Source organism: Paenibacillus sp. EKM10P, from assembly GCF_011800655.1.
GTDB lineage: Bacteria > Bacillota > Bacilli > Paenibacillales > Paenibacillaceae > Paenibacillus > Paenibacillus polymyxa.
Genome location: NZ_JAALET010000001.1, coordinates 230,686 through 288,356, shown reverse-complemented (window position 1 = coordinate 288,356; position 57,671 = coordinate 230,686). Strand labels below are relative to the sequence as shown.

The 57,671-nt window shown below is 48.3% G+C and carries 24 protein-coding genes (2 of these 24 only partly in view); 1 reads left to right on the top strand and 23 read right to left on the bottom strand.

Annotation, left to right across the window (positions count from 1 at the left end; all coding sequences use genetic code 11):
• The 8 genes from HFE01_RS01015 to thpR form a co-directional block, all read right to left on the bottom strand.
• Positions 1 to 481 carry the 5' portion of a CpsD/CapB family tyrosine-protein kinase gene (locus HFE01_RS01015; protein ID WP_107734036.1) on the bottom strand. The gene continues 158 nt to the left of window position 1, outside the view, so only the first 481 of its 639 coding nucleotides appear in the window; it begins with the start codon at positions 479 to 481; the stop codon falls past the left edge of the window.
• Positions 465 to 1,208 carry a YveK family protein gene (locus HFE01_RS01010; RefSeq protein ID WP_013369812.1) on the bottom strand — a complete coding sequence of 248 codons (744 nt, stop codon included), beginning with the start codon at positions 1,206 to 1,208 and terminating at the stop codon, positions 465 to 467. Before HFE01_RS01010 ends, HFE01_RS01015 begins: the two co-directional genes overlap by 17 nt.
• Before the next feature lie 277 nt (positions 1,209 to 1,485).
• A complete protein-coding gene (locus tag HFE01_RS01005) occupies positions 1,486 to 2,130 on the bottom strand; it encodes a response regulator (RefSeq protein WP_107734037.1) in 645 nt (214 codons plus the stop codon).
• Positions 2,131 to 2,246: 116 nt separating this feature from the next.
• Positions 2,247 to 3,884: a sensor histidine kinase gene (locus HFE01_RS01000; RefSeq protein WP_167438291.1), complete on the bottom strand. Its 1,638-nt coding sequence runs from the start codon at positions 3,882 to 3,884 to the stop codon at positions 2,247 to 2,249.
• A 322-nt stretch (positions 3,885 to 4,206) separates the two neighbouring features.
• Positions 4,207 to 8,805 (bottom strand): glutamate synthase large subunit, encoded by a 4,599-nt coding sequence (gltB, locus tag HFE01_RS00995; RefSeq protein WP_044785745.1) that lies wholly within the window; start codon positions 8,803 to 8,805, stop codon positions 4,207 to 4,209.
• A gap of 461 nt (positions 8,806 to 9,266) precedes the next feature.
• A complete protein-coding gene (locus HFE01_RS00990; protein WP_025364253.1) occupies positions 9,267 to 9,950 on the bottom strand; it encodes a metal-dependent hydrolase in 684 nt (227 codons plus the stop codon).
• 169 nt (positions 9,951 to 10,119) lie between these two features.
• Positions 10,120 to 10,932: a cell wall hydrolase gene (locus tag HFE01_RS00985; RefSeq protein WP_016821264.1), complete on the bottom strand. Its 813-nt coding sequence runs from the start codon at positions 10,930 to 10,932 to the stop codon at positions 10,120 to 10,122.
• Positions 10,933 to 11,043: 111 nt separating this feature from the next.
• Positions 11,044 to 11,610, bottom strand: a complete 567-nt coding sequence (thpR, locus tag HFE01_RS00980; protein WP_107734038.1) for an RNA 2',3'-cyclic phosphodiesterase — start codon at positions 11,608 to 11,610, stop codon at positions 11,044 to 11,046.
• A gap of 226 nt (positions 11,611 to 11,836) precedes the next feature.
• Between thpR and HFE01_RS00975 the strand changes: the two genes are divergently transcribed.
• On the top strand, positions 11,837 to 12,793 hold the full coding sequence (locus HFE01_RS00975; RefSeq protein WP_107734039.1) for a D-2-hydroxyacid dehydrogenase: 957 nt from the start codon (positions 11,837 to 11,839) through the stop codon (positions 12,791 to 12,793).
• Positions 12,794 to 12,797: 4 nt separating this feature from the next.
• Here HFE01_RS00975 and HFE01_RS00970 read toward each other — a convergent pair whose 3' ends face one another.
• The 15 genes from HFE01_RS00970 to HFE01_RS00900 all read right to left on the bottom strand — a co-directional run.
• Positions 12,798 to 13,784: a TRM11 family SAM-dependent methyltransferase gene (locus HFE01_RS00970; RefSeq protein WP_107734040.1), complete on the bottom strand. Its 987-nt coding sequence runs from the start codon at positions 13,782 to 13,784 to the stop codon at positions 12,798 to 12,800.
• 21 nt (positions 13,785 to 13,805) lie between these two features.
• A complete protein-coding gene (locus tag HFE01_RS00965) occupies positions 13,806 to 14,750 on the bottom strand; it encodes an MsnO8 family LLM class oxidoreductase (protein WP_107734041.1) in 945 nt (314 codons plus the stop codon).
• A 71-nt stretch (positions 14,751 to 14,821) separates the two neighbouring features.
• Positions 14,822 to 16,237 carry a deoxyguanosinetriphosphate triphosphohydrolase family protein gene (locus HFE01_RS00960; RefSeq protein WP_107734042.1) on the bottom strand — a complete coding sequence of 472 codons (1,416 nt, stop codon included), beginning with the start codon at positions 16,235 to 16,237 and terminating at the stop codon, positions 14,822 to 14,824.
• Between the two features lie 265 nt (positions 16,238 to 16,502).
• Positions 16,503 to 17,414: a nickel transporter permease gene (gene nikC, locus HFE01_RS00955; protein ID WP_017426445.1), complete on the bottom strand. Its 912-nt coding sequence runs from the start codon at positions 17,412 to 17,414 to the stop codon at positions 16,503 to 16,505.
• Positions 17,415 to 17,449: 35 nt separating this feature from the next.
• The gene (locus HFE01_RS00950) at positions 17,450 to 18,454 is read right to left on the bottom strand and encodes an ABC transporter permease (RefSeq protein ID WP_017426444.1); all 1,005 of its coding nucleotides are present in this window, start codon (positions 18,452 to 18,454) and stop codon (positions 17,450 to 17,452) included.
• Positions 18,455 to 18,483: 29 nt separating this feature from the next.
• Entirely contained in the window at positions 18,484 to 20,139 is a 1,656-nt protein-coding gene (locus tag HFE01_RS00945) for an ABC transporter substrate-binding protein (RefSeq protein ID WP_167438292.1), read from the bottom strand.
• A gap of 502 nt (positions 20,140 to 20,641) precedes the next feature.
• Positions 20,642 to 24,511: a non-ribosomal peptide synthetase gene (locus HFE01_RS00940; RefSeq protein WP_107734044.1), complete on the bottom strand. Its 3,870-nt coding sequence runs from the start codon at positions 24,509 to 24,511 to the stop codon at positions 20,642 to 20,644.
• 4 nt (positions 24,512 to 24,515) lie between these two features.
• Positions 24,516 to 35,831: a non-ribosomal peptide synthetase gene (locus HFE01_RS00935; RefSeq protein WP_167438336.1), complete on the bottom strand. Its 11,316-nt coding sequence runs from the start codon at positions 35,829 to 35,831 to the stop codon at positions 24,516 to 24,518.
• Positions 35,832 to 35,867: 36 nt separating this feature from the next.
• Complete coding sequence (gene fabD, locus HFE01_RS00930; protein WP_107734046.1) at positions 35,868 to 37,115, bottom strand: ACP S-malonyltransferase; 1,248 nt, start codon at positions 37,113 to 37,115, stop codon at positions 35,868 to 35,870.
• A gap of 13 nt (positions 37,116 to 37,128) precedes the next feature.
• Positions 37,129 to 44,259: a non-ribosomal peptide synthetase gene (locus HFE01_RS00925; protein ID WP_167438293.1), complete on the bottom strand. Its 7,131-nt coding sequence runs from the start codon at positions 44,257 to 44,259 to the stop codon at positions 37,129 to 37,131.
• Positions 44,260 to 44,296: 37 nt separating this feature from the next.
• Entirely contained in the window at positions 44,297 to 45,931 is a 1,635-nt protein-coding gene (locus HFE01_RS00920; RefSeq protein ID WP_167438294.1) for a carbamoyltransferase N-terminal domain-containing protein, read from the bottom strand.
• 42 nt (positions 45,932 to 45,973) lie between these two features.
• The gene (locus HFE01_RS00915; protein WP_167438295.1) at positions 45,974 to 50,008 is read right to left on the bottom strand and encodes a type I polyketide synthase; all 4,035 of its coding nucleotides are present in this window, start codon (positions 50,006 to 50,008) and stop codon (positions 45,974 to 45,976) included.
• Between the two features lie 3 nt (positions 50,009 to 50,011).
• Positions 50,012 to 52,036, bottom strand: a complete 2,025-nt coding sequence (locus HFE01_RS00910; protein ID WP_025364241.1) for a non-ribosomal peptide synthetase — start codon at positions 52,034 to 52,036, stop codon at positions 50,012 to 50,014.
• 5 nt (positions 52,037 to 52,041) lie between these two features.
• Positions 52,042 to 53,253 carry a pyridoxal phosphate-dependent aminotransferase gene (locus HFE01_RS00905; RefSeq protein ID WP_019686386.1) on the bottom strand — a complete coding sequence of 404 codons (1,212 nt, stop codon included), beginning with the start codon at positions 53,251 to 53,253 and terminating at the stop codon, positions 52,042 to 52,044.
• Between the two features lie 31 nt (positions 53,254 to 53,284).
• Positions 53,285 to 57,671 carry the 3' portion of a condensation domain-containing protein gene (locus HFE01_RS00900; protein WP_167438296.1) on the bottom strand. It continues 536 nt past the right edge of the window, so 4,387 of the gene's 4,923 nt are visible here — the last part of the coding sequence; the start codon falls outside the window, past its right edge; the stop codon is at positions 53,285 to 53,287.

The following is a 57,671-nucleotide window of genomic DNA, read 5'->3' as shown; positions in this document are numbered from 1 at the left end:
ACAGCGCTGGCGCCGAATCGAGTAATATGATGTCATATTCACGTTTGAGTTCTTCCAACAGCTCTGCCATACGTTCGCTACCGAGCAGATCTGCTGCGTTATACAGACTGTCCCCACCAGGAACAACCGATAGTTCCAGTCCACCATGCCTAACGATAGATTTGGAAGAAGCCCCACCGCGCAAATAAGCCGATAGACCTCCGGTATTCTCCATTCCGAATATCTCGTGCAGCGCTGGTTTATGCAGATTGCAATCCACCAGAGCCACCTTCTTGCCTTCTTGAGCAAAGGAAACTCCGATGTTGGCGATCATTGTTGTTTTCCCCGCTCCGCTTTCCGGCGAGGTTAACAAAAGAACCGTCCCACGGTCCTTTTGCCCGACCACCTGCTGCCGGATGTATGTACGGAGGGATCGAAATGATTCCGAGATATACGATGATGGATTACTTTCTGTAATCAACATGTCATTCAATCGCAGCATATTTACGCTCCCCTACCCGTTCTTTGGAATTTCCGGCCACTCCATCGATGTCCTTCTTGCGAATGACAGGAATCGATGCAATTACCGGAATGCCGATGTCTGCATCCGCTTCTTTTTCCGTGCGCAGCGTGCCGTTAATGCTTTCCAGGAACACAATCGTGCCCAGCGCAATCATCAGCGATACGAGAAAACTAATCGCAATATTCATGAGCGGATTCCCATTAATCGGGTCAGGATTGGCTTGCGGGTCCGCTTCATTTAAAATTTTCACATTATTTAATTCCATCAATCCCGGAACCGTCTGCACGAATTTCTGGGTTACTGCGTTTACAACCGCTGCGGCCTGGGGATAATTCCCTGCCTCAAACGTCAAGCCGATTACCTGACTTTTATCCGAGGATTTAATTTGCAGCTTCTCTGCCAACTTTTGCGACGTCAAATTGAACTCAGGATGAGTCGCTACCACAGCGTCCATAATTTTAGGTGAAGTGAGAATTTGCTTGTAGCTTTCCACCAAATTAAGACTTGTGTTGACGTCATTCAGATTGTTACTCCCCTGCTTGGCGGAAATATGATTAACCAGCAGTTGGCTTGAAGCGGAGTAGACTGGCTTTACGACATTGTCGCTCACAATGTAAGTCGTTACACATGAGAGAATGACAAAAATCGCAATCAGCCACAATCTTTTTTTGATCAGGACTAGATAATCCAAAATGGTTTTCTCCACAAAAATCCTCCCTCCCATACAATTTCTCTTCTTATTTTAAGTATGATCTAATTGTAACAATCCGTTGTATTAACGACATGGAACCGAACGGCACTTTCTCCCTCACTACAGAGGAAGGGAGATGTATACTTTTGGACACGGCATGGTATACTTTTGTACCATACTTTGTCGATTATGGTAAATACACAAGAAAAAATCCTCAAAACCACCAAAGTTGGTGATTTTGAGGATTTCTCTATACCACTCGCATATTGAAACTACTGCGTAGCTTATGGGGTTAGCGCATCATCATATTGGTTGGCTCGTACTTCGCTAGACCAATCGCATTGGCATATAATGCTGCCTGCGTACGATCTGCCAGTCGCAGCTTGGCCAAGATCTGACTGACATGCTTTTTGACGGTGAACTCACTGATAAATAACCGGGATGCTATTTCACGATTGCAAGCCCCTTGTCCCAGCTCGACCAGCACTTCCTTTTCCTTGGGTGTCAGGTCGTCCGTGAGATTGCCAGCATCTTCACGCAGCTTATTTTCGAGAATAGCCGGATCATAATATTTGCGTCCTTTGTTGACAAGATGAATCGCGTAAATTAGTTCCTCAGGCAAAGCCTCCTTAAGCACGTAACCGTCCACAGAGGCTTCCTCCGCTTTCAGAAAATCTTCACGTGTTGCAGAAGAGGTCAGCAAAATAAATTTGCTTTTGAACCCGCGTCCGCGCGCTATCTTGATAATATCCAGACCTGATTCATCAGCTAATTTCAAATCCAGCAGCACCAAATCCGGATCCGTTTCCTCGATCACCGCAAGTGCTTCCTGTTGATTCTGGGCCTCTCCCGCGAACTGAACATTGGGCTGCATGGATATAACCGCAGCGAGTCCTTTCCGTACTAAAGGATGATCATCGACAATGACAATTTTCATGATTCGGCCTCCTGTCTACAGTTCAGGATTTGCATAATCCCTATGTATCCGATTGTTACCGCAGATTTTGTATTGCAGAATGTTCACACAATTTATTTAAGGATTTTGTAAAATCCTCATTCATAAGCATTTACCGGAATGGACAATCGGATCTGTGTTCCCTCTCCGATTCGACTTGAAATATCAAATTCGCCTCCCATCGATTGAGCTAAATATTCCATATTCATCATGCCCAGGCCCCCGCCTGCACTGACCGCCTCACCTCCTGCTACCATTCTCGCCGTCTCAAACCCTACTCCGTCGTCATGAATAGACAGTCTAATCACTTGGGGCGTCAATTTTAACTTCACATCAATTCGCTTGGCCAATCCATGACGGATTGCGTTCCCCGCCGCTTCGGAAATGATGCGGAACAAAGCCTTTTGGTACAAATACGGAAGTGAATAATGATCACCATGGATGTCAAAATCAATTTGTACATGGTTCAGCTTGGAGAGTGTATGCAGATGACTTTTCACCGTCCCCAACCAAGTTGATCCTCCGCTTTTTTTCGAGCTTAGACTATGAATTGCCCCCTTCAGCTCTCTAACCGCTTGATTGGCCGATTGCTGAATTAGATCAATTTGTTCCTCCACCTGCTCCTTAGGCTGATGGCACCAAGTCTGCCGGAGAGAATGCGTTGCATACACAATACCAAAAAGACTTTGTGAAACATTGTCATGCATTTCATTTGCAATCCGGTTCTGCTCATTCGTCACAATCAACTGATTCTCAATACGCTCCAGCTCATAGCGTTCCAAAAACACAGCACTCAGCTCAGCTAAGAATATCAGTTGTTGCACAAGCCAGCGTCTTCCTGTCAAACTTTGATCCGGTCCCAGCTTGAGGCCAATCGTCGCTACAAAGCGGGTCGTCATCGGTACGGTGATCATGAGAAAGTCGCCCCATTCCGGCAGATGTCTGAAAAATGGTTCGCGCTCTTCCCTGAACTCCTCCCGGTAATTCTCCAGTTCCTCGAATAGCTGTTCCTCTTCCTCTACCGTCCAGCCTGTCTGGCTGCTTGCCGGCGCATCTTCCTCCTGACTATCCAGCCAGAAAAATGCACGGCTCTGCTTGGTTAACTTGACAGTGTAATCCGAGATGACCTGACCTAGATTTAATGCCTCATTATGGCTGGTCGTCTCCATGATGTGGTAAATCGACTTGATATGATCCATCGTCTCATTGGCTTGTTCTTTAGCCACCTTCAGTTCGTCCTTCATGACGCGAATAACCTGCATTGCCATAGTGGTTACGATCAATACCAGAAACAGATTAATGTTCTGCAATATAAGATCCCACAAAAAATATTGACCTGGTGTAAAAAAGATATAACAAAATGTGAGCACCAAACCGATATAAAAAAGTAGGAGCGTCCAGCTGTACCTCATAGATAGATGAGCACAAGCTACCAGCATGGGAGTAATCACATACCATTTGAACGGGCTATTGATCCCTCCGGTCGGGAATAACAGCAAAATGATCCCTGCGGTTTCTAGTGCAATACTGCATTTCAATACCATATCATGAAGTCTGTATTTACGGTAAATCCAAGTAAATGCTGTAACGGATAAAAATAGAAAAACAATCAGTAATAGCTTTTGCCATACCATTAATCTAGATGTTTCGAACAGAAAAACAAGTGATGTTAAAGATAATGATACATAACGGTATAAAAAAATCATTTTGTCTTCTGCTGACTTCTTCAACTTCATCCTGTCACCCTATTCTGTGTTTTGAAGGGACGATGGGCATATTAGGTTTGTTTGCGTACTCTAAAAAAATCATAACCAATCCAAAAATAAATAACAAGACATAAACTCTTACGTAAACGGTTACATTCCAAAAAATTTGGTACTTTTTATAACATATTTACCGTTTCAGGAAAACATTTTGGGGGTAATGTCAGAATTTATGACGTTTGTCAAGGTAATAAATCACATTTTTATCAGCCTAAAAAAAGGACTTGCTGGCACCGCCGTGACTATAACAGCGGTATTCAGCAAGTCCTTTTTAGTGAATTTGGCGGTCTGCTTTTTAGCCCCCGGTACGCGCCAACTCACGCATATTGGCTTCAAATGCTGCCAGTAGAGCTTCATCCCCGCTCAAACCGGTCGCCTCTTCTTTTTGGATCTGTTCAACCATACGCTTGTAATCCTTTGGAATCACCCGTACAAATTGCTGAATCGCAGTCTGCCATTCATCCAAAATACGTTGTCCTGCTTCACTACCCGTGTAAGTGACATGGCGCTGAATCAAGCCGCGCAAATCCGCTGCTTCTGCAGGGTCCTCCACATCTTCCAGCAACACCATCTCCAGATTACAACGGCTCAGGAACGTTCCTTCAGGATCATAGACGTATGCAATACCTCCGGACATCCCGGCTCCAAAGTTCCGTCCGGTTCCACCCAATACAGCTACACGTCCGCCCGTCATGTATTCGCAGCCATGATCACCAACGCCCTCAACAACAATACGTGCGCCGGAATTCCGAACGGCAAAGCGCTCGCCTGCGATTCCGTTAATATAAGCTTCACCACTGGTCGCTCCATACAAGGCTGTATTTCCGATAATAATGTTCTCTTCAGCCTTAAAGGTCGCTTTGTGAGATTTCTTTACAATAACTTTACCGCCAGATAGCCCTTTACCGACATAGTCATTGCTATCGCCTTCGACGCTCAACGTGATACCTTTCGGAATAAAGGCTCCGAAGCTCTGACCTGCCGATCCAATGAAGTTAAAGCGAATCGTATCCTCAGGCAGACCTGCCGCTCCATACTTACGTGTAACCTCGCTGCCCAGAATCGTACCTACCGCCCGATTCACGTTAGTAATAGGCAAGGTACCCTCCACAGGCGTTCCGCTCTCCAGTGCTTCCGCAGCCATCGGTACGAGCTTCTGCATATCAAGTGTTTCTTCCAGACCGTGGTTTTGGCGCTGTACACGGTAACGTACACTTCCATCTTCCAACTCAGGAACATGCAGTAGCAAGCTCAGATCTACGCCCTTCTTCTTCCAGTGCGAATCGGCGTTCACGGTATCCAGACAATCCGTACGGCCAATCATTTCCTGAATCGTGCGGAATCCCAGCTCCGCCATAATTTCACGGACATCTTCTGCGATGAAACGCATAAAATTCACCACATGGGCTGGATCACCCATATAATTTTTGCGCAACTCTGGATTCTGCGTAGCCACACCAACCGGACAGGTATCCATTTGGCATACCCGCATCATAATACAGCCCAACGCCACAAGCGGCGCTGTGGAGAAGCCGTATTCTTCCGCACCCAACAGGGCAGCTACGACCAAATCACGTCCAGACAGCATCTTACCGTCTGTCTCCAGTACCACGCGGTCGCGCAGGTTGTTCAGCATGAGCGTCTGATGCGTCTCAGCCAGCCCCAGCTCCCACGGCATACCCGCATGGCGGATGGAGCCTTGCGGGGAAGCGCCTGTACCACCGTCATAACCGCTGACCAGAATAATGTCAGCACGGCCTTTGGCTACCCCTGTAGCAATCGTGCCTACACCTACCTCTGATACCAGCTTTACGTTAATATCAGCACGTGGATTGGCGTTTTTGAGATCATAGATGAGCTCTGCCAAATCCTCGATAGAATAAATATCGTGATGCGGTGGTGGCGAAATCAGGCCTACTCCTGGCGTTGAACCGCGTACCTCGGCGACCCAAGGATACACCTTGCGTCCTGGTAGTTGCCCACCTTCGCCCGGCTTCGCGCCTTGCGCCATTTTAATCTGAATTTCGTCGGCATTCACCAAGTAGTTAGACGTGACACCAAATCGGCCAGATGCCACCTGCTTGATCGAACTGCGACGTGAATCACCATTAGCATCCGGGATGAAACGCGCAGGGTTTTCCCCGCCCTCACCCGTGTTGCTCTTGCCACCGATCCGATTCATCGCAATCGCCAAATCTTCATGCGCTTCCTGGCTAATGGAGCCAAAAGACATAGCCCCTGTTTTAAAGCGGCGCATAATCGATGCAGCAGATTCCACTTCATCCAGCGGCACAGGCTCACCAGCAGGCTTCAATTGAAGCATGGAGCGAATCGTCAAATGTTGTTCAGATTCACCCTGTACCAGCTTGGTATACTTCTTGTAAAGCTCGTAGTCTCCCGAGCGAACGGACTGCTGGAGCAAATGCACTGTTTGCGGGTTAAACAAATGCTCTTCTCCATCGTTGCGCCATTGGTATTCGCCGCCCGAATCGAGCACCTTGTCATTGCCGTCCTTATCAGTGAAAGCACGGTTATGGTGGGCCAGCGCTTCCATCGTCACTTCCTCCAGACCAATACCGCCAATGCGGGAAGGTGTCCATGTGAAATAACGGTCAACGAAATCCTGCTTCAGGCCTACGGCCTCGAAAATTTGCGCTCCACGGTACGACTGAATCGTGGAAATACCCATTTTGGACAATATTTTAACAACGCCCTTGGTTGCCGCTTTAATATAATTTTTAACTGCTTTTTCGTGCGAGATGCCGCGCAGCAAGCCCTGTTGAATCATGACATCCAGCGTTTCAAACGCCAGATACGGATTAACCGCGCTCACACCGTAGCCCAAAAGCACCGCATAATGGTGAATATCTCTTGGCTCCCCGGATTCCAGCAAAATGCTCACACGTGTGCGTGTACCCTGCTTAATCAGATGGTGATGCAGGCTGGAAACAGCTAGCAACGCTGGAATGGCTGCATTTTCTGCGTCCACTCCACGGTCAGACAGAATCAGAATGTTATGACCTTTGTCAATGACACGGTCAGCCGCCTCAAACAGTCCTTCCAGCGCCTTGTATAAGCCCTCAGCACCTTCTTTTGCTTCAAAGAAGATCGGAATGGTCATGGATTTGAAGCCTGGACGGTGTACGTGACGAATTTTAGCAAACTCTTCATTCGACAGCACCGGCGAATCCAACCGAATCTGGCGACAGCTTTCCGGTTCTGGGTGCAGTAAATTGCGCTCTGGTCCAATCGTCGTTGCAGTTGACGTCACTATTTCTTCACGAATGGCGTCAATCGGCGGGTTGGTAACCTGAGCAAACATTTGTTTAAAGTAATTGTACAAACGTTGCGGACGGTCAGACAATACCGCCAATGGAGCATCATACCCCATTGAGCCAATCGGTTCCGCACCTGTAAGTGCCATCGGCTCCAGAAGTTTGCGTAGTTCTTCAAACGTATATCCAAAAGCGAGTTGCAACTGATTTACATTTTCATGTTTCGGCTCTGGCTGCTCCAGTGCTTCAGGCAGATCATCCAGATCAATCAAATGCTCATCCAGCCACTGCTGATAAGGTTCTTCGGATGCAATGCGCTCCTTTAACTCTTCATCAGAAACGATGCGACCTTCTTGGGTATCCACCAGGAGCATACGCCCTGGACGGAGACGATCCTTATAAAGCACATTTTCGGGAGCAATATCCAATACGCCCGCCTCAGATGACAGTGCAATCAGATCGTCCTTGGTCACATAGTAACGTGCAGGACGCAGGCCGTTGCGGTCAAGAATCGCCCCGATTTGGATACCGTCTGTAAACGCCATCGCAGCAGGTCCGTCCCACGGCTCCATCATGGTGCTATGATATTCATAAAATGCCCGTTTCTTCGGGTCCATGGTCTCATGCTTGTTCCAAGGCTCAGGTACCATCATCATGGCTACATGAGGAAGCGAACGTCCACTCAGATACAGAAACTCCAGCGTATTATCAAACATAGCTGTATCCGAGCCATCTGGGTTGATGACAGGTTTAACCTTCTTGATATCGTTGCCAAACGCTTCGCTTTCAAACTGTGCCTGACGCGCATGCATCCAGTTTACGTTGCCGCGCATGGTATTAATTTCACCGTTGTGAATCATAAAACGATAAGGATGCGCACGGTCCCAGCTCGGGAACGTATTCGTACTAAAACGAGAATGGACCAGCGCGATCGCCGATGTCACCCGCTCATCCTGCAAATCCAGATAAAATTTACCTACCTGCTCGGTTGTCAGCATTCCTTTGTATACAACCTTGCGACATGACAAACTTGGAATATAGAACGACTCACCATTCATATCCTCTTGGTTATAGCGAATAGCAAGCTCTGCACGTTTACGAATGACATACAGTTTCCGTTCAAAATCCAGTTCTTCCTTCAAATCGCTACTGCGGCCGATGAACACCTGACGTACGCCAGGTTTAGCTGCTTTTGCCGATTTACCCAGCATTTCGTCATACGTTGGAACATCGCGAAAGCCCAGACAGTTCTGGCCCTCGTCCACAATGATTTCTCTAAGCTTCTGCTCATGCAGCTCACGAACTTTTGGATCATTGGATACAAAAAGCATACCCACGCCATATTGTCCGGCCTTTGGCAATTTGAAGCCCAATCGCTCCGCTTCCTCTTGAAAAAACAGATGCGGAACCTGAATCATGATCCCTGCTCCGTCACCGGAGTTTGGTTCACTTCCCTGACCGCCCCGATGCTCCATGTTTACGAGCATGGTCAAAGCCTGACTTACAATATCGTGCGATGGTTTTCCCTTGATGTGGGCAACAAAGCCCATGCCGCAGGCGTCTTTTTCGAATTGGGGATCATATAGTCCCTGTTTGGGTGGTAAACCTGTCTGTCTCATGGAACGCAACCTTTCTGTTATAAAGTCATGCTGGCCTGAAATACAGGCGGCCGAATAGAAGACAGTGGCAACAAGAGGTAAATCAAAGAACAACTACGAGGAATGGGGGACAAAAAACATAAGACGTATTCAAGGCGGTACGGTCCGCCGAATGCGCATGTTTTTCAATAATTATGCAATGGCTTGACTTGAAAAACACGTCGATTCCACTGATGAATCTAATTAGTTCTATCATTTTATCATTGACCTATTGTGTTAGCAATTCAAAGTTTTTATGGTTGTGATAATAAATCTTTTACATTACAGCTTCAACGTACCAATGCAAAAATATATCATTTTTATGTATAAATATTCATTAAAAAAATCAGCCTTTTCTATTCCTAAGGAACAGAAAAGGCTGACAAAGGAGTTTAATATACATACGGACCATCATGTACATTCCCGCAAATCGACAAACCGTATTAAAATTCGAGACTTTCGCCTGGCTTCAATGCTTTCCCTTCAATACCTTCTTTATGAAGACGGTCACAGAAGCCGTCTCCGTCCTGCTCTATGCCGGGAAAAGTATTGTAATGCACCGGTATCACGCGGCTTGCCCGTAGCCATTTCGCTGCCAGCAAAGCATCCTCCGGTCCCATTGTATAACCATCTCCGATCGGCAATACTGCGGCATCAATGGAGTTGGTTTCTCCAATGAGACGCATATCGCCAAACAAGCCGGTATCCCCTGCATGGAAAAATGTTTTGCCTCCCATAGTCAATAAAATCCCCGCAGGCTCTCCCATGTAGATGGTTTGTCCGTTCACTGTCAAAGAGGAGCTGTGGAACGCCAGCGTAAATTTCACATGAAAACCGTCAAATTGGTGACCACCACCCAGATTCATACCGTGAGCTTTCGTTCCCAAGGATGCACAATATTCAGCCAGTTCCGCCACCGCAATTACAGGGCAATCATTGCGCTTGGCAATTTCAACTGCATCACCAAAATGATCGGCGTGACCGTGTGTCAACAGCACTGCATCCACCTGAATATCTTCGGCCTGTACGGTTGCTTTAGGATTCCCCGTCAAAAAAGGATCGACAATAATCCGTTTCCCCTCTGCCTCCACCAACACAACTGAATGTCCATAATATGTGATTTTCATAACATTTACGCCTCCTTTGTCACTTTCATTATTTAGGTTACTTTCCTTTACCTATTATACCTCTTTTGCATACCGGCTTCACCTGCGCACACAAAATACGCTCACAAAGCTGAACCCTGTTGTTTAGAAAGGGCTGTTATTTGTCGCTCATGGGATTTATACCAAATGCTCATTTATAAAAGGTATGATGACCGATTGTTTTAACCTTGGTACGCGAATGATGAACCGTAAGGTCCTGGGCCAACGTAAGCGAAAGGAAAAAACAGGTATTATCAGGCACGGCTTTATGGCCATTCAAAGCGGCCGTAACTGCACGTATGCAGTCCTGGTTAGGCTGAACACGACGAAGACGCCCGTTCGCAACCGGACTAAATTGCGCTTTTTGATAAATCACTGCCTGAATCGTATCGGGAAATGAGGCTGACCGCAGCCGGTTTAAGACAACGTTGGCAACTGCCACTTTGCCTTCGTACGGTTCGCCTTCTGCTTCTGCCATCACTATTTTTTGCAGCAGGAGCAGTTCTTTAGCGGAGACAGGATAGCTCCAGGTAGACAACGCCTTGTCATCCTGAGTGAGCATTTTTGTCTTCGTAAAGTAGATGGTTGTAGGAGGGGTTAGGATTGCGGACTTGCTATGCTGGACCTCAGGCTTTTTCTTGCCTGTAACAGCGTTATTCCGAGCTTGTTCCACCTGCTTCATCTGGGAAGCGGGTAACGGAGTCGGCATGATTTCTTTCCAGCTTGGCTGCCCATGAGCAGCGACAAAGATGGGGCTTGTCCTGTTTGACCCGTTATGGGTCCCCATCCTGTCGCCATATGTAGGAACCGAAGTGTTCCCTGACCAGCTCAGAGATTGCATAGGTGCATTTTTATGATTATTCTGTGTTTGCTGAACCTCAGCGTAGAGGCCTATCCCCAATATACAAACAAGCAGCACACTCAAAAGAGGTGCAAACCAACGATGTTCTTTAACGATTTCCATAATGTTCCTCCCGTTAACTTTAAGCACATTCCTCAGATATGTAACCCAAAATGCGCTTTTTGAATAACGCTGAAACACTATATCACTAAATTCGCTGATAGATCAAGGGTTTCACCTCATTAATGGGAATGTTTGAATTATTTGGTACATTGGTTTTTGTCCCATTCGGGTTGCATATAATACAAATTCCCCCACTTCCCAAGGCTCGCCGCTTCGGTCATCTGACTGCCACACAGACGCTGAAACAGGCTCCCCTCCTGTATATGAACGTGCTACAGTGATATGAGGTCGATAAGGTCGTTCCTCGGGTTTAAAACCCAGCGGTTCGGTAGCTCGAAGTATGGACTGGTACAGCTGATCCAGTGACTCTCGCTGCCCGGTCACTCCCCTCCATAGTACACGCGGAAAATCTTCGCGTCCAAAAAAGCCTGCTTGACCCATGCCAAGCGTGAACGGGCGATGCTCAGCTGCAGCATGAACTAGAGCCTGCTCAAGTTTTGGAATAACCGAATTCGCCACATCACCCAGAAACTGAAGTGTCACGTGGTAATCTCTGAAGTCACTCCATTTGCGGAAAGACAAATTACTCAAATCCTGCTCTACCCAATGACGTAACTTCTTCTTGTGCTGGTCCGGGAGAGCTATCGCTGTAAAGAGTCTTTGCGATTCACCTTTCATCAATCTCTTCTCCTTTCTTATAAATATCCCTTACATATCCCAAAAAGTAGCTGTTTGGTTGGTCCCCAATCAGGGTAAAGCCACTTGTTGTTATATATGATGACACCGCGGGCTTGTTTCTACCCTTCTTATGCAAATTTTCCGACAATCTGTTATCCTTGAAGGGATGGTTCGCCAGAATATATTGGAAACTCCAAGGAATCAAACATCGAGGAGGCTATGAATCATGGGAAGCATTTTAAGTTTACATCAATTGACGGATGATCAAAAAAAACAGGTTCGTGCAGCGGCTCCAGGCTACGAGTTGCTTATTGGCAAAGCCCAGGAATTGGAGACTGAACAGATCCGTGAGGCCGAGGTTATTCTAGGCTGGTCCAAGCATATTGCCGAGGAAGCATTACATCCAGACAGCAAGCTAAAGTGGATACAAACCTGGTCGGCTGGGATTGATAAGCTCCCGCTTACCGAACTGGAAAAGCGCAACATTGCACTCACGAATACGAGTGGTGTACATGCGATTCCAATTACAGAGCAGATCTTTGGAATGCTGCTATCACATACCCGTTATTTACAGCAAGCGGCTCTCTTGCAGCGTCAGAAAACATGGCAGCCACCGGAAGGTCAACTGACGGAATTACGTGGCAAAACGCTGTTGATTACAGGCGTTGGCGAAATTGGCCGTGAAACAGCTCGGATTGCAGAAGCCTTTGGCATGCGAGTGATCGGGGTTCGCCGTTCCGGCAAGGAAGCTCCCCATGTAGAACACATGTACACAAACGAACAACTACATGAAGCATTGGGCGTTGCGGATATTGTGGTTAATATTTTGCCATTCACTGAAGAGACCCATCACTTCTTTGACGAAAAAGCATTTGCAGCGATGCGTAAAGGCGCCTTCTTCATTAATGTCGGTCGCGGCAAGACTGTTCATACAGATGCGCTGGTACGCTCGCTGGAACAAAAACATATTGCCTTTGCCGGACTGGATGTATTCGAGGAAGAACCGCTACCTGCGTCACATCCACTATGGGGCCTAGAGCATGTCCTGATTACGCCGCATATTGCAGGGGATACAGACCGATATGCTGAACGAGCGGTAGATATTTTTCTCACTAATTTGAAAGCCTATGCTACTGGTCAGAAGCTACCGCTGAATTTGGTTAACTACAAAACTCAGTATTAACAAGCTACTTACAGATCCAGATTTCCCGACTCATACCTGTCTTATAGATACGGCATTGCTCCATAACGGTCCAGCCTGACTCGGATAGCAATGTTGCCATCGGCTCCGTGCTCACAATCACTGTCCGCGCGGCCAGGCGTCTCAGACTGCGCAGCATCTTTTTTTGTTCGTCAGCAGGGAGCACGGAGCACAGGTTATAAGGCATATCCAATATAGCTGCATCATAATTACCTGTGAGCATGTTCATATCCCCCAGTTTCACCAGATCCTCTTCATATCCAAAATGGCGTAAATTCACTCGTGCCCCACGCACCGCCAACGGGTTGATATCACAGCCGCGAATATCCTTGCCCATACTCAATGCCTCAATCATTACATTGCCCATCCCACAACACGGGTCCAGCAGTTTCAAGGAGTCTGACTTTCCCTTAGATGCAGTTAGATCCGTTGCTGCCAAATTCACAAGTGCTCTGGCTACCAGAACGGGTAGTCCAGTAGAATAGTTTTGCGGCTTCTGACGACGTTCCTGCCACGATCTGTCGCTATACTCGCATATGCCCATTAGCCATCGTTCTCCTAATCGTATGACTCCTAGGATTACATCCGGTGTCTTCATTTGCGCCTGCCCCTGAATACGTGCGCCAATCCGGCGTTCTATCTCGCGCCGCTCGTCATAATCAGCCTCATTGTCCCCTTCTTTAAGGTACAGCACCTTAAAGGTCTTTCCTTCCTCAAGCTGTAACATGGAAGCTGCCTCGCATAGCTCCTCCAGCGTGTCCGCCTCGATGATGATATCCAGACGAAGATGGATAAACGGGCTGATCCCCGGCTCCAGCCGAAGATGGGACGACAGCATGGAACTATGCACAGGCTGTTGACCGAACAAGCACTTTAGTTCCAAAAGACACAATTCACGCTCGGTCTCATGACACGCATAGGTATATATGTAGCGAGGCTTCATTTTATCTGTATCGATTTTATATTTATTCATGTCAGTTCTCTTTTCATCTTTTCATTTGGAATCAAGACTACCATTCACAGCCTCCGCTATTAGTCGGTAGGAATGAAGCCGCTGCTCATAATCGGGAATGGGCGTGACCAACAGAAACTCATCATTATTATATTTGATCTGCAAGCTACGCAACCGTTCGGCAATAACCGATGGTGTTCCCACCAGCCAACTGGCTCGGATCGCTGGACCGCCTAATGAAATCTGAGCAGCCCATTGCTGCGCCAACTCATCTGTCGACGCACATACTGCTCCTACAGCAACCATAGTACGGGGCTTGTCCATCCGTGTGGACGGTTGAAAGCTAGAGCGGTAAATGCTTAGCATTTCTTCCGTTTGCTGTTCACTCATAAATTGGCCGAATACATAGCCCGTTGAATACTGCGCAGCATATTCGGCACTTTTTCGGTTGGTACCCAGCATCCACAGCACTGGCGGCTGTTCTGGCATTGGACGGGCACACACGGGGGTTTGTTCATATTCATATGTGCCTTCCAACAAAGCCAATAGAGCTTCCATCTTCTGTGGCAGCTCAGTCACATGTTGAAGAAAATTGCCGCTTAGTGCCATCGAAGCATGAGGCCCCCCGCCAGGGGCCCTCCCCAGACCCAATTCGACTCTGCCTGGATATAGAGCAGCCAGCAGATGAAACCATTCGGCGACCTTGACTGGACTATAATGCGGGAGCAATATAGCCCCCGCCCCCAGTTGGATGGTCGTCGTCACCGCCCCGATATGAGACAACAGCACTTCCGGACTGGAGGAAGCCAGCCCCTCCATATCGTGATGTTCGGAGGTCCAGTAGCGTGTATATCCCCATGCTTCCGCCTGTTTCGCCAGCTTTGCCGCCCATTGAACTGCTTGCTCCGGACGATTGCCGGGCAGCAGCGGTACCATATCAAGCACACCGAGATTCAACGAGTTAGTAGCTAAAGACTGAGGTTGCATATACGCCTTCTCCTCTCCCTTCTATCCGTTCTAAACAAGTTTCTTCTACTATATAGGGTTAAATAAAAACGTTAGTCCAGGTCATAAATGGAACCTACCTTCAGGCCATATAACTCATTATAAATTTTTTCAGCAAAAGCATCAGTCATGCCTGCAATATAGTCAATGACCATATGCTCCCATGTCCAGATTGGTTTGGCCTTGGCCTGGTCCCGCTCGTAGCGCTGGAGCCAATCGGTCGGAATAATGGACTTGGATGTTTCAGGGTCCAGAAAAGCCAACCATAACCGTCTAAGCATCCATTCACTGCGTTTTTGCAGACGCTGTACGCGCAGATCGCGGATCATGGTGACCCAAGCAAAGCTTTTTAATACACTCACCGTGCGCAGCATATCCAAATCCTCGCTTCCATCCCGTACGAAGGTTACCTTTTTCCAGTTTCCATCATCAATTACACCTAAGCTGCTGACAAACAGGCTGACCCAGTATGCTTTGACCTCCCGGCGGGTGCGAGAATAATCGTGTTCACATATCGGCATCTTCCCATTCCACACCTTCAAAAATTCGCTTAGTACCGCTGCGACCTTCTGCTCAATCTCAGCCAGTTGCCAGCCTTGCCAGAAGCTATCCTCCAACGTAGTGATTTTTTCCGTGATCAGACGAATTAAATATGGGTCATATAAGAAATGCTCGTGCACCTCAATTTTCCCTGCCTTAATCCCATCCTCCAAATCATGCGCGGAATAAGCAATATCGTCGCACAGATCCATGAGCTGGGCCTCCAGCGTTTTTTTACCGTCAGGGATGCCCCAATCCTCGCGGATCGAACGTATATATTCCCACTCATGCAGGTACAACCCTTTTTTGTTCAGAATCCCTGGATACGGGTATTTGTTGATTCCGAGCAATACAGCGTCCGACAAATTCAAACCATCCACATTCTCACGCTTCTCCAAAAACATAATCAGCCGAAAATTGTGCGCATTCCCTTCAAAATGCTCATAAATTTGTCGCTCGCGTGCATAGGCCTCAAGCCCACGCTTGGACTCTGGCGTAAAGCCACCAGCAGCGGATATCTTTTCTACCTTCGTCTCAATCAGTTGATCCAAAATCCCGTCCAGCACCTCTTCTCCCTTGTGTCCGAACGGTGGATGCCCAAAGTCATGTGCGATCGACGCACACTCCACCACCTCAGGGTCAATGATCAGTCCTGCGTTAGCCGCCTGTTCCAACTCTACCTCTGGATGACGGCGCAGCAAGCTTCGTGCTGCCTCACGCGCAATTTGTGCTACCTCCAAAGAATGCGTTAGCCGTGTGCGATAATAGTCGCCTGTGCCTGCGCCAAATACTTGTGATTTACCCTGCAACCGACGGAAAGTCGGTGAATGGATCAATCGGGAATAATCCCGTTCATATGCTGCCCGTGAAGCGTCGCTTCGTGTCTGCTCCGCAAATTGTCGATGCTCTCTTTTATTTTGCCATGTCATAAAGCCCACTCCCTACGTACTCAATTGGAGTGATTATACATTTTTTTCACGCCTCAGGAAAGTTTACATGACTTTCAGCAAGTAAAAACTACTTTTGGCACCATTGCTCAGTCGGATGGTGTTTCCGAAACAGCGAGAAATATCATAATAAAAAGATGTCCTCCAGCCATATATTCAGGCCAGGGAACACCTCTTTTTTCTTCTATTAAAATAGAAGTATATTATCTAAACTTGTAAAAACATATTAGAAACACGAAACGAAGTTCTAACGCTTCGCTCTTGGGTCCAAAACATCCCGCAGGCCATCACCCATCAGATTAAAGCCCAATACGGTCAGCATGATAGATATCCCCGGAAAAATAACTGTCCACGGCGCATTTTGGATATATTGCCGCGAATCGGACAGCATTTTGCCCCACTCGGGCTCAGGAGGTTGTGCACCCAAGCCCAGAAATCCGAGCGCTGCTGCTTCAATAATGGCCGTTCCGATCCCCAATGTTCCTTGTACGATGATCGGCGTCAGGCTATTAGGCAAAATATAACGGAGTATGATTCGCCGATTATTAGCTCCAAGCGCTCTGGCAGACGTAATATACTCCTCCGTTTTGACACTCAGCACCTTGGAGCGAACCAATCGTCCATACGTTGGCACATTGACAATGGCAATGGCGTATAACGCATTTTCCAACGAAGGCCCCAGAATGGCCACAATAGCAATTGCCAGCAAAATCCCCGGAAATGCCAGTAAAATGTCGAATAGGCGTGAGATGATCATATCAGCCCATTTTCCATAAAATCCAGCAATTAATCCTAAGGCAGTTCCTACAATCATGGAACCAATAACGGACAAGAAACCGACCCATAACGAGATTCTGGCGCCATACAGCGTACGAGTCAGCAAATCTCGGCCAAGATCATCGGTACCGAACCAATGCTCTGCGGAAGGAGGCTGCAAGCGGCTCACCAAATTTTGCTCTTTATAGTCAAAAGGAGCAATCCAGGGCGCGATCAAAGCAATGATGACAAAGAAGATAATAATGCTGAGACCGACGAACGCCATTTTATTGTGACGGAACGCTCTCCACGCGTCTCTCCAAGGGCCCGACACCACAGGCAATTGCGCCAATGTATTGCGTGTTGTCGGTATGTTATTGGGTTCGATTGAAAATTGTGACATCGGACATGCTCCCCCTTGACCAATTGACGACTTGATTACTGATAACGAATACGCCGGTCGAGAACAGCGTACAGCAAATCGACAATCAGATTAATGATGACGAACAGGAACGCAATGATTAGAATTCCGCTTTGGATAACCGGATAGTCACGCGAGCTGATCGCTTCAAAAATGTACCGTCCGATGCCGGGCCAGGCAAATATGGTCTCTGTCAGTACGGCGCCTCCCAGTAACGATCCGGTCTGAAGACCGATGACAGTAAGCACAGGGATCGCAGCATTTTTAAGCGCATGTTTGTATACGACTTGAAAAGATGCCAGCCCCTTCGCCCGAGCCGTTCGGATATAGTCCGCATCCATCACCTCCAGCATGCTGGAACGGGTAATACGCGCTATGACCGCCATTGGAATCGTTCCCAGTGCGATACTGGGCAGGATCAAATGCTTGATGACGGTCCATACCTGATCCATACGTCCACCTATGACCGCATCAATCACGGCTAAATGTGTCACAGCTTCCACCGGATCACGAGAATTCATACGTCCAATGGAAGGGAGCCAATGCAGCTTATTAGCAAAGATCCACTGCTCCATCAAGCCCAGCCAAAAAATCGGCATCGATACTCCGACCAGGGCAATGACCATGCTGACATAGTCAAACCAAGAGTTACGCTTCCAGGCACTTACGATGCCTGCATTCATACCCACGACAACGGCAAAAAACATGCTTGCTACCGTCAACTCCAGCGTAGCCGCCAGATAAGGAACCATTTCCCGGGCAATCGGCTGCCGGGTTCGAATGGAATCGCCCAAGTCCCCTCGTGCCAGCTCACTTAGATAGGTCCCATATTGCTGTAACCACGGCTTGTCCAGCCCTAATTGCTCACGTAGCGCCTGTTTGGACTGTTCCGTGGCCTTGTCCCCCAATATCGTTTCCGCCGGATCACCAGGAATAGCATGAATAATCGAAAACACGATAAGCGTCATCCCCAGCAATACGGGAATCAATATGGCCAGCCTTTTTACAATATATGAGTTCATATGCTATTCACCGCCTGCTTGCGTTTGGGCTATTCAAAATAAATATTACTGTACGCTTCAATACCTGCCGGACAAGGTACAAAACCCTTAAGATTGGCTTTGCCTGCCATCAACGGCGTGCTGTGAACCAAGGGAATCCAAGGTGCATCTTGTTTAATAATGACTTGTGCTTGTTTATACAATTCCGCACGCTTCTCTTGATCAACCTCAACCTGCGCCTTTACCAGTATTTTGTGAAGTTCCTCATTCACATAAAAACTGCGGTTATTGCCTGGGATCGTGTCCTTGTCGAGCAATGTGTAAAGGAAATTATCCGGGTCGCCATTATCCCCATTCCATCCCAACATGTACAGATCATCCTTCTCTCCAGCTTTAAGATCATCCAGATACGTAGCCCATTCTGGAGATTGAATGTTGACTTTGACTCCTATTTTTTCAAAATCAGCTTGAATGGCCTCTGCTACCTTTTTGCCGTCAGGCATGTATGGGCGAGATACAGGCATTGCATAGAAGGTTAACGGCTCTGGAAGTCCGTTAGGAAAACCCGCTTCCGCTAGCAAAGATTTAGCCTTATTTAGATCATATGTGTAGTCCTGAATGCTTTCGTCATATCCCCATAACGTAGGCGGCATCGGATTGACCGCAGGCTTGGCCTCGCCCGCAAACAATGCATCAATAATGGCCTGTTTGTTCACTGCGTGATTCAGTGCTTGCCGTACCTTGGGATTACTAAATGTCTTTTTCTTTAAATTAAATCCAATGTATGCCACATTAAAGGAGGGACGTTCGATTTTTACCAACTCGCTGTTACCTTCTAACTGCTTCGCATCATCCGGATTCAAATCTTCCATCAGGTCAATTTCCCCGTTTTGCAGAGCATTAAATCGCGCAGTGTTGTCTGGAATGGAACGAACGATGACCTTAGCCAACTTTGGCTGTCCTTCTTTCCAATAAGTAGGATTCTTCTCCAAGGTGATCGTATCGTTACGTTTCCATTCCTTAAATACAAACGGCCCTGTGCCGACCGGATTATTTTTAAAATCAGCCTTTTTCTCCTTAATAGCCTTGGGACTTGCAATACTAAAGGATGGCATAGCGATATTTTGTAAAAAAGGAGCCTGCGGCTTGTTCAGTGTAAACTGGACGGTATTCGCATCCACCGCTTTAACCTCCTTAATCACTCTGCTTCCATCAGGCCCAAACATAGAATCATAATAGTCAAACGAGTCACCCTCAAATTTGTATGGACTTTTTGGATCAACCCAGCGGTCAAAGTTAAATACAACTGCTTCTGCGTTAAAGTCACTTCCGTCATGGAATTTTACGCCCTGACGCAGCTTGAACGTATAGACAAGTCCGTCCGGTGATACTTCCCAGCTCTCTGCGAGCCCCGGCTGAATCTCCGTGGTACTTTCCTTGTATTCCAGTAGTGTATCGAACACCTGTATTCCGATTTTTAACGACTCGCTTTCAGTCACAATGGCAGGATCTAATGCCACGGAATCTCCGCCACGCCCATAGATCAACGTGTCTTGCGCGCCTTCTCCCGCTCCACCTGGCGGTTGTCCTGCTTCTGGTTTTGCTCCTTCACCTGATCCCCCACAACCGGAAAGCACCAAAACCGTTCCTAGCGCAAGTACCAGCAGTACGGCCCAGATCTTGTGTTTTACGTACTTTTTGCTCATGCAGCGAACCCCTTTCGCACCTTATATATTGTTAATTCGTTGATACCGGATGAATACCAATTCCTTTGGATTGGCATGACAAGCTTGTCCTCAAGCTGTAGTCCCAAGTTCCGAGTTCATCAAATAGGTGTAATAGTAGGGAAGGTATGTAGGTTATGGACAGGCTTTTTTTGAAGGATACAGGCACAGAAAGCATTTATAATCTAGTGGTGTTAGAGATGCAGTAGGGTAGTGGAATAGATGTAATATCATAAAAAGGAAGAGGATTGTGTTAGGTCATGGAGAATGTGTGATAAATACTCACAGGTAGTGAATATTAGTTTCATACAAAGTTGATTATTGGATACTTTACTATAAAATCTGGAAGCAGACAAGGGGTTTTTTCATACATTACCATATGTTTTTATACACCATGTTAATTAATATTACAAATCAACTCACATGTTCATATTAAACAAAAGCTCCTGCTTGTGGTCCTCAACCTCCAAGCAGGAGCATGTTTTTACCTCAAAAATGTATTCAGCACCAAACCTACAGACACAGCTTGAGCCCCTTTTACGATGGAAAAATGATCGCCAGGCACTTTATGGGTACACATTTCCCCCTTACAATACATTTCCCACCCTTTATATCCCAATTCCCAGGTATGTTCTGAAATAAACAAACATACAGGGGCTGTTACAGCTCGATCTGGCTGGTAAACATGCTGCATTTTCACCCAATGATTTACGCTTTTAAAGCGTTCTAGTAATTCATTCCGTCCCAACTCATTGAATTCAGGCAGCAAAGGAAGTACACTGTCTGGAAATGCTCGCTTCCACAGCGATAAATCCAAATCTTCGTCCATTCTTTCCAGCTCTTGAATATGACGGTCCCAATGATCTTCCTTGCCATACTTCAAAGGCGGAAGTGTGTCCAGAATCGTCAAGAGCTCAACACGTTCTTTTTGCTCTTCCAATTGGCGGGTCATTTCAAAAGCAATCGTTCCCCCCATACTCCACCCGGCAATATAATAAGGACCCTTCTCTTGAATACTTTTGATTTGACCTACATACCGATGTGCGGCTTCCTTCATTCCAGCTGTTTTATTTCCAGCAAGAATCGAAGCATCCATTTTTATGCCCCAATAATTCCATGTAGCCGTAAGTTCGTTTACCAATTCCATGTAGCAACTGACATCCAAACTTCCATCATGGATGAAAATAAGATGTTTATCCTGCGATGTACCAGGCTTTAAGAGGACTAGCGTGTCTGGTCTGGCTGGAAACACACTTTTCGCCCTTCCCTTCAATACATCTGCCAGTTGACGAATGGTAGGGTAAGTAAATAATTTGGTAAGTGGCAGGTCGATGCCCAGTTCACGCAAAACCAGTGAAACCAGCTTAGTAGCCTTGAGCGAGCTCCCTCCCAGGGTGAAGAAATTGTCCATTACCCCGATGCGATCCATGGGGAGGTTCGAGGGCAGAACCATCGACCAGATGCGAACCAGCTCCTGTTCCAGTTCGTTACAAGGTGGTACATATTCATTTTCTCGCAGTGCTTCAAGATCAGGCTCCGGCAGAGCATTCCGATCCACTTTGCCATTCACGTTCAGCGGCAAACGAGGAAGCCGGATCAAACAGGCAGGAATCATGTAATCCGGCAAATACGTTGCAAGCTCCAATCGAACTTCCGCTGGTGACATTTCTGCATCGGAGACAAAGTAAGCACAGAGGTATTTGATCCCATCGTTGTGTTGGCGAACAAGAACGACTGCTTCCTGAATCCCCTCGATGTGAGCAAGCCGAGCCTCAATCTCGCCAGTTTCAATACGGAAGCCCCGAATTTTGACCTGGTGATCCATGCGACCCAAAAATTCAAGCGTTCCATCAGCCAACCATCGAGCGCAATCTCCGGAACGGTACATTCGCTCTTCCGGCAACCACGGATGCGTAACAAATTTGGCTGCCGTTAATTCCTCACGAGCCAAATAGCCACGCGCTAGTCCTTCACCGCCAATACACAGCTCACCCGGCACACCAATGGGCTGTAGTTGATTGGACGCGTTCAAGATATAGACCTGCGTGTTGGCGACAGGCTTGCCAATCGGCACGTTATGGTCATAGTCTTCTTGAATCGTATGAAACGACGTAAAAATTGTGTTTTCCGAAGGACCGTACGCATTCACAATCGTTAAATCCGGCTGTGCGGCGCGAAGGAGCCTCATATGCTGGGGAGACAAGGCGTCTCCTCCAGTCATGATCAGACGAAGTCCGGCGAAGATGGATGGTTTGTCATCAATCAGCTGATTTAGAAGCGGGGCTGTAAACCATGCCATCGTGATTTGATACTGTGCCATCCTCATTCCGAGTATGTCGGCAGATAATAGCTCTTCTTTTTCAATGAGATACAAGGTTGCTCCACTCAGCAGCGTTCCCCACAATTCATAAACCGACACATCAAAGGCCAGGGAACACGTCTGCAATATTCGATCCTCTGGCGTAATCTTCAGCGGTCCCGGCTCCAGTACCAGGCGGGCAAAGGATTGATGTTCAATCATTACGCCTTTCGGTTGTCCTGTTGACCCTGAAGTATAAATAATGTACATCACATTGCGTGCCTGATTGTTGTCCTCCAGATTACAGGACTCTCCCGTATATAGACTCGGGTCTGTGAGCAGCAGCGTTTCCGCCTGAGGAAAACGTCTGGTGCTGGCAGTTGGTAGAAGGCATATTTTCGCCTGGCTATCCTGTAAAAGGTATTGAATTCGTTCATCCGGGTAGAGCGGATCAATCGGCAAATAAGCAGCCCCCGCCTTCAAAATAGCCAATATACCGACAATCATTTCCAGCGCAGGCGTAGCTAAAATTCCAACTACATCCTCAGCCTGAACCCCCTTTTGCCGTAAAACCCGAGCTAATTGATTAGCACGTTCATTTAATTCCTCATACGTTAGTTGCTTTTCTTTCCAGTTCACAGCTGGATGGTCAGGCGTCCGTATCACTTGCTGTTCGAATAGACGATGGATGGGTACTCCATGCAATTTTTTTTCATATGCATTTTTGCTGCTGGTCTGATTAAAAGTATGAAGGAGAACAGTGCGTTCCTCTTCTGTAACCATATCAATATCTTCAATCCGAATATCGGGTTGTTCGCCAATGATCTCGACAATTCTGGCAAAATGCCGCAGCATGCGGCTGGCGCTTTCCTCCTTAAACAACGCTTTGCGATATTCCAATTCCAGCCCTATACCCTCCTGCATTTCGTATGCATACAAGGTGATATCAAATTTTGAGATTTTATGCTCAAAGCTATAAGGAGAAAACGTGACCTCTGTTGCCTGCACGACAGGCTGCGGTACATTTTCCAATACAAAGCATGCATCAAATAAAGGATTGCGTCCGCTGATTCGTTCAGGATTGACCTGCTCCACCAGCATATCAAAGGGATAATCCTGATGATCAAAAGCAGCGAAGGTTCGGTCTGCCACTTCTTCCAGAAAAGCAGAGAACCGCTTGCTTCCCAGCGGCTTCTGGCGCAAAGCGAGCGTGTTCACGAACATGCCCACAATCCCTTCAAACTCTGAATGAGTTCTTCCAGCGACAGGTGTTCCGATGACCAGATCCTCCTGTCCGGCATATTTGGACAGAAGGATGCTGTATGCGGCGAGTAGAACCATATACAACGTAACATTGTGCTGCAAGCATAATGCCCGCAAGGAGTCAGCTGTATCAGCTTTAATAGAAAACGGTACAACCCCGCCGCTGTAATCGGATCTTAGCCCTTTTCCATCCGTAGGCAACGACAGCAGCGGGACATCTTCTGTAAATTGGTTCAACCAAAATTCACCCTGCTTCTGAATATGAATGTCGCTTAATTGATCGTTTTGCCAAATCGTATAATCGACATACTGAAACTCCAATGGAGCAAGCTCCTGCCCGTGATACAGAGCCATCAGCTCTTCAAATATAATGTTGATGGTTACCGCGTCTGCAATGATATGGTGGATATCAAACAGGAACAGGAGCTCCTCATCAGCCAAGGGTACTAGCTCAGCCCGCCATAGAGGGACTTCATGCAGACTGAATGGACGGATAAACTCGTTAACAAGCTTATCCGTACTCTGACCCGAATGTTCTCTATAAGGGATGGATACGTCAATGGATTCATGGACGAGTTGCAAAACCTCACCGTCCTTTTGTAGGAACGATGTTCGCAAGCCCTCATGACGTTCTGTCAGCCTACACCATGCCCTGTACAATCGCTCCGGCTTCAGCGGTCCTTTGATCATTCGGATGCTGGGCATGTTATAGATAATGTTAGGTCCGAGAAGATCATCTATCAGATATAGCCGCTTTTGCGCCGAAGATGTTTCATATCCTTCATAATGCATGATGCTAAATCTCCCTCCGTCGGCGTTCTTTTTTCTCTACTTTTACCGATGACAGTGCATGCTGCTGAACAGGGACGACTTCCTTTATTAGCTTTCCAGCGCCCCGAAGTATGTTGCTAATCTCCGTTTCCTCTGTTTTAAAAAACTCAATATTTAATGGAACAGATTCATGAATCTGCTGGATAATTTCACCGTTGATCACATCAAATGTCGTCCTAAAATTTTCATGACGCTGAATAAGCGCTTGGAAGGCTTCTTGAAGTTTGGCGATGTCCAGCTCTCCTTCCAGCATAATAGCGCCTGGTAGGTTGTAACTCAGATCCTCTGGATTCAGCTCGTGCATCATAAAAAGACGCATTTGAGCAGATGAGGCTGGATAATAGGCACTCGGAGCGGCGGCAGGAATCAAGGAACAGACCGTCTCTTCAACCTCGTGATGGTATTCAATTCTTCTGGAGCTTATGAGATCCGAAAGTTGTCGAATGGTCGGAGCTGCAAAAAGATCTTTTAAAGTCATCTCAATGGCCAACGTTTGACGCACACGCAAAATAAACTGGTGAGCCAGCAACGAGTCTCCACCGAACTCAAAGAAATGATCATCTATACCTACTGCACCTGTTTTGAAAATGTCCGCCCACAACAGGACCAGCTTCCGTTCCATTTCGTTACGTGGCGGTGTAAGCTCTTTGCCGGAAGGCAGCTCTATCCCCAAGGCATCTAACGCCTTACGGTCCAGCTTTCCGCTTGAACCAAGGGGCATGTTCTCGACCCTCATAAAACGTAAAGGGATCATATATTCCGGCAATCGTTCCAGCAAAAATGCCCTTAAATCTCGAACGGTACAGTCGGTTTGCATAACCAGATAAGCGCACAAATACTTGTTGCCCTGCTCATCTATCCAATCCAGCACAGCTGCCTGTTGAATCGCCGGATTTTGCAAAAGAGCTGTTTCAATCTCACCCGTCTCAATTCGGTAGCCCCCGATTTTCACCATTTGATCCGACCGTCCCAAGTAAACAATCTCGCCGCTAGGCAGCATACGGGCAAGATCGCCTGTGCGATAGATTCGCTCACCCGGTACAAAAGGATTGGGGATAAAACGCTCTGCCGTAAGTTCATCCAGATGTACATACCCGCGTGCCAGATGGCGCCCTCCCAGACAAAGCTCTCCTACCTGTCCCAAACCTACCAATGCCAGTTCCTGGTTTAGGATATAGGCCCGAGTATTGCCCACGGGTCGTCCGATGGAAATCGGACCTTCCGGGGATACAGATGTACACGTATAGGCTGTTGCAAACACACTGGCTTCCGTAGGTCCATACAGATTTAGTAATTTTGCCTCCGGGAACTTTAGATTAAAGTTTCGCACTTGCTCCTGGCCTAACGGTTCGCCCCCTGACATGACCCAACGCAAAGTGGCTGCCTGAAGCGTATCCTCGACTGAAAGCTCTGACAAAAACATCTGCAGCACAGTAGGAATGAAGAAAGCCACCGTAACCTGATGCAGGTAAATGGTATCCAGCATTTGACGGGTATCCGTTTCTGCACCAGCCTCCAGTAATACCAATCGTCCTCCGCCCATAAACCAGCTGAACAGTTCGACGATGGAACCATCAAAGGTATAGGATGCTTTTTGCAGTACTGTGTCCTGCTCACTTAATTCAAGCTGTTGTGCTAGCCATACCACTCGTGAACTAAAGGCGTGGTGTTCCACCATTACCCCCTTGGGCTGCCCGGTTGAGCCGGAGGTAAAGATGACATAGGCCAGATGATCAGGCTGAATGGCAAGCTCTGGATTATCGCGTTCTTGCTGATCCTGACACAATAAATCAACGTCGATGACCCGCTGAATTTCTTCATCCATCCAGTTGTCATGGCAGCGCTGATGGGTCAGAATCCACTCGGCACCAGCGTCTGCCAGGATATAGCGAATCCGTTCCTTCGGATCGGCTGGATGGATGGGAAGATATGCCGCCCCTGCTTTTAACACGCCTAACAAAGCAACAATCATTTCCGGTGAGCGCTCCATAACTATAGCTACTACTTGCTCTGGCTGGGTGCCGGAGTCTAGTAAAGTATGTGCGACCAGATTCGCCCGCCGATTCATTTCCTGGTAGCTGATCTGCTGCTGTTGACCGGAAATAAGAGCGATCTGTTCAGGGTTACGACTTGCTTGATCCTCAAAGTATTGATGCAATAGCTTTATAGATCCCATATCCATCTCTGTCTGGTTGAAATCGTGGACGAGCGTCTTCCATTCTGCCTCACTCACCGAATCCGAAAGTGCAACCGCAAGCTCATTCGTCCAGCCCTCTTCCTTATGGATACCTGCGGGCTCAAGCTCTTTCTCTTGGTAATGCTCATTCGGGTTAACAGCCACCTCTTCTATTCGAAGCTCTCCAATCTTTTGCTGTGGATTGATAAGGATCGAACGTAAAATTTGAAGATATTCCCGGCTCAAGCGTTCAACCGTCTTCTCAGTAAAGAGATCTACATCGTATTGAAGGATACATTCGATATGCTGGTCGGTCATGGCTGCGGTAAATGTTAAATCAAATTGTGCTCCTGTATATTCCACCTCATCACATGGGGTCAATTTCAGGCCAGGTAATTCCACGATGGTACGGGAAGACTCGTTCAATATTGCAAACATGGTATCGAACAGCGGATTACGGCTTGTTCGGCCAGCCAAATTCAGCTTCTCAACCAGTTGCTCAAATGGATAGTCCTGACGCTCAAAAGCCTGAAGAGAATGTTCCTTGACCTGTATTAAAAATTCCTGCACCGTCATGTCCTTCTTCGGCGTGTTGCGAAGGGCTAACGTATTGACGAACATACCCACCAGGGGACTCAGACTCGCATGGGTTCTGCCGGATACGGGAATACCGACGATAATATCTTCCTGCCCGCTGGCTTTGGCCAGCAATAGGTTGTAGACCGCCAATAAAACCATAAATACTGTGGCATTTTGTTGCAGGGCAAAGCGTTTTAATCTCCACGTCCATTCCTGATCCAGCTCAAAATGAACGGCTCGTCCTTCACCTCTTCTCACATCGGGGCGTGAATAATCCGTAGGCAATTGCAGTTCTGTAATTTCCCCTTGAAAAAGCTCTAGCCAAAACTGCTCCTGCTGCCGGAATTCGGTACTGTTCATAAACTCACGTTGCCACACAGCGTAGTCTTTATAATGGATCATCAATTCCGGCAAGTTCATGCCACCGTATAAACGGGCGAATTCCTCGACGATAATCTCCTGAGAAAGACCGTCCGTAATAATATGATGCATATCAATGAACAGCAAATGACGGTTTGCGGGCTGATGAATAACCTGAATGCGGAACAACGGCTTTTGCCGGAGATCAAAGGGCTTAATTAATCCGTCTTGTTCCACTAATACTCCATGTTCACGGCCTGATTGAATTTCTTCTATCCATTTCGCTAATCCTTGAACCGTGCCTGCCCGGAAGAAATCACGCAGCGACAGATTTACATTCCATTCTTGATTAATAAGATAGACCAGCTTGGTTGCCAGCAAGGATTGTCCACCCAGCAGGAAAAAATCATCCTGTGTACCAATCTGCTCCCGGTGCAGGATTTCCGACCAAAGCTCAACCAGGCGCTCTTCTAAAAGTGTAGCTGGCTGTACATAGGTCGTGCCGACCTTGATGCTTTCATTTACCTGCGGTAAAGCATGACGATCGATTTTTCCATGATGTGTTAACGGGATTGCATCGACTCGAACAAAGTAAGACGGAATCATATAATCAGGCAAGATTGCCGACAGATGGGTCTTCAGTTCTGCCACCGATAACTCCTGATCCGTCACGATGTAGGCGCATAGCTCTTGCATACTTGGTAGAACTTCCTGCACCAGCACAACCCCATCCTGTATATGCGGGTGCTGGAGCAACGATTTTTCAATCTCGCCCGGTTCGATACGGTAGCCCCGCACTTTAACCTGCTGATCTTTTCTTCCTAAAAATTGAATTTGCCCATCTTCGAGGTATCTGCCCAGATCACCCGTTTTGTACATCCGCTCGCCTGGTATCCATGGGTTTGCTACAAACTGCTGCTCCGTCAGTTCGGGGCGGTTCATGTAGCCGCGTGTAACCCCCCGGCCTGAGATACAGATTTCACCGGGTACCCCGATAGGCATAACATCCGTACTATTGCGATTCATGATGTATACCGCAGCATTGGCAACAGGTCGTCCGATAGGCAGCGGATGAACATCTGGAGTATCCGGCACACGATAATAGGTCGCACAGACGGTCGCTTCTGTCGGTCCGTACGTATTGTAGACCTTTGCGGAGCGCAGCAAGCGGGTAACATATTCACTTTTCAGCACATCCCCACCGCTAATATAAATGCGAATATGCGGGAAAGGAGGCAGTTGATTCAGCTCATTCAAAATAAATGGCGAGGCACTGACCACGGTCACTTGCTGCTGGCGAATGAATTGATTGAGCAATTGGATGTCCTTCAGTTCATCCCGTGAAACCATAGCCAGCGTTCCCCCTGCTGCCAATGTAGGGTATATTTCCTCCACGGATGCATCAAAGGTAATGGCTGCCTGCTGGAGCACCACGTCTTCAGCCGTTAAGTGGAACTCATGCTGAAAAGCCGTGATATAATTCGTTACATTTCTGTGCTCTACCATCACACCTTTGGGCTTACCGGATGATCCCGACGTGTACAAAATATACGCCAGATGGTGAGAGGCCAGAAGCTCCTTGCCCGCCAAAGCTATATTATCCGCATCTCCGCTGTACAAGGCCGGATCACTTACATCAACGACAGCCCCTGTAAAACGAAGTGAGGTTATGCTGACACTTTCCACAGAAGTTAGGAGCACAGTTGCGCCACTGTCCTCCATCATGTAGGCCACCCGCTCCGTCGGATGTTCCGGGTCCATAGGGACATAGGCTGCTCCTGCTTTAAGTACAGCAAGCATGCTGGTCAGCATATCCAGCGAACGGGGGACCAAAATACCAACAGCTTGGTCTGGTGCCAACTGATAGGCAAGCAAGTGCCGCGCTAGCTGATTCGCTCTAGTATTCAATTGTCTGTATGTCAGTGAATGCTGCCCATAAACGGCAGCAATCCGATCAGGGTGCTGTTCAGCCTGTTCTTCAAACCACTGGTGAACCAGCTTTTCCTGCGGATAATCCACCTGGGTTTGATTCCACTCGTACAGGGATCGCTGCTTTTCTTCCGCATGATTCATGGAAATGAGGCCAATCGGGCGTGTAGCATCCGCAACGACTTCTTGTAAAAGATTTTCGTAATAAGTGGCAAGTCGACGTATGGTCTCTTCCTTGAACAATTGGGTCGCATATTCAAAGTGAAAACGCAGCCTGCCTTCATTTTCAAGCCATATGACCGTTAGATCAACTTGTACAGCCTCCATTTTAGCTTCCAACGGAGTAAAGCAAAGCCCGTCGATGCTCATCGGTTCCCCCTTAAAGTTCTGGGAAATAAACTGAACATCAAATAGCGGATTTCGGCTCCGGTCTCGCGGCACGTCAAGCTGATTCAGCAGCATTTCAAAGGGATAATCCTCATGCTTATATGCTTCAAGCGCGTGTTTCTTAACCTCCTGCAAATAGGTCGAGAACGGCTTATCTTCGGTTGGTGCAGTCCGCAGGGCCAGTGTATTGATGAACAGCCCAATCATGTGTTGCGCTTCTTCCGATTGACGGCCTGCGCTTGGCGTGCCAATGATGATATCTTCCTGATTCGCATATTTTGCCAATAATGTACTATAAACAGCGTACAGAAGCATAAAAAGCGTAACCCCGTGCTGTACCGCTGTTTCTTTTGCCAAAGCTGTTAGTTCCTCGCTTAGCTCAAATGTATAAACATCCCCGGCATTGCTCATTTGCGCAGCCCGCGGCTCATCTGTAGGCAAATCAAGTACAGGCAGCGTTCCCTTAAATACGTCCAGCCAGTATTCCTCCTGCTTTTTCATCTCGGCACTGTCCAGACGCTGATTTTGCCAAAGTATAAAATCGGTATATTGCATAGGCAGTTGCGATAGATCATATCCCGAATAGCCTTGTATCATTTCACTTAATAAAATACCAATTGAGGCTCCATCGGCTGCAATATGGTCAACATCACACAGAAAGAGGTGAACATTCTCCTCCAGCTGGACCAGCTTTGCCTTTAAAAGCGGCGCGCAATTCAGATCAAAGGGACGGATAAATTCGTCCACATACGCCTCCAACTCGCGCCCATCCTCTTCACTATATTCCAGCGAAAAATCTACCTCCGGATACACGATCTGTACCAGTTCGTTATCCCGCAGTTCATAAGCGGTGCGCAGAGAACTGTGACGCAGAATCACCGCATATATGGCTTCCTCCAACCGATGATGATCCAGATCACCCGTGATGGTCATCGCACTGCATAGGTTGTTCAAAGTACTGTGCCCTGCCATCTGACGCATCATATAAAATCGACGCTGTGTCGATGAAGCAGGATACACCTCGCGTTGTTGCGGCGGACGAATAATCAGATTTGAGCCGGCTGATCGGGGTGAAGGCAGCTCCGTTTCTGCCAGAAGGGGCTGCTTCGCTTCTCCATCCGTATACAGGGCTAATTCGTGGACCGTCATATAATTGAAAATATCGCTGATATCCACTTTTGTAGACAAGCTCTGATTCATCTGTCCCACCATTTTACTGGCAATCAGGGAGTCTCCTCCCAGCTCATAAAAGCTGTCATAGATGTTCAGCTCATCAAGCCCCAGCACATCCGCCCATATGCTCGCGATCACCTTTTCCGATGAGCTGTATTCTCCTGTCCCTCGACCATGCAGCTGTACAGGACGACGCACAGCATCGGATGACATGACCGCACGATTATGTAGAAGCCGACGATGACGTTCCAAAATAGCGCGCATTTCATGAGATAAGCCGAAAGGAATGGCAGTAGAATCGAGCGCGGCCACCTGAGCGTAGTGCAATCCGCCCACAATGACACGCGAAACGGGATGAAGCAATAATTGTTCAAAAGCGGCCAGTCCTTCTTGTGTGGACAGAGCATGGAATAAGCTCTCCTGGAAATCAACCTTGTGCTCAAAAGCCATCCCGGTTTCCTGCCAAGGAGCCCAGTTGATGGAAAGTGTGCGATGGCCGGATTGATTCCGCCACTCGGCAAAGGCATCCAGATAAGCATTGGCCGCCGTATAGTCGCTTTGTCCTGGTCCACCCGTCAGCGAAGTGACGGATGAAAAAAGAATAAAAAAGTCCAGTGTATCCGAAGCTGTAATTCGGTCAAGCACATGTGTGCCTGTTATCTTGGGAGCCAATACCTCGTTGAAGCGGTCCTGACTCTTGAGCGCCATATAACCGTCTCCTGCCACACCCGCAGCATGGATGATGCCGTGAATAGCCCCATACTTGTGGCGAAATTCATTCATGGCTTGCTTCATAGCCGCCTCGTCAGCTACATCAACAGCATAATATTCTACCTGAGCTCCCTGCCGCTCCAATTCCAGCAAGGCGGTAATCGTATTCAGCATTCTTGTATTCATATTTGGCTTTGAACTCTGCCTAAAGTTTGGACTGATGTTCGAATCTGCGTATGCAATGATTTCCCATTGCTCTTTGGGTGGCAATGGTGTGCGACCCAGTAATCCCAGCGTGACCTTCCCTTTCGTAGCAAGCCATTGGCCGACTGCCAACCCCAGCCCGCCAGTACCACCAGTAATAACATAGACTCCCTGCGGTCTGATCGTAATCGGGTCAGCCTTACTTTCCATCAAATCCACGGGCTCAATTTGCTCTACATAACGTTCTCCGTTACGCCAAGCGGTCAGAAATGTATCATCATTTCCGTGCCATAAGGAGTGAGTGATGTCGGAAATCCGGGTGTTCGTATCTATATCAAGACAACGGCAAGTCAAATCGGGATATTCCTGACCGATGACCCGGGCCAGTCCAAACAAGCCCGCATGTTCCGGCTTTAATTCATTTTCCAATCCGTTCACTTGATAAGCCTGCTCAGCGATCACTGTCAGTTCCTGAACAGCAGGCTTGGTCTGTGTGATTGCTTTGGCCAGATGAAATAGCTGAACCATAGACTGCCCGCTCCAGAGATATATCAGTTTCTTAGCGTTCCGGCATCGCACCTCTGTCAACAGGTGTATATGATCTTCCTCGGTACCATTAGAAAAGTAAGCATGGTCTGACAGTTTAGCGAAGCTGACTCCCCGCTTTACTTCGACCACATCATACCCTTCTTGGGCCAACTCTCCACGTAGCGTTACACCGATCGGACGGTTATCTGTGAATAATAAAATCGTTTCCAGCGGTGCGGAGAATACCGAATTATTTGTGGTCCGGGTTGCTGTGTCTGCTTCATGCTCGGCATATGCTTGCTCCTCCTTTTTCCATACAAGCTGATGGTATTTATGATGTTCTGTGTACCGATTTCGTTTGAAATCCGCCTCGTGCACTCGTTTGACAGCATAGTCTTCAATTTCCACCAGTACCTGACCTTCAGCATCCAGAATGAGCACATCTACCGTTAAAATTTCTCCACTTTCTCTAACCTTGCTTTTTTTACGCAGATAGCTGTAAAAATGCTGTGGGAGTGAGTCGTAAATACGCAGCTTTTGATATGAAAATGGCAAGAACAGACCATTTCCCAAGCTCTGGCTTGCTACCCCGACTGCCACATCCAACAAAGCCGGATGGAGCACGTATTGTCTCAAGTCCATATGATAGGCTGCGGGCAGCTCCAGTCTAGCCAGCACTTGGTCTGTTCCAATTGCAATCGTACGCAATGTCTCCCATCGCGGTCCGAATGAAAAGGCAGCGGCTGCTTCAGCGTGATTTTCGCCCACTACTACTTCCTGGTCGTTAAATTCAGTCCGAATATCGTCCAGATTCATAACAGGGTGGCTAGCCTGTACAAACATCGCCCGCCCCTGTGCATGCCTTACCCAATTCTGTTCCCACGGCTGAGTTGAGAGTCCCGTTCGACTTATCACCTTAAACGAAAACGTCTCACCTTCCTGCTGCAAAATGGTGTGTACTTCTCTTTCTTCCTCTACTTCCAAAATGAGCGGAGAAATAAACTGAACGTCATACAGTTCCAGCACCTTGCCTGGACGCTTGTATTTTTCCAGCCCTGCTCTAACCATTTCCAGATAAGTGGTTCCCGGTACAATACAGCTTTCCATTATCTTGTGCTCGCTTAGTACCCAATGACTCCCCACAGAGAAGCGTGTCAGATAAATATCCTGTCCCTCGGTTTCTGCCAAACAACGATCCAAAAGTGGGTGCATTTCTTCCAACTCTGTGAATTTACGAACTTGGGAAGCTTGCGAGGCTGTAGCCTTTTCCTCTACTTCCACCCAGCATCGCTTAGGTTCAAAAGGATAGGTGGGAATGCTGCGTCTGTGGCAAGCTTTGCCTTCATATAACCTCTCCCATTCCACATCTGCCCCCTCAACATACATACGGCACAGAGAATTCAGGGTGTGAAATTCGATTGGAGACTGGGTCAGTTTCTCTTGGGCTGCAGCTGTCAGACTTCTGGATTCCTCCAGCGTAAGCTCACCCGCTTCTTTTTCCTTTTGGGCAGATACCACCTTATGACGTCCAAAATATACGCCCGGTATAAGCTCTCCTTGTTGTGCTTGTCCGCTGAAGCCGAAGGCAGAGGTCTGAATCTGATCCAGTTTTGCCCCCAGATCATTCCAGTCCCGGCATAAAATCGCCAAACGATAGCTATGGTGCCCCCGCCCCGTATTGGCGGTGTAACAAAGATCGCGTAACGGATAGGCTTGGGGTTCTGTGACATATTGCTGATATTGCTTCACATAGGCTGCAAGCACTGTTTCATTTTTGGCAGACAACGTAAAAAGCTGAATCGTCTCTGCGGTTCCCTGTCCCAACTGACCACCGTCCTGCATATCAGCCCAAGCCGGGGCTTCCTCCAGAACGACATGACAGTTCGTACCACTCAGACCGAACGAGCTTACTCCGCAGCGTCGCGGAAAATTCTCCTTAGGCCAAGGTTGCAGATTATCGTTCACATATACAGGTGAATCAATAAAGCTGATGTCCGGGTTCGGACAGGTAAAATGCAGGCTCGCCGGGATTTCTGCATGCTTCAAAGCAAGTACTGCTTTCAAAAAGCCCGTGATTCCCGCACTGTTATCCAAGTGACCCACATTAGTTTTGACTGAGCCTATGGCACAAAATTGCTTCCGGTCGGTATACTGCCGAAAAGCTCTCCGTATACCATCAATCTCTACTGGGTCACCCAGTTTGGTGCCTGTCCCGTGAGCTTCGATATATGTAATGGTATCCGGGTCAATCCCAGCATCCTTCCAGGCCCGTACAATGACATCCTCTCCGGCCAGCGAATTGGGCGCCGTAATCCCGGCGGAAGTCCCGTCATTGTTCACAGCACTTCCTTTAATGACAGCATAAATATGATCGTGATCCTGAATGGCCCGCTTCAAGGGCTTGAGTAGAACAGCAGCTACACCTTCTCCCCCGCCTGTGCCATCCGAAATGCTATCGAATGTTCTCGTCCGGTCATCCGAGGAGCCTACCCCCAGCCCCCCGCCTTTTCCCTCTTTTACAGGCACGAGTGTAACTTTTACTCCCCCAGCAATCGCCGTATCGCAATCCCCGTGCCGCAAATCCCGACAGGCTAGGTGAATAGCTACCAGAGAAGAAGAACATGCTGTATCCACCAACAGACTGGGTCCTTTTAAGTCCAATAGATAGGCAATTCGACTGGCAATCATAGAATGGATATTGCCTGGAATCGCTGAGGAAGCTAAGGAAGGCGCCATTTCTGCTACAAAACGCTTGTACTCCTCGCCAAAATCACTACTGTAGCCCACATAGACTCCCGTCCGGCTACCAGAGAGCTTGTTGCCCCCGTATCCCGCATCTTCGATCGCAGTCCAAGCAGACTCCAAAAATAACCGCTGGTTCGGGTCCATTAACCGTGCTTCTGCTGGAGAAAGTTGAAAAAAGGGATAATCAAACTTGTCGATCTCCTCCAAAAACCCACCTTCATTTAGTGCCGTTTGTTCATTCAACAGTCCGACTTGGAAGAGACTCTCCAGCTCCTTTTTGCGACTGGCAGGAAAAGGACGTATAGCGTCCTGCCCCGCCCGTAGAAGCTCCCAAAACTGAGCTACATTTTCACTTTCGGCAATTTTGCAGCTCATTCCGATGACTGCAATATCCGAATCTCGCAGCTCATTGACCGCGATCGGACCTGCATCCAGAAAATCTTGTTCACTAAATTGAAGAGCCGCCAGATTGAATCCTGTTTTGGTCATCATCGTACCCCCTTCCGTTCCTCATGTTCGCTGCAATTAGCTGGCCTGAAACGCGGGAAATAATTCGCGTGTATGCGTATTGCTGAAAATTTGCTCAAACCGCTCAGCCCGTTGTTCCGCAGGCGTTAATTTAGTTTCAAAAATGGACTTTAGCTTGTCCAGAGCTTGCTGCATTTGTTCAATCGTCGGCTCGGTCCCGGTCGCGATCAATTGTTCGCGCATGTTTTGCAATTCTTTATATGGAACAACTACACCCTGCTCATATTCATCATTGTTCCAGTTCCGATTTTGGGTTGAAACAGCAATCGCAATGCAGGAGGTCACAAGCCCCAACCCATCCGGCTTGCACTCCATATCAGCATTCCGTAGCAACTCCAGACCGGAGGGATGCTCAAAGGCAAAGGATTGAGCTGTGGAAGTGATACCTGTCATTAAATTTCTCAGCACAGTTTTGGGACCGATTTCTATAAAATGATTCACGCCCTGATTCAACATGTATTGAACGCTTTTATACCATTGCACAGGCTGGGCCATCTGCGACGTTAGGTTAGATATGATATAACGACGATCCGTATAGGGTGTCGCTGTAACATTAGAGAGCACAGGCCATTGAAAACGGCCATAATCATATCTCTCCAGCTCATCCCGAAACTTGCCCGCAGCGCTCCGCATTAAATTCGTATGGAACGGAAAGCCCACCTTGAGACGAATCGTTTTGATTCCTCTTCGGTTTAATTCCTCTTCGGCCTTTTCCAGCGCCGGAGTATGGCCCGAAATAACAAGCTGCTCGGAGGAATTATAATTTGCAATGCCGACCGACACACCACCTGAAGAGGCTTGTTGGCACACCTCCTCCACCTCACGCTCATGACTCCCGACTACCGCCAGCATCGCTCCTGCACCGGGAGCGACGGCTTCCTGCATCAGAATACCTCGCTGACGTACTATTTTCACCGCATCCGAAAAAGCAAGCGCCCCTGTACTCACCAATGCCGAAAATTCTCCCAGACTGTGACCCGCTACCAGGGATGGCGCAAGCTTCAATTCCTGCATCAGTACACGATAAGCAGCAATGCTCACGGTCAAAATGGCGGGCTGCGCATTAGCGGTCTGAGTCAACTCATCCATGGAACCTGTGAAACATAGGGACTTCAGATCAAAGCCTAATGCATCTTCGGCCTCTTCAAAGGTCTCTCTCGCTACTGAATATTCATCGTATAAGCTTTGACCCATGCCTACATATTGGGAGCCTTGTCCCGGGAATAAAAAACCTAATTTTTTCATCGTTCCATCCTCCTTATAGTAGGTCAGCAATCTTGTGCAGGACGTGGATATAGGCTTTCATCAATTGTTCTGCCCAAGTCTTGTTTAGTTTTCCAGCTTGATATTCGCACAGGAACCGTACCTGCTCTGCACGCACATCCATATAAATCACCCAGTCCAATTGTCGGGTCACTTCATGTCCCGCTGGCGTGTGATTCAAAAACACACAAGTGTGAAAAGCAGATGGATCGGCGTTTCCTCCCCCATTCGGCAACATGACGGGGGTTGGGTAAAGATCTGTCTCTTTCGCTTTTTGGCGATGACTCGCAACCTCTTTGCACAGGACGCTAAAATCATCATTTTCCATCAATCGTACACGCAGTGGATACAAGCTCTCCCCGGTATGCTGTACAGCCGGATAAACAGAAGGTTCACGTTGCATTGATGGTTTATTGGGATATAGGTGTCCTTCCCCGATAAGCACTATAAGCTCAGGCTGACCTGTCATTTGTGACAATACATACGTATAAACGGCCAGTAGCAAGTCTGATAGGGCAAAATCCTGACGCCAAACGGCTTTCTGCAACACGGTCAGCAGGTCAGTAGGTAAGGTAAAAGTGAACGTAGCCTGACCATCTGCTCCTCCATCTGCTCGCATCGCTTCATTCCACGGAATAGAAGGTAACGGTTCGACCAAATAACGACACCAGTAGTACTCCTGACGCTCATAGCGTTCTTGTTCTGCATCTGTCCATGCTTGTTCTTTTTGCTGTTGTTCCAGAAAATCAGAAAGTCTCGCAATCGTCGGATAGGCGAAGCAGTCCGCCACATTGATTTTCCCTGGATAGATTTGCTGGAGACGAACATTCATTTGAATGAGTAACACCGAATTGCCCCCCAGCTCAAAGAAATTATCGTGGATGCCAAGTTCGCTTCTGTGTAATACTTCTTCCCAAATCCGGCTGACCTGCAATTCCACCTCTGTAGCAGGTGACGCATATTCCACTTCGAGAAGAGGGCGGTTATGATCCGGCTTAGGCAGCATTCGACGGTTTATTTTTCCATTCGGCGTTAAAGGCATCTCCGACAACATAATAAAATGCGACGGAATCATATATTCCGGCAGTCGGACAAGTAGATGATTACGCAGCTCACTCACCGATAAAGTCTGTTCGCCTATCCAATAGGCACAAAGAGGGCCGCTCCCCTGTTCATCCGATTTGTCCTGAATGACTGCAGCTTCCCGAACGCTGGGATGAGCCAGCAGCGCTTGTTCAATTTCCCCTAGCTCTACCCGGTAGCCGCGGACTTTGACCTGATCATCCATCCGGCCCAATACTTCAAGCTCGCCCTGATGCAGCCATCGCGCCAGATCTCCAGTCTTAAACATTCGCTCACCGAATCGGAACGGATTAGCTTTGAACTTCTCCGCTGTCAGTTCAGGACGCTTGTCATAACCGGCTGACAGCCCTTTGCCTCCAATCCAGAGATCACCCGCTACAAGATCAGGTACAGGCTGAAGCTGACCATCCAGGATATATACTTGTGTGTTCGTTATCGGCGTACCCACGGTCACTCGCTCCTGCTGGGTAAGCTCCTGCACAGTTGACCAGACTGTAGTTTCAGTTGGGCCGTACATGTTAAATATGCGTGCAGTCGTCATATCCTGTGCCTGACGTAGCAGCGACTGTGGTAAAGCCTCGCCTCCCACCATCATGATCTGCAATGTGTGCAGACCCTCTTGGGCTGCCGGGTGCATAAGCAAAAGCTGGAGCCGCGAAGGTGTCATTTGCAGCAAATGCGGGCCTGTTCGGCGAATAGCTTCCAGGAGCAGTTCAGCATTAGCCTGCTCTTCTCCCGTAGATAACACCACCCGTAGCCCCTTCGCCAAAGGCAGCAACGTTTCCAATACAAAAATATCAAACGCGGCTGTCGTTACCGAAAAGAAGGTCTGTCCTTCAGCAAACGGAATACGCTCGGTAATCCCATAGATCAAGTTAACGATAGCTTCCTGACGGATCATCACGCCTTTCGGGTTTCCAGTCGAGCCTGAGGTGAAAATCATATACGCCAAGTCATTGGGTCCCGGTTGTGTAATCTCCAGCCTTTTTCCATCCTGTCGATATATATTCTCATCATTCAATGAGATGACTTCGCCTCTAAAATCAAGTCCTTTCAGTAACGTGTCCCGACTTATAAGCCATTTCGCTCCGCTCTCTTCCAGCATGTAGGCAATGCGGGCCGCAGGATAATCGGGGTCGATCGGCAAATAGGCGGCTCCTGCCTTTAAGATCCCGAGCATCCCTATCAGCAAATCTACTGATCGTTCTAGCAGCAAGGCAACCACCGTATTCACGCCCGCTCCTTTGCTACGCAAGGTTCTCGCCATCTGATTGGACAGCATATCGAGCTCACCATAGGTTATACGGCGGTCCCCACATTCTACCGCTATGGCATCCGGTATCCGTGCAGCCTGCTCTTCAAACAGATGATGCATCAGCTTGTCAGCCGGAAGCGCAAACTCAGTCGCATTGCGAGCGACAAGAATATGCGATTGCTCCGCAGAAGTCAGCAGGCTGGCAGCATATAGAGGACGGTCTGGCTGTGAAGCCAGTTGAGCCGCCAATTCAATGAAATGCTGCGCCATCTGGCGAACAGTCTGCTCGCTGAACAGTTCCGAGCTGTATTCAAAGGTACAATGCAGACCAGCCTGTCCATCATCGCCTTCATTCTGGGCGATCGGCTCCACGACGGTCAGCATCAAATCAAATGAAGCAAAAGAGCTTTCCAGTGGATAAGGCTTTACTTGTAGCCCTGGTACCTCCCTGCTGACATCCATAAAGTTTTGCAGCCGAAACATGGTGTCAAACAGCGGATTGCGGCTTAAATCCCGTTGAAGATGCAAGCGATTGACAAGCATATCAAAGGGGTAGTCCTGATGTTCAAACGCGTTCAATGCATTGTCTCTAACCTCGTTCAAAAACTGCCGGAAGGTCTTTTCCTGTACGGGAGCATTTCGTAACGCAAGTGTATTCACAAACATACCGAGCATCCGTTCCAGCTGAACATGTGATCTTCCGGCTACTGGCGTACCGACCACGATGTCTTCCTGCCCACTGTAGCGGGACAAAAATACATTGTATGCTGCAAGCAAAACCATAAATAACGTGGCGCCACTCTCCATGGCCAGCTCTCGCAAGCTTGTTGCACTTGCTGAAGGAAGGCTAAATTCTAACGAGCCTCCAGCAAAGCTCCGCTGTTTTGGTCTTGGATAATCTCCTGGCAGATTCAGAAGCGGGACTTCCTGTCCAGTGTGCTGCTCATCGAACAATCCCACCCAGTATGCTTCCTGTTCTTTCAGATGTTCCCCGCTGAGCTGTGTATGCTGCCATGCAGTAAAATCTTTATACTGAATGCACGGTATCTCCAGATGGCTTCCTTCCATTAGGGAGATAAACTCATCAATAAGCACTGTCGCAGATATACCATCAAAAATAATATGATGTACATCCAGCAGCAGCACGTGGCTCTGCCCCGCTAGTCGAACGAGCATTACTCGTAAAAGCGGGGGCTGTTGCAAATCAAACGGACGTAAAAACGATTGCTGAATTCGCGGCATATCAGCCGCCGCCCCTTCGGTATATTCCATTTTCCAAGCCACGTCTGTGTGAATCCGTTGTACTACCTCACCCTCCAGCAAGGTAAACCCCGTCCGAAACACCTCATGGCGGAGTAATAATGTATGAAAAATACGCTCAAGCTGCTCTCGTTGGATCACACCCTCCAATTGCCAGGCAGTGAACACGTGATTACTCAAGCTTTCTCCTTCCAGCTGATGCAGTACATATAATCGTCTTTGAGCGGCAGAAACGGGGTAATATTCCTGCTCAGGCAACGGTTCAATAGAAGCTGCATAAACAGAGGTCTTCTGACGAAGTAAATCCGCCAGCCCACGAATCGTTTGATGGTCAAAAAGTTCTTTGAACGTCACATTCACTTGCAAGCGCTCCTGAATCCGGTAAATCATTTTTGCCATCTTGAGCGAATGTCCACCCAACGCAAAAAAGGGGTCCTGCACACCCACTTGCGCTATATCCAAAATTTCTCCCCAAATAGCGGACAATTCTTGCTCCATATCGTCCCTTGGGGGTACATATTCTGTTCCTGCGAGACTTCTTCCCTCAGGCTCCGGCATATGCTTACGGTCGATTTTACCGTGAGGGGTCAAAGGCATAGCTTCGAGCGGGACCAACAAACCGGGAACCATATAGTCTGGAAGCCGTTCCTTTAGATATTCGCGCACCTCTTCTGCCGTTATTTCAGGCGACTGCAATGTGTAATAGCCGATTAACCCAGTTAATCCCGTTTCCTCGATATGTGCAATTACCGCTGCCTCGCGTATACATGGAAGTCTGACCAGCGCCTGCTCAACCTCTTTCATTTCGACGCGAAAGCCACGTACCTGAACCTGGTCGTCCTTACGCCCAAAATACTGGAATTGCCCGTCCGGCGTCTGACAGCCCAAGTCTCCTGTCCGATAGAGCCGTTCTCCAGTCAACGGATGCGTAGTGAAAGCCCTGGCTGTCAAATCCGGCTTGCCCCAATATCCGCTCGCGAGTCCTGTCCCGCCGATACAAATCTCGCCCTGAACATGGTACCCAGCGAGCTGTCCGTCCTGATCCAGCACATACACACGAGTATTCGCAATCGGGAATCCCAGCGGAATACGTAATGTACCTTCATCTGGCTTGCGCTGAATGATATGCTGGGTCGCATAGATAGCCGATTCCGTCATGCCGTACAGATTGGCGATTTTAGCTGTGCAAAAAAGGGAATACCATTCCTGCACGACGTTCACCGGAAGCGCTTCGCCCCCGTTAAAAATCCACTTTAAATTGGGCAATGGATGAGCTTCTCCCGCACTGCGTACAGCACTTAAGAAAACACTCATAAGCGCAGGAACAAATTGAGTGACTGTTACCTTTTCCCGCTTCATAAATGGATATAGCTGTGCAGGGTCCTTGACGATATCGGTGGGTACAATGGTTAATTTGGCTCCCACCATCAGCGGCCAGAACCATTCCCACACCGAGTCTGTGAAGCTGGTAGACGTCTTCTGCGCAATGACATCGTCTGCCCCCAGAGCAAAGGTATCCTGCAGCCAAAATAATGTATTCAGCACAGCCTTATGGGTCATCCTCACCCCTTTGGGCTGTCCCGTCGAGCCGGATGTGTACATGATATAAGCGAGATCATCCTCGCCTGGAATGTTTTCCAAACCTAGATCATGAACGGGGATGTCTTGCACCTTAACAGGAATAAATGAAGCTTCATGTCCTCGCACCTCACGCAGCCTAACGATCCACTCCGATTCTCCCCATACCGTTTCATCCAGACAAATGACGGTTTCAATGCTGGCAGGCAAATGGTTTAACATCCGCCCGAAATAGCGTGTATCCGTAACAAGCACGCGGCACGAGCTGTCGTTGAGCATATACTCTATTCGTGATTGCGGATAATCGGGATCAATGGGCACATAGGCCCCGCCTGCCTTCATAATCCCCAAAATAGCGGTGAGCAATGGTACATCCCGATCTCCCATTATGGCAACCAGCGAGTTGGGACGAACTCCATAACGGCTAAACAATTGGCCCAATTGGTTGGAACGAAGGTTCACTTCCTCATAGGTCACCACTTTGCTACCGTCCACGACACTAACTGCATAAGGGGTGCGAGCAACCTGCTCCTGGATACAGGATGTAATCGTGACTCCAGCCGGATACGTCTTCTGCGTATCATTAATGCGGTTCATTTCGGTCCGTTCCTCTACCCCGATATAGTCCATTTTCCAAACGGGCTGCTCCGGCTCCTGAATGGCACCTGCAATAATATTACGGAAGTATGCTCCAATCCTGCGCATCGTTGAAGGTGTAAACAGATCCGTTCCATAGCTGAGTGAGATGACCATTTCGTCGTTCACCGACTCCACAATCACAGTCCAGTCAAATTCATTCGCTTCCGCACCATTCCCTAGCTTGATTCGCTCCATCGGGATTCCCCCGAAGTTCTCTTCACTCTTAGATCCAGCTGCAAAATTAATCAGAACGTCAAACAGCGGAGCACGATTCAAGCGACGCGGACGGTTCAATACCTGCAATAGCTGATCAAAAGGATAGTCCTGATGGGCATATGCTCCTGCGCATTCATCTTTGACTTGCTGTAACAATTGGGAAAAAGTAATATCACGTGAAATTCGATTCCGAAGCACAAGCGTGTTTACAAAAAAACCGATCAGATTGCGCACCTGCTTTTGATTACGCCCCGCCACAGGAGTACCGATAATAATGTCCTCCTGCTGAGTTAGTCGAGCCAATAACACATTCAGACTGGCCACGATCGACATAAACATGGTGGTTCCGTACCTGCGGTTCAACTGCTCCAAGCCCGCGCATAATTCCGCATCCAGAGTGATCTTTTCTACTGCTGCCGGAGCATTCCGGACGGTTGGGCGCGGGAAATCCAGTGGTAATTGAAGGCTTGGTAATTCGCCATCCAATCGGGATTTCCAGTATTGCTCCTGTGAGTTTAATTTTCCGGTAAGCACCTGCTGATTTTGCCAGTGTGCATAATCAATATACTGAATTGGCAAATCTGGCAAACGGAGGCTTGTTCCTTGCTCCAACGCCTGATAAATATGGAATAGTTCCTGGAAAAACAGATCCATAGACCAACCGTCTTCAATCATGTGATGCATACAAATATGAAAAATATAGTCATCTTCCGCCAGCTTATAGATCTGTGCCCGCCATAACGGACTTTGCTCCAGATCAAAAGGCTGATCCATTATGGTCTGTATTTCTTTTTGCACCTCTGCCCACGCTGTTTCTTCCCCTCTGTCCGACACATCCGAGACAGGCACGTTTAAGGTCATTTGCTCCAGTACCACTTGCTTCGGCACACCCTCGACCACTGTAATCACTGTACGAAGGATAAAATGCCTTTCAACGATGATATGGAGCGCCTGCTGTAAATACGCGGTATTCACGGCTTGTCTGATCCGAACGGCTACCGATTGGTTAAAGGCGCTGCTCTGAGCGTCCAGTTGGGACTGAACCCAGAACCGTTTCTGCCCATGAGACAGATCATAGGTCTGCTTCTCTCCCATGTCTAAACCTCCATCTTGTACATTATTCGAGGATAGGCTACTGCTTTTCGTATAACGTTTCATTGCACCAGACATATCGGGTTCCGTTCCACTCGGTTGCAGAACGCACATCCGGGAAAAAGCCGCTGCCAAGCAGATTGGCACTGGTATTGCACAGGACTGGAATACCGCTTAATTTCTCGTACGCATGCAGCAAATCATAAATTAGCGGATTGTCCTCCCGACTTACTGTTTGCAAGCGTGCTGTGCCATCCAGATGACGGATTGCCGGAATGCGTTCCACCCATTCGTCACGCAGCATATGGTCAAACAGCATATACGGATCGCGGGTTCCTGGCGAAAAAATAGCAGGCGCATGCTCCTCTATGCAGATCGGTGAGACTGGACGATAGTCCTCCCGTTGCTTAATGGCATTCAGGCGGTCTTTCATATCCGGTCGAACGGCAGCTGCCAGTATACTGCGATTCCCCAGCGCACGTGGTCCCAGTTCCGCCCGATCATTCAGCACGACAACTGGCTCATCTGTCGCATGCAGCAGCTCCGCGAGCTGTGACACCGTACAAGCACGTGATTCCCAGCCTTCCGCTGGATTATTTTGGATGACCATCGGCCCGCTGTATACAGACCAATTCAAATGGGGATGACCTGTCTGATGAATCATCTCACAACAAGCAGCACCAATGGCCGAGCCTGTGTCATTCGTAAATGGAGAAACAAACACATCATCAAATAACCCGCTTTCTCGAATCGCACTGTTCCATTTAATATTCAGAGAACAGCCTCCTATAAAGCAAAAGTTCTTTGTTTTGCGCCCATGCTTGGTCACACTCGCCTCCAGCGAGGTTACAAGAAGCTGCTCCAAATACTGATGGAAAGACGCCAAAGCGTCTGCATGCGGAATATGATGCTCATCTACATATCGCTTGATTTCCTGGGAAAAGGTCCAGTTAAACTCCATGGAGGGTGAAAAATGCCGCGCATACGTCAACTCAAACTGTTCGAGCAGCTCTGAACGTACCCGCCCCTTGGCTATATAGGCCATAACCTTGCCCGCTACCGAAAGATCATCCACACGTGGTCCTTGTCCTCCGCGAAGGAAAGGCTCAAAGTGCAGCGAAAACAGTGAATAAATGTTGCCGATGTACATGAAGAGAGGGCCCAGGTTTTCTAATCTTTCGTTCGCTGGATCAAAGTAATAAAAACGCGGGTACATACCTCCATCGTATACAAGCGCGTAAGACGGCTCCTTGTTCACCGCATAAGGGCTCGCACAATAGGTGCTGGCGATATGTGTGGTTGAATGCATATAGCTGGTATAATCGAAGGATTTCTCTCCAATAACAAGTCCACTGCCCGAATAGGCTTGGAGTGCGTCCGCTGAAAGCGATACTTCGCGGTAAGGCGCAACCGAAAGGGACAACTCCTGCCCATGAGAACGCGTATCCACCCTGCTTTCCTTCAATCCGGCCCAGCCGTCAATAACAAACCGATCCACATCTGCCGAGGTATAGCCATGCAGGTTAAGTGCTTCTTCAACAAAATCTAAATCAGGAATTTCGCTGTAGCGTTTGTTGTTATTGAATTTTTCAACTTCATAGCTGAAAATAAGCTTGTTATCCTCAATCAAGGCTACACTACCATCATGCGTTAATTTCAGTCCGCAGAATAACATGTTCCTTTCACTCCTCACCTGTTAGCCCAACACAAACCCGTTTTATTGTTCAGCCTCAGCAAAATGACGTGGTAATACCGGAATGATATCTTCCTCTTCAGAACTGCTGCGATTGGATTCATCGATCCAAGTTCCCAGCCCGGCCACCGTCGGCTCCTGAAAAAAGACCTGAATCGGCACATCTATGGCCAGCTGGTCTTTGATTTTAGCAATGACACTCATCAGCATCAGGGAATCTCCATTTTCAAAAAAGTCCTGGTGTATGCTAATTTCCTCATGTCCTAGCACCTCGCCCCAAATCTGACCTAGCTTCCGTTCTGTTTCCGAATAGACCTCTCCGTCACGGCCGATCAAGGTCACTTGGATGTGAGGCCGCATATGCACTCCAGTGTTGGCAAGCTTTGAGTTCGGCTGTAGTGTATGAAATAGCTCTTCCTCAAAGGAGACAAATTTAGCACCCAGCTTCACATTTCGCTGAATCATATCGTTCAGAGCCTCATTTGAAGTAATAAACTGCTTCAGCTCCTGATAGGACTCCAGCAGATGGCTGTAGACTTCTGACTCTTGCTCGTTATGTCCCTGTGCTTGCTCTGTAATTTCCTTTGTTAAGTCTGGGGAAAAGTGAATCTTGAGCAGCGTCAGCACTTGAGCCAGCTTCTGGCTGTGAATGTTGGCGATGACCGCTTGGGTCAGCTTATATTGCAAAAGCCGATCAAGCAGCTTTCCATAGTCCTCGGACGAAATCGGCTGAGATAACATCCGTTGATCCATCAGTTCGTTCGGTGTATCCCCCATCTCCAGATCCGACCAGTTGATCGCCATCACTTCCATGCCGCGACGGCTCTGATAGTGGGCATACTGATCCAGAAATGCATTCGCAGCAGCATAGCTGCCCAAACCTGTGCCTCCCAGTTGCGAAGCCACTGACGAGAACAGAATGTAAAAGTCCAGCGTCTGCTCCTTGGTCACCTCGTTCAACACCCATGTTCCGGTCACCTTGGCTTCCATGGTTCGCTGAAATGCGGCGGTATCCATCTGCTCCAGACGAATTTCCTCCAAATGCATCGCGGCATTAATAACCCCATGAATTGGACCGTAACGTGCTTGTATATCCTCAACGACCTTCTTCATGGAAGCCAGGTTCGTGATATCTGCTGCGTAGTAGCTAACTTCGGAGCCAAGGCTTTCAATCTCCAACAGTCGGCGGATTTTCTTCGCAATCGCAGAAGTATCCGGTCCCGTAGCTCGTTCCTGCCAAGTTCCCCGGTCTGGAAGCTCTGTCCGGTTGACCAGCACTAGCTTTACATTGGCCTGGCGGGCAAAATAGCGGCAAGTTTCTAATCCTACCGAGCCGGCTCCCCCGGCTATCAAATAGACACCGCCCTCGCGTAGCGTAATTTTGCGACGTGGAAGGGCTGCAAGCCGCATCCGTTCCAGCTGTTGTGTATACCGCTGACCGCCACGCCATGCTGAACCTTGATCTGCTTCATCCCGATTCAATTCCAACATGATTTCCCGAGCGATGTCGGAATTCTCCCGTCCGATCGTTTCTACATCCATACAGCTACAACGGTGCTGGCTATATTCCTGTGAAACGACCTTCATCAATCCCCACAGAGGCGCTTTTTCCGGGAACACATATGTATCCTCCGCTACGACCAGCTGTGCGTAGTTCGAGACGACTTTGATTTCTAACGAGCGATGAATCGAACTTGCTTGCACTGCCTTCATTAAATAAAAAAGACTTAAAGCTCCTTGCTCCTGACTTTCATTCAAGTCATCGAGTTGTCGCATGCGACTGCGAATTTCGGTACATGTCCACAGATGCACGATTCCGGTAAGCTCTGCTCCTCCTTGCGTTTCGGTCTCTGCCACGGCTGCAAGCAGTTTGGCATAATCCTCCGCAAAGCCGGGACGAATCCGATAATGTCCCGGATCTACGGCCGAAAAAGCAGATGCAGCCTCTACAATGATCGGCGTTTCTCCTTGGGCCTTCATCAACTCACCAAGTGAATCAGCGACCCCTTCTTCATCCGCCAGAATAAGCCAAGATTTCCCGGCAGAAGGCCGCTCTGGGAGGGTAGAATCCGTGAGAGGATTGGCTATCCAATTCAGTTCATAAAACCAATGATCCACCTGTTTCTCCGGTTCAGATTTCATGGCTGGAGAAGTCGCTTCGTGCTCTAGCGCATGCTCGGGAATATACTCCACCCAATGCCGCTTTCCTAAAAATGGATAGACAGGCAAAGGAACACGGCGCCTTTGCTCCAAATCATGCAGGGCAGCCCAATTGATCTCGCTACCTTGCATATATTCATCTACAACCTTCTCCAGACTGGTGTCGGGCTGCACCTTAAAGCTTTTCTCTTCACGGGTTGTCAGACGGGTATAATAAATCCTCTCTCCCGCCAAAGCTGGACGCACAGCTTCATCTGCGTTTGCAAAACGCTCTATCCCTTCCCTAAGCTCATCAAGGCTTGTAGCTACAATTGCAAGCCGATAAGCATAGTGCCCGCGTCCCTGATTGCTTGTGAAACAAATATCTGGCAGTGTATGAGTTGTACGGTCCAAAAATGTACGGTAACGGTCAACCAAAGCATTGAAGGAAGCTTTGCTCTTCGCAGACAACGTAAATACGTACGGCACGTCTTCTACACTGGCGGACCGGCTCCACTCATCCTGCTCATATTCTTCTAATATGACATGGCAGTTGGTCCCTGCCAGACCAAAAGCACTGACCCCCGCCCGCCGTGGTACTCCTGCCTCCGTCTCCCATGGAACCAGCTCTGTATTCACATATACAGGCGATTCGATGAAATTAATGTGCGGATTCGGCTCGTTAAAATGTAGGGTTGCCGGAATCTCCTTCTTTTGCAACAACAGCACCGTTTTGATCAGACCCGCAATACCAGCTGCGGTGTCCAAATGACCGATGTTTGTTTTTACCGCACCCAGAGCACAAAAATGCCGCTTGTCCGTGTAGCTGCGGAAGGCATTGGTAATGCCTTCGATCTCAATCGGATCACCTAGACGAGTTCCTGTACCGTGAGCCTCGATGTAGGTTACTGTTTCAGGGGGTATGCCCGCATTGCGCCAAGCTTCCTTCATCAGCTCCGTCTGAGCCAAGGCACTTGGGGCGGTAATACCGTTGGACTTTCCATCTGAATTCATGGAACTCCCTTTAATAACGGCGTAGATATGATCCCGATCCTTCTTGGCCTTTTCCAGCGTCTTCAGTACAATGACTCCAAATCCCTCGCCCCAGACAGTTCCATTCGCTGCAGCATCGAAGGTACGAGCGACAGAATCAGGAGAAGCAATGCCGATATCCACCAGCCCCTCGTCTACAGGAAACAGGGTTAGGTTTAGTCCTCCAGCTACAGCCATGTCGCAATCTCCAGTAATCAGCCCTTTAACCGCATGATGTACAGCGGCCAAAGATGCCGAGCAAGCAGTATCAATCAAATGACTACCGCTGGCGAGATTCAGCAAGTAGGCCACCCGACTGGCTACGACCGAAATGGTATTGCCGGGTAAAGCATAAGGCTCCATGTTCTGTATCAACTGCAAGTAGTCGGCATCCGTATCCCCTACGTACACCCCGGTCCGTGAGCCATACAATTCCTTTTCGGCGTATCCAGCATCCTCCAGTGCTTCCCAGGTAACTTCGAGGAAAATGCGCTGCAAAGGGTCCATACAACGGGCTTCCGCTGGCGTAATATTAAAATATTCCGCATCAAAACGGTCAATATGGTCCAAATACGCTCCTCTGCGATACTTAATCTCAGGCGCATATCGTTTGCCTTTAAAATAATCTCGAATAGGCCGATCTACATCCGCCCTGCGACTTTCCGGGAATTCTCTTACAGCATCCATGCCGTTTACGAGATTATTCCAAAATTCATCCGTTCCGTTCGCCCCTGGAAAACGGCAAGCCATCCCCACAACAGCAATATCATCGACTTTTACCGTTTTGGATTCATTTTCGAATAGCTCTTTTAGCATCGGCAGAGCTTCTGTTTTGGAGAGATGTTTTGCAGCCACCTGGCCTAGCAAGTAATTCTGAACCCGTTTCATATGTTATCCCTCCTTCAGATGGTCCAGCGCCCGTATAGACTGGCTTACATCCAGTGAGCCATCTTCAATTTGATCCAGCAGGCTCATGAGATCCTGATCCAGTTGTTCGTCATCCTTGGACTGATTTTCAAAATGATTCATATACGCCGCAATCGTAGGATAGGAGAACAGCTCAGCGACCGTCGCCTTGCTGCCCAGCGCGTGTTGCATCTTACGATGCAGTCGAACAATCGAGATGGAGTTGCCGCCGATTTCAAAAAAGCTGTCATGGATGCCGACGTCCTCTGGACTTATATTTAAAATTCCGGCCCAGATTTTGGCCAGCATATGTTCTCTCTCGTTACGGGGCGCCACATATGCGGTTGAACGATGAACTCGCCGCTCCGGCTGTGGCAGATTTTTGCGATCAATCTTTCCGTTAGGAGTAAGCGGCATCTCCAGCAGTTCCATAAAAAATCCTGGAATCATATACTCAGGCAATAATTCACGCAGGTGAGTTGTCAGATCATCCACTTCAAGCCCTTTTTCCAGCGATGTAAAATAACATAAAAGATTGGTTACACCAAACTCATCAGTTTGGGCAACTACAGCCGTTTCCTTAATCCCTGGAAAGACAGATACAGCCCGTTCCACTTCTTTCAGCTCTACGCGATATCCTCGCACCTGAACCTGATCATCCTTACGTCCGCTGTACTCCAGGATGCCATCTGGTCGTAACAAGCCCAGATCTCCCGTACGATATAATCTTTCGCCCGTTTTGGGATGCTGGGTAAAAGCCTTGTCAGTGGCTTCCGGCTTATTCCAGTACCCCGCCGTCAGACCAATGCCGCCGATACAAATTTCGCCTTTGACCTCAAAGGGGCACACCTGCCCCTCCTTATCCAAAATATAGACATGCGTGTTCGCAAGCGGCCTGCCCAATGGAATACTCAACTCACCTTCAGCCGGAGATGCGTCAATCAGGTAACAGGTTGCATAAATAGCTGACTCGGTCATGCCGTAAATGTTGGCAATCTTGGCTTCCTGGAACGTGCTGTACCAGTCTCGCACCCCATTGACGAGCAAGGCTTCGCCTCCATTGAATACCCACTTTAGTTCCGGCAGCGGATGGTCTGTCTCATCGGTCGGAATCGCATCCAAAAAGAGACTCATCTGGGCTGGAACAAACTGGGTAATAGTAACCTTGTCATCTCGCAGCTGTTCATAGAGCCTTTGTGGATCTTTGACCGTATCTGAACTGAAAATGGACAGCTTGGCTCCATAAATCAAGGGCCAGAAGAACTCCCATACCGAGTCGGTGAAGCTGGCGGAAGTCTTCTGCGCAATCACATCTGCTGCGGCCAGACAGAAAGTATCCTGCAACCAAAAAAGCGTGTTCAGCACAGCCTTATGCGTCATCATGACTCCTTTGGGATCTCCCGTGGAGCCTGAGGTGTAAATCAGATATGCCAGATCATTTTCACAGGCAGGACAGTGCCAAGAAGCCTTTCCCTGGTGCTCCCAATCCGATCGTTGATACACAGTCAGCTTATCTGTTTGCACCTTTGTTTCGTCGAGGCAGACAGCGGTCGTCATACTCTCCGGCAAATCTTCCAGCATCGTCTGCAGCTTGGCAGACTCGGTGATCAGCACACTGCAGGCACTGTCGCGCAGCATATATTGAATCCGTTTTTTCGGATAATCCGGATCAATAGGTACATAGGCCGCCCCTGCTTTTAATACACCGAAAACAGCCACCAAAAGCTCAATTCCCCGTTCCGCTACCACCGCTACCCGCTGGTTAGGCCGCACACCTACTGCGTACAGTAGGCGGGCCATTCGGTTCGCTTGTTCCTCCAGTTCGGCATATGTGATGGAAGAACCATATTCTTCGATAGCAGTATGCTGAGGGGTTTTCGCGACCTGACGGACAAACAAATCAGGAATCGTCAGCTGTTCCTCATAAGCCTTGCTGGTCTGATTCATCTCCGCAATGACGCGTTCCTCATCTGCCGATAGAATTTCAAATGCATCAAAATCTAGATCCATAGGAGCTACTCCTGAACCGGAATTGCAGCAGATCCAGCCGATTGACCTACCAAGCTATTTGTGAAAAAGTCCACTAATCGGTCTATGCCTTCGTTGTATCGCGTTGTAGAGTAGGACAGGCGCAGCATTTTCGGTAATCCAAAATCAGAACCCGGCACTGTCGCCACTTGTTTGGCTCTCATAATTTGTTCCGCCAACTCCAAACTCGTCTCAATGCCGTGCTCGTCCATGTACTTTTCACAATCGAGTGTGAAGTAAAAGCTGCCTTGAGCAGGAATGGCACGTACGAGTGGAACCTCATTGAACCGCTCTACCGTATAATCCCGTCTTGCTTTGTACAGGCTGACCAGTTGCTCAATCTCTTCGGGATGCGCCAATGCTTCCAGCGCGCCAAACTGCACGACAGGGTCGGCTGTCAACAAGGTATGATGCTGTATGACCGTAAGCGGTGTGACCAGCTCGTCAGGAACGATACAGTAGCCAACGCGCCGACTGTACATCCGGTATCCTTTGGAGAAAGCATTCGTCGTAATAAAAGCTGATTTGGTATCCGTCAGCTCCAGTACCGAGGTGCTTCGTTCATCAAAGCAAACATTGGCATAAATCTCATCATTAATGACTACAGCCTGTCCGTCGATGATTTCATCAATGGCGTACAGTTCTTCTTTCGTTAAAATATTGCCTAACGGATTGCCAGGTGAATTAATCACCACAATTTTGGTTTTATCCGTGAAGTTTTCCCTAAAGGAATCCAGATCGAGTGCTAGCGTATCCAGATTAATATCATAGTAGCGAACGTTCGCCCCTACCAATTGAGCGCAGAAATGATATAGGGAATAATACGGACGCGGCAGCAGAACCTCATCCCCCTCTTTCGCTAATAAATAAAACAAATTCCGGAACAAGGCACTGGTGCCCACATTAATCAAGATATTGTTGGGATTAATGTCCAGATCGTAGGTTTTCTTGTATTCCTCCGCCAATGCTTCCTTTAATTCCGGCAAGCCCGGTGGGAATACAAGCGAGCTTTTTTCAAAGGTATCTAATGCATCCTTCATCGACTGAATAATATCCTCGTGCAAAGGTAGCTCGGATTTTCCCAAGGTCATCCGAATGACCTCCTTGGAGCCGTTTTTCTCAAATTCATAAGCCATTTGATCCAGAACGAACATTAAAAACCGATTGTCGTAAAATTCAATAGATGATCTCAATTCCATTTGTAATTGCCTCCTTTGAATGAAACGCACGTTAATGGGATACTTTGGACAGGCTAGACACACTACCCGCAATGGTCTTGATTATTTTGTGATACCTCTCCAACATAGAGTGAACATAGGAAGATTCCAGCAAAGCGGTATTCCACCTCAGGGAACAGGTCAGTCCGGTTGTTAATCTCACAACAGACAGTTGCAGTGCTGCTGGTTCTGAGGGATATACACGTAATCCCACTTCCCCTACCACAGGTAAAGAGCTCGTGCAGTCCTCTTCGCAAAAGATGACGTTAAAACGGGTGGAATACTCCGCCCCGCTCTTCAATACATTAGGGTCCAGCAGCAAATGAAACGGATATAAAACGGCTTGAAGTGCGGCTTGATACTTGTCCTTCACTTTGTCTAGCAAAGGATTAAACGACGAAAGCCCCTCCATTGAAACTCTGACTGGCACAGGATGCTGGATACGTAAAGATGTTTCGCTCCCCTGCACCGGATGTCCCTCGGGATGAACGACATGGATCAAAAGCTCCTCCGCTTGCGTCAATTGCCGCAGCAGCAGGAAATAACAGGCGAATAAAATGTCCGTAACACTACTATCATGACTGGAGGCAAAAGTGTGCAGAGCTTCGGCCTCCTGTGTGGCGAGGGTCAACTCGACGGAATCCCACTCAGACGTTGCAGAAGCATCTTCTCCCCGCTTGAACGGCAACCCGATTTGAGGAAGCGGATTTCGTAAAGCTTCGGTCCAGTACGATTTTTGCGGCTCCAAATATCCTTCCTGCAACAACTGATGCTGCCAATAGGTAAAGTCAATCTGCGGTATGGGCTGAAACGTGTGGACTGCATCCACTACTGAATCCGTAACAGCGGCGGAATAGCGGATAAACAGTCGTTCCAGCCACCCTTTCATGTCCAGACATTCCATTAGTAATGGATGAACAGCCACGATCAATTGGCACCGCTCGTTGTTGTCACACCCCAAGCGCACCCGATACAGCGGCCCTTGTCGTGGCTCAAACGGGTTACGATACTCGTCAGCCACACTAGAATCCGCCCAAGAAGCTGCATCCTCCTCTATGACATCCGTGAATGTGTAATCCAACGGAAGATGTGTCTTCACCTGCTGAGTCGGCTCGGAGGTCTCTTCCCTGAAGATTATTCTGAGCGTACTGTGTTCGGCTTGCAGTTCTTCCAATACCCTGACAAATAACGTCTGATCCACCTTGCCTGTCCACGCTGCACGAACGATCACATGAGGAGTTGATCCCCGATGTCGCCATAACTGCTTTTGGTAAAAAGATAAAGGATACCACTCAGTCACTGGTGGAGGGCAAATCGGAGGAATCGCAAAAGTGGAGTCCTTTGCTCGTCGTTTCCGCTTCATGTTGTCCGCTTCCTCAGGTGAAAAAATCCGGTACTCCGCCAAAGCTTGTTCAGGCTGGTCCAGAATCTGGTCGATCAGGCTGAGCAAGTGTCCTGCAAGTGTAGTGATTGTCTGTTGGTGAAACAACCGGGAATAATACTCAAAGGTGCAATTTAGCTCTCCCTGCATCCCTTGAAAAATGTCGAGCTTCAAATCCATGGTTGAGCTGTGTTTGGCCCAGTCCACCATGTCCAGCGTCACATCTCCCATCGTAAATTGGGTCCTCTGCATCCCCTGATTATGTAAAATAAGCATGGTGTCAAAAATAGGGTTGCGCGAAAGATCACGTTTCTGATCCAGGTGCTCCACCATCTTTTCAAATGGATAATCCTGATGATCATACGCAGCTATAGTCCGATGAGCCACCTCCTTTAAAAAGTCTGTAAAGCAGCGCTCTCCTGCCGGAGTATTACGAATAGGCAAATAGTTCGTAAAAAGACCTATCGTATGCTCTACCCCCGTATAACGTCTTCCAGCAATGAGAGAACCTACAATGACATCCTCCTGCCCTGTGTATTGATACAGCAGCACATTGTATACAGCCAGAAGCGTCATATATAGTGTAGCCCCGTGTTCTTGTCCCAGGGCTCGCAAGCGGTCAGCAGCTACCTTGTCAATCGTGAACGAATACATGCCCCCTTCAAAAGACATCACAGGCGGCCGTGGATAATCACTGGGCAGATTCAGAATCGGTAGTCCTGCCTCCCGCCCTTCCGTTAACGTCTTCAGCCAAAATTTCTCCTGTTGGAGCATCTGCTCGCTGTGCAGAAAAGCATTTTGCCATACTGCATAGTCCTTATACTGAATACGTAGCGGTGGCAAGCTCTGCCCGCTATAAAGACTGGTAAATTCCCGAATGAGGATTTCCATGGAAACACCATCTGAAACAATATGATGCATGTCAAACATCAGCAAATGCTTGTCCTCTTCATCACGCTGATCCGTTAATCGCAGCAAGCATACACGAAGTAAAGGCGCCTCTCCCAAGGAAAACGGCTGTACAAATTCTTCCATCAGCTTTTGCACATCGGCTTCTTCTGAAGCCACTCCCAGTGATATCGCAAGCTCAGCTTCCGGAAGAACAATTTGCACAATTTCATCCTCTGCGACATCAAACACTGTCCGAAAGGATTCATGACGATGAATGATCGCAGCAAATGCGTCTTTTAAGCGCTCCACGTCCAAACGCCCAGTGATCATAGCCGCTCCGGGCATGTTGTAGCTCAAATTATCTTCTGCCAGCTGCTTCAGAATAAACTGACGCCGCTGTGCGTTGGATACGGGGTAAAATGCTTGTGGAGACACTGGTTCAATAGACGGGTAATCCGTTGTTTCTCCTCCTGAAACAAGCTTGGCAATCTCACGAATACAAGGGTGTCCAAACAAATCAACCAATGTAATTCTCGTGTGGAACACCTGACTGATGGCTGTAATCAGATCCGTAGCCAGCAGTGAGTCTCCACCCAATTCGAAGAAATCAGCATCTATAGACAGCTCGTCAATACCCAAAATCCGTCCCCAAATGCGTGCCAGCCTGTCTTCCGTTTCCGTCGGAACATACCCATCACGAAAGGAAACACGTACTTCGTTATAGGCTGGCAACTGTTCGTTACGACCACGGCTTCGACGTTCGATCGGCGGCTCTACCCAGTAGCGCTGCTTGTCCCAGGCGTATGTAGGCAAAGGAACTTTGGCACATCCGTCTGCCGAATAATCCTCCAACCAGCGTCTGTTCTCTCCGTTAACATATCGCCGGGCAATCATTCGTGCATCTGTATCCAGCGTCATTTCTGCCAGGGGCAGGGGCTCGCTATATATAGTGCAAAAAATCCCCTGTTGCTCCAGCCCTGTTCCATCCTGACAGACCAATGCGTTATAAGCCTGGCGCAGCTTTGAGCAAAGACTGATCCGATCCGAAACTGGAATTGCCAATCGATAAGCATGATGCTCTCTGCCCGTGTTCAGGACATAACAGATATTTTCCAAAGACGGAATATCGTCACTCTCCAAAAAATCAATATATCGGGCAGTCAATCTTCGCAGTGAATCCTCACTATATGCCGAAAGCGTAAATACTCGTTCCTCACTGCAGGGTACATCGGAGGACGATGATAATGAGGGCCTGCTGACCGGATACTCCTCCAGCACCACGTGACAATTTGTACCGCTTAATCCCCATGAACTGATACCCGCTCTCAGCGGAATCCCGTCCTCACTTCGCCAATCAGCTAGCTTTGTATGAATATAGACCGGAGAACTATGCAAGTTCATCAACGGATTGGGATACGCAAAATGCAGGGTAGGCGGAAGTTTTTTATGCTGTAAAGCCAGAATCATTTTAATTAGCCCTGCCATGCCCGAGGCCGAATCCAGATGACCGATATTGCTTTTGACTGAGCCGATTCCACAAAATTGTCTTTTTTGCGTATACCTGCGAAAAGCATTTGTAATCCCTTTGATTTCAATCGGATCTCCAATTTTGGTCCCTGTTCCATGAGCCTCAATGTAAGAGATCGTCGACGGATCAATGCCTGCACGCTTCCAAGCCTCTACAATCACTTCTTCCTGGGCTCGGGCATTCGGGGATGCCAATCCGTTGGAAGCACCATCCTGATTGATAGCACTTGCTTTAATCACCGAGTAAATATAATCGTGATCCTTCTCAGCTTGTCCCAATGGCTTGATTAGAACAACGCCACAACCTTCACCCCATCCCGTACCATCGGCATCAGCGTCGAAGCTGCGTGATTGTCCTTGCGACGAGGTGATCCCAAGCCCTCCCGGTTCCAATCTGGTGGGTAAAGCGCCAATGGCTACTCCGCCCACCAAAGCCATACTGCAATCTCCAGCAAGCAATCCTTCACATGCAAGATGCAAAGCGACAAGAGAGGAAGAGCAGGCGGTCGCTACACTGAGTGCAGGCCCAGATAGATTCAAGGCATAAGCCAGACGGCTTGCGATCACGGGCGGAAAATTCCCGACAAAAGCGGTGGATGAA

Excerpts from the sequence above, each read along its gene's own strand:
- HFE01_RS01005 (WP_107734037.1), bottom strand. The coding sequence starts at position 2,130 with ATGAAAATTGTCATTGTCGATGATCATCCTTTAGTACGGAAAGGACTC.
- HFE01_RS01000 (WP_167438291.1), bottom strand. The coding sequence starts at position 3,884 with ATGAAGTTGAAGAAGTCAGCAGAAGACAAAATGATTTTTTTATACCGT.
- gltB (WP_044785745.1), bottom strand. The coding sequence starts at position 8,805 with ATGAGACAGACAGGTTTACCACCCAAACAGGGACTATATGATCCCCAA.
- HFE01_RS00990 (WP_025364253.1), bottom strand. The coding sequence starts at position 9,950 with ATGAAAATCACATATTATGGACATTCAGTTGTGTTGGTGGAGGCAGAG.
- HFE01_RS00985 (WP_016821264.1), bottom strand. The coding sequence starts at position 10,932 with ATGGAAATCGTTAAAGAACATCGTTGGTTTGCACCTCTTTTGAGTGTG.
- thpR (WP_107734038.1), bottom strand. The coding sequence starts at position 11,610 with ATGAAAGGTGAATCGCAAAGACTCTTTACAGCGATAGCTCTCCCGGAC.
- HFE01_RS00975 (WP_107734039.1), top strand. The coding sequence starts at position 11,837 with ATGGGAAGCATTTTAAGTTTACATCAATTGACGGATGATCAAAAAAAA.
- HFE01_RS00970 (WP_107734040.1), bottom strand. The coding sequence starts at position 13,784 with ATGAATAAATATAAAATCGATACAGATAAAATGAAGCCTCGCTACATA.
- HFE01_RS00965 (WP_107734041.1), bottom strand. The coding sequence starts at position 14,750 with ATGCAACCTCAGTCTTTAGCTACTAACTCGTTGAATCTCGGTGTGCTT.
- HFE01_RS00960 (WP_107734042.1), bottom strand. The coding sequence starts at position 16,237 with ATGACATGGCAAAATAAAAGAGAGCATCGACAATTTGCGGAGCAGACA.
- nikC (WP_017426445.1), bottom strand. The coding sequence starts at position 17,414 with ATGTCACAATTTTCAATCGAACCCAATAACATACCGACAACACGCAAT.
- HFE01_RS00950 (WP_017426444.1), bottom strand. The coding sequence starts at position 18,454 with ATGAACTCATATATTGTAAAAAGGCTGGCCATATTGATTCCCGTATTG.
- HFE01_RS00945 (WP_167438292.1), bottom strand. The coding sequence starts at position 20,139 with ATGAGCAAAAAGTACGTAAAACACAAGATCTGGGCCGTACTGCTGGTA.
- HFE01_RS00940 (WP_107734044.1), bottom strand. The coding sequence starts at position 24,511 with ATGCATTATGAAGGATATGAAACATCTTCGGCGCAAAAGCGGCTATAT.
- HFE01_RS00935 (WP_167438336.1), bottom strand. The coding sequence starts at position 35,831 with ATGACCAAAACAGGATTCAATCTGGCGGCTCTTCAATTTAGTGAACAA.
- fabD (WP_107734046.1), bottom strand. The coding sequence starts at position 37,115 with ATGAAAAAATTAGGTTTTTTATTCCCGGGACAAGGCTCCCAATATGTA.
- HFE01_RS00925 (WP_167438293.1), bottom strand. The coding sequence starts at position 44,259 with ATGGGAGAGAAGCAGACCTATGATCTGTCTCATGGGCAGAAACGGTTC.
- HFE01_RS00920 (WP_167438294.1), bottom strand. The coding sequence starts at position 45,931 with ATGTTATTCTGCGGACTGAAATTAACGCATGATGGTAGTGTAGCCTTG.
- HFE01_RS00915 (WP_167438295.1), bottom strand. The coding sequence starts at position 50,008 with ATGAAACGGGTTCAGAATTACTTGCTAGGCCAGGTGGCTGCAAAACAT.
- HFE01_RS00910 (WP_025364241.1), bottom strand. The coding sequence starts at position 52,036 with ATGGATCTAGATTTTGATGCATTTGAAATTCTATCGGCAGATGAGGAA.
- HFE01_RS00905 (WP_019686386.1), bottom strand. The coding sequence starts at position 53,253 with ATGGAATTGAGATCATCTATTGAATTTTACGACAATCGGTTTTTAATG.